Below are 56,433 nucleotides of genomic sequence, written 5' to 3' on the forward strand. Positions count from 1 at the left end.
CGGACGCCCTCGCCGCGGGCGGCATCGACGTCGTCAGCGTCTGCACGCCGAGCGGCGAGCACGCCGCGCTCGCGCTCGAAGCGCTGGAGGCCGGGGCGCACGTCGTCGTCGAGAAGCCGCTGGACGTCGCGATCGAGCCCGCCCGGCGGCTCCGGGACGCGGCCGCGGCCCGGCCCGGCCAGGTCGTCGCGGTCATCTCCCAGCACCGGCACGACGAGTCGGCTCTCGCGGTGCGCCGTGCCGTCGACGCCGGCCGGCTCGGCCGGCTGACGTCGGCGGTCGCCAACGTCGACTGGTACCGGACGCAGGAGTACTACGACTCGGGGGAGTGGCGTGGCACCTGGGCGCTCGACGGCGGCGGCGCCCTCATGAACCAGGGCGTCCACACCCTCGACCTCCTGCTGTGGTTCCTCGGCGAGCCGGTCGAGGTCGTCGCGTACACGGCGCGCCTCGGCCACGAGCGGATCGAGGTGGAGGACGTCGCGGTCGCGATCGTGCGGTTCGCGTCCGGCGCGCTCGCCACCCTCCACGCCTCCACGACGGTCTACCCCGACCTGGGCGTGCGTCTCCAGGTGCACGGGACCGACGGGTCCGCGGTCATCGAGGCCGACGAGCTCACCTTCTTCCACGCCCGCGACGCCGAGGACGGGGACTGGAAGGCCAACCAGGCGGCCGAGGAGGTCGGCGGCGGCGCGACGGGTTCCGTGCGCGGCGCGCTCGACCCGCAGGAGTCGCACGTGGCCCAGTACGGCAGCTCGCACGACGCCCAGTGGGCCGACGTCGTCGGGGCGGTCCGGGAGGGCCGCGCCCCCTGGGTCACGCTGGACGACGGGCTGCGCGCCCTGGCCACCGTCCGCGCGGTCTACCTGTCGGCGACGCTCGGCGAGCCGGTCCGCGTCGCCGACGTCGTCGACGGGCGCTACGACGGCGTCGCCACGCGCACCGGTGCTTCGGAGCGGGTCGGCACGTCCGCCTGACCGTTCCCGGCGGGTCGGCGCATCGACCGGTCACCGCCGACGAGCGCGGCGCAGGCGGGCAGGATCGCGTCCGCGAGGGCCCGGTGACCGGCGTCGTTGGGGTGGACGCCGTCATCGCAGAGCAGATGCGGATCGTCCGCGGTCGCGGTCCCGAACCCCGCGACGTGCGTGTGGCCCCACCGGGCCGCGGCGTCGGTGATCCAGGCCCGCATCTGGGCGGCCCGGTCAGAGAGCTCGCGGGTCGGGAAGTAGGTGGTGACGAGGACCGGTCGGCCGGGGAGGTCCTCCGCGAGCCGGCGGTGATCGCGGTCGATCGCCGCCCGGACCTCGTCGGCGCGGTCGGGGAGGAACCGGATGTCGTTGGCGCTCAGGCAGACGACCACGGCGTCGGGCTCCAGACGGACCAGGGCGTCGAGCAGCGTGGTGTCCGTGGCCGAAGGCTGCCGTTCACCGTCGGCGCCACGCGGCCCGCGACGTCGGAAGTAGCCCATGCCGTCGAGCGCGAGGTTGACCTCGCGCCAACCGAGGTCGTCGCTGACGAGACTGGACCAACGGGCACGAGGACTGCTCGTGCCGCGCCATCCCGTCACGATCGAGTCGCCGTAGAACGCGACGGTCGGGTGCCTCCGTGCCTGGGTCGGTGTCGCCACCGGCCGAGGTTATCGCCGGCCGGTACCCCCCGGGAGCGCGGGTACCGTGTGCGGGTGTCTCGGATCCGCGTGGTCGCACTCGCTGTGCTCGCCGATCCGGCCACTGGCGCACTGTTCGTCGACGAGTCGACCGACCCGTCAACGGGACGCTCGTTTCACCGGCCGCCGGGCGGCGAGGTCGAGTTCGGGGAATCGGCCGCTGAGGCGATCGCCCGCGAGCTCGACGAGGAGTACGGCCTGGCGGTGTCCGTCGGGCGGCGCCTCGGGGCCCTGGAGAACCGGTTCGTCCTCGACGGGAAGCCCGGTCACGAGATCGTGCTCGTGCACGAGGTCGAGCTCGACGGGACGGCTGCTCCGCGGGACGGCACCCCCTGCCGCGACCAGGACGGCGTCGTCGGCGTCTGGCGACCGCGCCAAGAGGCCGAGGTCCCGCTGTACCCCGCCGGCATCAGCGGGCTGCTGGAAGGGACCGTTGCCGAGTAGCTGCTCGCGCTGCGGCCCATCGGGACACACCCGCCCATCGCGTCGTCTCCAAGGGCGCTCCTCGTGACGTGACCCGACGAGACCGGCCGGCTCGCCGGACTGGGACGATGGGGCCGTGCCCATCACCGTCGTCCCGTACTCCGACGAGTGGCCCGCCGCGTTCGGGCGCGTGGCGGCAGCGCTGCGGTCGGCGCTCGCGGGCGTCGTTGACGCGGACGTCGAGCACGTGGGCTCCACGTCGGTGCCCGGACTCGCGGCGAAGCCCGTGCTGGACGTCGACGTGATCGTCGCTCCCGACGACGTCCGGGCGGCGGTCCGTGCGGTCGAGTCCGTCGGGTACGTCCACCGCGGCGACCTCGGGGTCACGGGCCGGGAGGCGTTCCACGCGCCCGACGACGACCCGGTGCGCCACGTGTACGTCTGCGTCCGGGGCACGCTCAACGTCCGCAACCACCTCGCGGTCCGGGACGTCCTGCGGCGGCGCCCCGATCTCCGCGACGAGTACGGCGCGGTCAAGCTCGCGCTCGCCGCCGACCCCGTGATGGACATCGTCACGTACGTGGCCCGCAAGTCCGGCGTGCTCCAGCGGGTCCTCGCCGAGGCCGGCCTGACGGACGCGGAGCGGTACGAGATCCTCCGGCTCAACACCGATCCGGAGCCCGCGACGAGCCCCACCGGCGCCGGGGACTAGGGAGCGGGTAGGGCCGGACCGCTAGGGAGCGGGGTAGGGCCGGACCGACCCTCGCGGGCGACCGGTGGGCGGGCCGAGGAGGAGCTCGGGCAGCTCGTCGAGCGTCACGGGCGGCTCGACCAGCCGCTCCCAGCGGCGCGTCGGCTGGGTGGCGGCCAGGAACTCGACCGCCTGCTGGAGGTGGCGCGGCTCGTAGTTGTGCACGCCGGTCACGGTCAGCCAGGAGCGCACCACACGCTCGGGGTCGAGGGCGAGCGGCGGCGCGGGCGCCACCGACCCCACGAGCACCAGCACCCCGCCGACGTCGAGGGCGTCGAGCGCGGCGCTGACCGCGGACGTGGCGCCCGAGAGCTCGAAGGCGACGTCGACGGCGGGCAGGACCTCGCCCGCCGGGCGCGTCGCCGTGGCGCCGAAGTCGCGCGCCGCGGCCAGGCGGCCGGGATCGACGTCGGTCACGACGACGTCGGCGGCGCCCTCGGCCGCGGCGAGCGCGGCGGCGCACAGCCCGAGCATGCCCGCGCCGACGACGAGCACGCGCTTCCCGGCCAGCGTGCCGACCGCGCGTCGGGCGGCCTCCGCCGCGGCGACCACGGTCGCGGTGGCGCACGCGGCCGGGGCGGCGGCGGCGTCGGGCAAGGCGCCGGGCACACGGGCGAGCGCCGTACCGGCCGGAAGCACGACGTGCGTCGCGTACGAGCCGGACAGCGGCCACGCCTCGTCCAGCCGCTCGTGGCCGACCTTCCGCACGCTGCGGCACTTCGCGGTCCGGCCGGCACGGCAGCGGTCGCACGCGCCGCACGCGACCGTGACGGACCAGACCACCCGGTCGCCGGGGCGCACCGGCTCGCCCGAGAGCAGGAGCGGACGCGCGCTGCCCACCGCCATGACAGTCCCGACCGCCTCGTGGCCGAGGACGGACGGCGTCGGGCCGGGCCGTCGCCCCGAGACGGTGTGCCGGTCGCTGCCGCACACGGTCGCCAGGTCGACCCGGACGACGATCTCGTCCGGCGCGGGGGCGGCGAGCCGGAAGCGCTCGACGGTCACGCGCGGCCCGCCGTGCCAGACGGCCGCCCGGGCGGCCGTCGACGTCGCGCCGGTCTCCGCGGACACGCTGCCGGGGGTCATGCGGCGAACCGGGCGCGCGCCCACGACGAGAACCGGTCGACCAGCCACACCAGGACGAGCACCATGAGGATGTACGTGAGCATCTGCCCGAACTCGAACATCTTGATCGCCTTGGTGATGAGGAACCCGATGCCGCCGGCGCCGACGAGGCCCAGCACGAGCGAGGCGCGGACGTTCACGTCGAAGCGGTAGAGCGTGAGCCCGACCATCTGCGGCGCCACGCCGGGCAGGACGGCGTGGGTGACGACCTGCGTCCGGCCCGCGCCGGCGGTCCGCAGCGCCTGCGAGGGCCCCTGGTCGGTCTCCTCCATGGCCTCGGCCCAGAGCTTTCCCATCACGCCGGTGTTGTGGACGATCAGTGCGAGCACTCCCGAGAACGGGCCCAGCCCCACCGCGGTCACGAACACGAGCGCGAACACGACGTCGGGCACGGCCCGGAGGAACGACAGGACGGCGCGCGCGGCCTGGTAGACGGCCGGGTGCGGGCTCGTCGTCCGCGCACCGAGCACCGCGAGCACCAGCGAGAACGGGACCGAGAGCGCGGTGCCGAGCAGGCCGATCCAGAGCGTCACGAGCGTCGCCTGCAGGCCCGGCTTCACGACGGTGTCCCAGGTGAGGTCGGGCGGGAACGCCTCGCTGACGAACCGCGCGATGCCCTCCCGACCGTCGACGAGCGCGGCGATCGAGAAGTCGGTGCCGCGCCAGGCGAGCACCAGGGCGGCGACCGTGACGACGGCGACGCTCGCGGCGGACACCAGCTCCCGGGGGCTGCGCCGGCGGCGCGGGACGGGTGCGGTGCGACCCGCGGCGTCGGGGACCGCCGGGGAGACGGGGGGCTCGGTGGCGGCCGTCACGACGTCGCGGCCGGTGGGACGGGCGGAGGTGGTCATGCGGCGCTCCGGGGTGCGGTCTCGCTCGGGTAGAGGGCGGCGACGTCGGGTGCCGTCACGTCGGCGGCGGGGCGGTCGAGGACGATCCGTCCCGCGGACATGCCGAGCACGCGGTCGACGTGCCGGAGCGCGAGCGGGGGGTCGTGGGCGACGAGGACCGTCGCGAGCCGCTGCGCGTGGGTGAGGTCGGTGAGCAGCCCGGCGACCTTCTCCGCGGCGGCGGGGTCGAGGGCGGAGGTGGGCTCGTCGGCGAGCAGGACGGACGGCCGCTGGCACAGCGCCCGCGCGACGGCCACCCGCTGCTGCTGGCCCCCGGACAGCCGTCCTGCGCGCTGGAGCGCCCGGTCGGCGAGCCCGACCTGCTCGAGGCACCACATCGCCTCGGCGCGCACGTCGTGGGGGAAGAGGCCGGGCGCGAGCGAGCGGACGAGCGGCAGCCGCCCGAGCGCCCCGGCGCACACGTTGTCGAGCACCGTGAGCCGCGGCACGAGGTTGACCTGCTGGAAGATCATGGCGACCTCGCGCCGGTGGGCGCGGTCGGACCCGGCGCCGGCGCCCGACGCGTCGCGCACGAGCTCGGAGCCGACGTGGACGATCCCGTGGGTCATCGGCGTCAGCCCGGCGACGGCGCGCAGGGTCGTGGACTTGCCGCAGCCGTTGGCGCCCAGGACGGCGACGATCTCGCCGGGCGCCACGTGCAGGTCGAGGCCGTCGACGGCGCGGCCGCGCCCGGGCGGCAGGCCGGGGAACTCCACGGCGAGGTCGCGCACGGTGAGCCCGACGAGGGGCGGTGCGGCGAGGGGTGGGATCATGCGGCACTCCGGGGAGAGGGCCCCCGCCGCGCCGGGATGGCGACGCGGCGGGGGAGTTCGGATGGCTCGGGGCAGACCGGTCAGACGTCCTTGTCGGTGAGCCCGAGGGTGTCGGCGAGGTCGAACAGCGGCTGGTAGGTCGACTTGTCGACCTTCACGAGCGGGCCGGCGGGGTCGACGTCGAGGTAGGCGCCGATCTGCTTGACGTCGGCGGTGTCCAGGTCGAGCAGGGCGGCCTGCACGGCCGCCTGGAACTCGGGGCCGAGCTTCCCGGCCACCGTGACCGGGTCGTTGGGGATGCCGTCCGACTTCCAGATCTGGCGGAACTTCTTCGGGTCGAACGTGCCCTCGCGGGTCGCCGTGGCCTGGGTCTGGCTGTTGATCTCGGCGGCGTCGACGGTGTCGTTGGTGAGGGCGAGCATCGCCTCGGGGTGGCCGCCCGCGTAGTTCTCGTCGACGTCGTCGTCCGACAGGCCGGCTTGCTTGAGGGCGTACCGGGGGAGCGCGTCGCCCGACGTCGAGCCGGTCGAGCCGAGCGCGAGGCTGTGGCCCTTGAGGTCCGCGACCGTCTGGATCGACGAGTCCTTCGGGACCCAGATGCCGGCCGTGTAGCTCGACAGGGTCCCGTCCGCGAGGCCGAACGAGGCGACCGCCTGTGCGTCGGCCCGCCGGTTGGCGAACACGAAGCCGAGCGGGCCGAGGACGGCCATGTCGAGCTTCCCGTTCTCCATCGCGAGGACCTCGGCGGAGTAGTCCTCGACGATCGACACGTCGACGGGGCAGTTCAGCTTCTTGCTGAGGCCGGCGGCCATGGTCCGGAAGGCGGGCTCGAGCTTGCCAGGGTCCTCGAAGGGCTCGACGCCCATCCGGATCTTCCCGTTCGGGCACGAGGCGTTCGCGGCGGACCCGGTGGTGCCCGCGTCGGCGGAGCCGCCGCCGGAACAGCCGGCGAGACCGCTGACGAGGAACGCACCGGCGGCGACGGCGGCTGCGGCGCGGAGACGTGCGGACATGGTGATCTCTCCTGAGTCTGGGGTGCTGCGGGGAGGGGAGGGGTCAGAGGACGTCGTTGAGCACGGCGGCCGCGAGGCCGGGTGCGGTCGTCATGCCGATCCCGGAGGTGACGGACACGACGTGGACGCCGGGCTGGGGCTCGGCGACGAGGAAGGGGTCGGGCGCGGACGCGTACACCCCGCGCCAGCGCTCGACGACGCGGAGCGGCCCGGCGCCGGGGAGCAGCCGCGCCGCGTGGCTCAGGAGCAGCTCGTCGAGCTCCTCCGCCTGGAAGGGCGCCGGGGTGAGCGACCTGTGATGGGTGTCCCCGAGGGTGAGGGTGCCGTCGGGGCGCTGGGTCAGCATGAGGTTGACGTCGGCGTCGAGCAGGGCCGCGTCGGTCGCCGCGAGGCGCTCGCGGACGGACTCGAGCGCGGGGCTGACGGCGAACGCGCCGTACCGCAGCAGCGACGTCCCGGTGAGGACGGCCGGCGCGATCGTCGTGGGCCGGGGCGTGCCGACCCGGAGCATGCGGAGCGCGCAGCGTCGCACGCCGCGCTCGGCCGCCAGCTCAGGGAAGTGTCGGTCCACGTCGTGGCCGACGGCGACGACCACGCGCCGGGCGACGACGGTCCCCCGCGACGTCCGGACCAGGACGCCGTCCGCGCCGGGCTCGAAGCCGTGGACGGTGGTGGACCAGCGGACGGCGGCGCGGGGGCGGTCGTCGAGGTGCCGGGCGAGCTCGGCGACGGCGCGGCGCTGGTCGAGGCGGACGTCGAGCGGCAGGTGAGCGCCCCCCACGACGTCGTCCCCGGCGTCGGGCAGGAGGCTCAGGACGGCGGCCCGGTCGAGCAGGCGGACGTCGCCGTCGCGCGCCGTTGCGAGGTCCTCGAGGACCGCGCGCTCGTCGTCGGCGCGGGCCACGACGAGCGTGCCGGTCTCCTGCAGCCCGAGGTCGACCTCCTTGGCGAGGGCGAGCCAGCGCTCGCGGGCGGCGAGGGCGTGGTCGAGCGCGACGCCGTCCTGCGCGGTGAAGCAGCCGTGCCCGAAGTTGCGCACCGACGCGCCGACGGCCCGCTCGTCGCGCTCGAGCACGACCACGCTCGCGCCGCGATCCGACGCCTCGAGGGCGTGCGAGAGCCCGACGACGCCGGCTCCGACGACGAGGAGGTCGACGGGGCGGTGCGCGGCGAGCGACGGTGAGGAGGTCGTGGTCACAGCCCGACCTTGGGTTCTCTCGCCGAGCCGGCGCAACCCACTTCCCGAACTTGTCCGAACAAGTTAACGCGCTGTTCACCTGGGCCGATCTATGGCTTCCCAACGATCCACGCGGGGAGGTGCCGTGGCCTTCCGATCGCCGCGATCCACTTGTATGGTCATGCCCATGTCGTCCGCACCGCTGCACCAGAGCGTCTTCGACGAGCTGCGTCGTCGGATCGTCGCCGGGTCCTACCCGATCGGCGCGGCCCTGCCGTCCGAGGCGCAGCTCTGCGACGAGTTCGGCGTGTCGCGCGGAACCGTCCGGCAGGCGCTCGGCACCCTCCGCGCCGAGGGGCTCATCGGCGGCGGCCAGGGGCGCCCGCCGGTCGTGCGCTCCCGTGCGGTGCCGCAGTCCTTCGACACGTTCCTGTCGTACAGCCGTTGGGTGCGCGGCATGGGGCGCGTGCCCGGCCAGCGCACCGTCGAGATCGCCCGCCGCGGGGTCCATGGGGACGCCGCCGACGCGCTCGGGCTCGAGGAGGGCACGCTCGTCGTGCAGCTGCTGCGGCTCCGGCTGCTCGACGGCGAGCCGGCGATGGTGGAGCGCAGCAACTTCCTCGACCCCGCGGGCCGGCTCCTGCTCGCCTTCGACACCGACTCCGGCTCGCTGTACAGCCACCTGATCGAGAACGGCATCACCATCGCGTCGGCGCGCCACGTCATCGACGCGGTGGCCGCCGACGAGGTCGACGCCGAGCTGCTCGAGGTGCCCGTCGGGACGGCCCTCCTGCGCGAGCGGCGCCACACGCGCGACGCGGCGGGCGTCCTGTTCGAGTACGCGGAGGACCGCTACCTGCCCGAGCTGGCCCAGTTCACGATCGAGAACGCGCGCGACGGCTCGCCCATGACCGTCCGCCGGCCTGAGCTCCAGCAGCCGCAGCCCGACGCGGCCGCGCTGCCCTCCGCCTGACCGTCGTCCGCCCTACCTTCAGGAGACCCGCGTGACCAGCAGCCCCCTGCCCGTGACCCTCGTCGTGCTCGACATCGCCGGCACGACCGTCGAGGAGCACGGCACCGTGTACGACGTCCTCGCCCAGGCCGCCCGCGAGGCCGGCAGCCACGCCGGACCCGCGGACGTCGCGGCCTGGACGGGCGCCGAGAAGCGCGGCGCGCTCGACGCCCTGCTGCGGATCGGCGCGGACGGCCCGCGCGGGACGACGGAGGACGAGGTCGACGCGGCGTTCGCGCGCTTCGACGAGCTCCTCGCGGCGCGCTACGCGGCGCAGCCGCCCACCGAGATCCCGGGCGCGGCGACGGCGTTCGCCGAGCTCAGGAAGGCGGGCGTCAAGGTGGCGCTCACGACGGGCTTCACGCGGGACGTGACCCGCGGGGTGCTCGACGCCGTCGGCTGGACCGTGGCGCGGATGCCCGAGGAGCAGCTCGACGACGCCGTGACGGTCGACGCGGTGACGTGCGGCGACGAGGTGGCTTCAGGTCGCCCCGCGCCCTACCTGGTCCACCGCTCCATGGAGCGCACGGGGACCACCGAGGTCTCGCGCGTCCTGGTCGCAGGCGACACCGTTCGCGACCTGCGGTCCGGGCGCAACGCGGGGGCGGGCTTCGTCGTCGGCGTGCGCAGCGGCGTGCTGGACGACGCGGGGCTCGGCCTCGAGCGCCACGACTTCGTGCTCGACTCCGTGGCGGACCTGCCGCGCCTCGTCCTGGGCTGAGCCGGAGCCCGGCCGGGCCGCCGACTTCCTGCGTGCTTTCTTCCTGTTCGCCTGCGCCGGGCGTCGTTTGGATGGAGAGGTCCGCACCGCTCGACCTGCCCTCCCAAGGAGCTCCCCATGCCTGATGCACCCACGCTCGTCCTCGTCCACGGCGCGTTCGCCGATGCCGGGAGCTGGGCTCACGTGGCCCGGAACCTGCTCGACCTCGGCTACCGCGTCGTCGTGCCGCCCGTCCTCAACCGGTCCCTCGCGGGAGACGCGGCGTACGTCCGTTCGGTCGTCGAGTCGATCGACGGGCCCGTGCTCCTCGCGGGCCACTCGTACGGCGGCGCGGTGATCACGGTCGCGGGAGCGGCGGAGAACGTCGTCGGCCTGGTGTTCGTCTCCGGCTACGCGCTGGCCGAGGGCGAGAGCCTGGGCGAGCTGCAGGGCCGCTTCCCCGACTCCGACCTCGCGTCGCACCTCGTCTACACGCCCTACCCCGTCGAGGGTGGCGAGCCCGGCACGGACGTATCCGTCGAGGTCGCGGCCTTCCCGGCGGTCTTCGCGGCCGGCGTGCCCGACGACGTCGCCCGCGTCCTCGCCGTGTCGCAGCGGCCGTTGTCCGCGGTCGCGTTCGGCGAGGCGGCGACCGTGGCGGCGTGGCGCACCAAGCCCTCCTGGGGGATCGTCTCGGCGGCGGACCACACCATCAACCCCGACGTCGAGCGCTTCGGCTACGAGCGCGCTGGCGTGCGCAAGAGCCTCGAGCTCGACGCCCCGCACCTCGTGATGCTCACGCACCCGACCGAGGTGGCGGGCCTGATCGCCGAGGCTGCGGCCGAGCTCGCGTGACACGTGCGGCGGCGACGGGCACGATCCGTCGCCGCCGCTACCGGGCGCGGTCGAGCCAGGCCAGCACACCCTGTGCGGCGACGACGCCCGTGCTGAACGACGCCTGCAGCAGGTAGCCGCCCGTCGGCGCCTGCCAGTCGAGCATCTCGCCCGCGACGAACGTGCCCGGGAGGCGGCGGAGCATGAGGGCCTCGTCGACCTCCGCCCACGAGACGCCACCCGCGGTGGAGATCGCTCGCTCGATGGGCATCGTCGCGTCGACGGCCACCGGCACCGACGCGATGAGCGCGGCCATCGGCTCGGGCTCGCTCGGCAGCGCGCCCGCCTCACGCAGCAGCGCGATCGCGGCGGGGTCCAGACCGACCGAGCGGCGCAGCCAGTTGGAGACGGAGTCCTTCGGGCGCCGCCGTCGCAGCCTGTCGGCGAGCTGGTCGACGCTCAGGTCGGGCCGCAGGTCGACCTCGACGACGCACCGGCCGCGCGCGAGGGCATCCTGGATCGCGGCACCGATCGCGTACACCGGGCCTCCCTCGATCCCGGCCCGCGTCAGCATCGCGTCACCGCGCGCCGTCGGACCGTCCGCCCCGAGGACGGTCAGGCCGACGTTCTTCAGCGGCGTGCCGGCGAACCGCTCCGCGAACGCCTCGCTCCACGCCACGCGGAGGCCGACGTTCGCGGGCAGCAAGGGCGCTACCACGACACCGCGTTCGGCGAACGGGGCGGTCCAGCTGCCGTCGGCGCCGAGCCGCGGCCACGAGGCACCCCCGAGCGCGAAGACGACCGCGTCGGAGGTGATCGTGCTCGCGGCACCGTCGTCGCCGGCGAAGCGCAGCCCGCCGTCCTCCGCCCAGCCCGTCCAACGACGTCGCCGCTCGATCCGCACCCCCAGCTCGCCCAGACGCGCCAACCAGGCCCGGACCAGCGGGGTCGCCCGGAACGACTGCGGGAACACGCGCCCGCTGGTCCCGACGAACGTCGGTTCGCCCAGTCCCTCGCACCACGCGCGCAGGTCTGCCGGACCGAACGCGTCGAGCATCGGTGCCAGCACCTCCGCCGAGGGCCCGTACCGGCGCAGGAACGGGGCCCGGTCCTCGGTGTGGGTGAGGTTCAGGCCGCCGTGACCCGCCAGGAGGAACTTGCGCGGGACCGACGGCATCCGGTCGTACACCGTCACCGTCGCTCCCGCCCGGGCGAGCACCTCGGCCGCGATCAGCCCCGCCGGGCCCCCGCCGACGACGGTCACCGTGCTCACAGGGCCCGGTCCGGGAGCGCGACGACCCGTCTCAGCATCGGACGAACGTAACAGGTGCGCGCCGCCGGGTCGCCGCCCTTCCGACCGGCGCCCGCGGGCGTGCCAGCAGTCGACGCGATCACATGGTCTGGCGCATCCCGCCGTCGATGACGACGTCCGCGCCCGTGAGGTTCGCGAACCGGGGGCTCCCGACGACCGCAGCGAGGTCGGCCACCTCGCCCGGCTGCGTGAAGCGGCCGGTGACCATCGCCTGCTCGGCGCCGCGGCGGACGTCGTCGGCGGTGGCGCCCGTGGCGGCGGACACGGTGTCCGCGACGCCGCCGTGCCCGAGCCACAGGTCGGTGGCGACGGGGCCGGGGCTGATCGAGTTGACCCGGATCCCGGCCGGCCCGAGCTCCTTGGACAGCGACTTGGTCCAGCTCAGCAGGGCCGCCTTGGCGGCGCTGTAGTCCATCACCAGCGGGTCGGCGAGCATCGCGTTCTCGCTGACGACGTTGACGATCGCGGAGCCCGACGGCATCCGCCCGACGAGCGCGCGCGTCACCCGCACCGCGGCGAGCAGGTTGAGGTCGAGCGTCGACTGCCAGGCGGCGTCGTCGATGCTGGCGAACCCGCCGGGCCGGGGCGGGGCCGAGCCGACGTTGTTGACGAGGACGTCGAGGCGCTCGCCGACGGCGTCGACCAGCGCCAGCGGGCCGTCCGCGGTGGACAGGTCGGCGGGGACGAAACGGACGTCGCCGGGGGGCGGGTCGTCGGGGGCGTGCCGCGCGACGGCGACGACCCGCATCCCCTCGGCGAGGAGGCGTCCGACGATCGCGAGCCCGATCCCACGGCTCGCCCCCGTCACCAGTGCGGTTCTGCCGTGCAGCTCGAGGTCCATGGGTCGACGCTAGGACCGGACGGACGGCGGCGCCTCACGTGGCCGCTCCGGCCGACGGGCCGGCCACCGTGGTCCTGCTCGCGCACGGTCCCTTCGTCGTCGTCGCACGGATGCAGCTGAGGAGCTCGCCATGACCACGTCCCCGACCCCTGTCGTCTTCATCCACGGCCTCTGGCTGTCCGCGTCCTCGTGGCAGCCCTGGCTCGACCTGTTCACCGAGCGCGGCTTCGCGCCGGTCGCGCCGACGTGGCCCGGCGAGCCGCCGTCGGTCGCCGAGGCCCGCGCGAACCCGGAGTCCGCCGCCGGTCACGGGATCGAGGACGTGACCCGGCACTACGCGGAGATCATCGACGGTCTCGACGCCGCGCCCATCCTCGTGGGGCACTCGTTCGGCGGCATGATCGCCGAGAAGCTGCTCGGCGAGGGCCGGGGGGCCGCGGCGGTGGCGATCGACGCCGCCCAGATCAAGGGCGTGCTGCCGCTGCCGCTGTCGTCCCTGCGGGCCACCCTGCCCGTGTTCCGGAACTTCGCCAACGAGAAGCGGGCGGTCTCGCTGACCGCCGACCAGTTCCGCTACTCGTTCGGCAACGCCCTCGAGCCCGACGAGTCCGACGCGCTGTTCGAGGCGTGGACCATCCCGTCGCCCGGGAAGCCGTTGTTCGAGGCGGCCAGCGCGAACTTCTCGCGCCACTCGCCCGCCAAGGTCGCGACCGGCAACACGGAGCGCGGTCCGCTGCTGCTGATCATGGGCGGCAAGGACCACACCGTCCCCGAGGCGATCACGAAGTCGACCCTCAAGCAGTACCGCGGCTCGACGGCGGTCACGGAGCTCGTCGAGTTCCCCGACCGCGGGCACTCGCTGACGATCGACGGCGGGTGGCGCGAGGTCGCCGACTCGGTGCTGAGCTGGATCGAGGCGAGGGTGAGCGAACCCGCGGCGGTCTGACGCGCGGCCCCCGGTACCCTGGTTCGTCGGCCGCGCCCCGGGCGTCGTGCCGGCTCCCTTCCTTCCACGCGCAGCGGCGTGCGCTCCGCCGGTCCCGGCCGGAGCGCGCGCCGCTGCGGCGCGCCCGCGCCCGCCCCCAGCCGAGAGGCCCGCATGTCCGCCCCCCTCACCGTCCCTGCCGCCGACGCCGCGTGGTCCGTCCGCACCGCGCTGCGGTCACCGCGCCGGCTCCGGATCGAGGTGCTGGCGGGCCTCGTCGTGGCGCTCGCGCTGATCCCCGAGGCGATCGCCTTCTCGATCGTGGCGGGCGTGGACCCGCGGGTCGGGCTGTTCGCGTCGTTCACGATGGCCGTGACCATCGCGTTCGTGGGCGGGCGTCCCGCCATGATCTCCGCGGCCACGGGGTCGGTCGCGCTCGTCACCGCGCCGCTCGTGCGCGACCACGGGCTCGACTACCTGATCGCGACCGTGATCCTCGCCGGCGTGATCCAGGTCGCGCTCGGCCTGCTGGGGGCCGCGAAGCTCATGCGGTTCATCCCGCGGTCCGTCATGGTGGGTTTCGTCAACGCGCTCGCGATCCTCATCTTCATGTCCCAGCTCACGCACCTCGTGCACGTGCCGTGGGCGGTGTACCCGATGGTCGCCGTCGGGATCGCGCTCATCGTCCTCGTCCCGCGGTGGACGAAGGTGGTGCCGGCGCCGCTCGTGGCGATCGTCCTGCTGACGGCGGTGACGCTCGCGGCGTCGATCGACGTGCCGACCGTGGGCGACGAGGGTGCGCTGCCCGACTCGCTGCCCTCGCTCGTGGTGCCGCACGTGCCGTTCACGTTCGAGACGTTCCGGATCATCGCCCCGTACGCGGTGGGGATGGCGCTCGTCGCGCTGCTCGAGTCGCTGCTGACCGCGAAGCTCGTCGACGACGTCACGGACACCCGATCTGACAAGACCCGCGAGTCGTGGGGCCAGGGCGTCGCGAACATCGTCACGGGGTTCTTCGGCGGCATGGGCGGCTGCGCGATGATCGGCCAGACGATGATCAACACGAAGGTGTCAGGCGCGCGGACCCGGATCTCGACCTTCCTGGCGGGCGTGTTCCTGCTCGTGCTCGTCGTGGGGCTGGGCGACGTCGTCGCCCGCATCCCGATGGCGGCGCTCGTCGCGGTCATGGTCATGGTGTCGGTCGGCACGTTCGACTGGCACTCGGTCAGGCCCGCGACGCTGCGCCGGATGCCGCGGTCGGAGACGCTGGTCATGGTCGCGACGGTGGCCGTCACCGTCGCGACGTCGAACCTCGCGTACGGGGTGATCGTCGGCGTCCTCGCCGCGATGGTCCTGTTCGCGCGCCGCGTCGCCCACCTCACGACCGTCACGCGCACCGACGACGGCGACGACCCGACGCGCCGGGCCTACGCGGTCACGGGCGAGCTCTTCTTCGCGTCCTCCAACGACCTCGTCCACCAGTTCGACTACGACGCGGGCGCCGCGCACGTCGTCGTCGACCTGTCCCGCGCGCACGTCTGGGACGCGTCCACCGTCGCCACGCTCGACGCCGTCCGCACCCGGTACGAGGCGAGGGGCGCGACGCTCGAGATCGTCGGGATGGACGACGACTCCGCGGCCCGGCACGGGCGCCTGACCGGCGCGCTGGCCGGCGGGAGCTGACCGCTCTCCGCGCCACGGTGGGCGCGACCGGCGTCCGGACCTTAGCGTGAACGGCGTGACCCAGGACGACGACGGCGCGCGCCCGGGCGTCCGCGCGGAGCGGCCGGGACGCCTGCGGCTCCAGGTGCCGCCCTGGCTGCGCACGGTCGGCACGGGCTCGTGGTTCGTGGTCGGGGCGCTGGTCGTCGTCGCCGTCGCGCTGTTCCTGTTCGCCAAGGTGACGCCCGTCCTGATCCCGCTCATCATCGCCGCGGTGCTCGCTGCGATCCTCGTGCCCGTCGTGGACCGGCTCGAGCGCTGGCACGTCCCGCGGTGGCTCGGCGCCGCCCTGCTGCTGCTCGTCGGGCTGTCGGCGGTCGTCGTCCTCGTCGTGGTCGTGGTGCGCGTGATCATCGGCCAGAGCGGCGCGATCTGGGCCGAGGTGCAGGCCGGGCTCCAGTCGATCGCCGACCGGCTCGACCTGCCGGACGGATGGGGCGCCCGGCTCGTCGCGTCGCTCCGCTCGGGCACCCCCGGCTTCCTCGTCGGGGGCCTCGGCTTCGCGATCTCGTCCGTCACGGCGCTCGTCGTGGGCGTGGTCCTCGGCGTCTTCATGCTCCTGTTCCTGCTCAAGGACTGGGTGCCCATCACGCGCTGGACGACCCACCACGTGGGCGTGCCGGCCCCGCTCGCCCAGGACGTCCTCGACGGCACGGTCCACGCGTTCCGCGGCTACGCGCTGGGGCTCACGATGCTCGGCGTCGCGAACGCCGTCGTCGTGGCGGTGGGCGCGCTGATCTTCGGGGTGCCGCTCGTCGGGGCGATCGCCGTGGTGACGTTCGTGGCGTCGTACGTGCCCTACTTCGGCGCCTGCGTGGCGGGGGCGTTCGCGGTCGTCGTGGCGTTCGGCGACGGCGGGCTGCCGGTCGCGCTCGCGATGCTCGCCGTCGTGCTGCTCGCCAACAACACGATCCAGAACCTGCTCGAGCCGTTCGCGTTCGGGCGCCCGCTGCGGCTGCACCCGCTCGTCGTCCTTCTCGTCACGACCGCCGGCACGCTGCTCTTCGGGCTGATGGGCGCGATCCTCGCCGCGCCGGTGACGTCGGCGTGCCTCAACGCCCTCCGCGTGCTGCGGGAGGCGGGGCTCTTCGAGGAGCACGTGGTCGCCGTCGAGCACGACGCCGGCCCGACGGGCTGAGGTCACCCCGCCGCCCGCTTGTCCCGGCACCTCGGCGGTGATCAAGATACCGATTTCAAGATCTCCTTGCTTCCGTTCGTGAAATCGGTATCATCGTTCGCAGGTACGGACCTACGACGGGGAAGGACGGCGATGAGCCGACTGCGATGGGGCAGCGCCACGGCGGTGCTGGAGCTCGACTGGAGCGACACGGAGCCGGTACGGCTCGCGGCTCTGGAGCTCGACGGGCGCCGCGTGGAGATGCCCGCCGGCGTGCCGCTGGTCGAGGTCCTGACCGTGTCGCACGGCCACACGCTCGCCAGCTCGCGGCTCGTCCACACCCGGATCGGCGCCGAGTCCCGGTACGTCTCGCACGCCGAGCGCCGTGTCGAACGCGGCACGGAGCTCGAGCTCGAGCTCGTCCACGCCGAGACCCGGCTCGCGTCGACGCTGCGGCTCCGGGTCCTCGACGGCGCTCCCGCCGCCTTCCGGTCCGAGGTCACCGTCCGCAACGACGGGGAGAGCCCGGCATCCGTCCGCTCCGTCGCCTCCTTCGCCGCGTACCTGGGCGACGCGTCCGGCCCCACCGGCTCCGTCCGGGAGTGGTCGCTCCTGCGGGGCCGCAGCGACTGGCTCGGCGAGGCGCGCTGGACGCGTGAGGCCCTCGCGCGGCGCTTCCCCGCCCTGCGCGAGGACCTCACGGGCCACGACCCGCGCGGGCAGCTCAAGGCCGTCTCGACCGGTACCTGGTCCACCGGCACGCAGTACCCGGCCGCCGTCGTCACGACGGGCGCGCTCGCGTGGGCGTTCCAGGTGGAGCACAACGGGGCGTGGCGCTGGGAGATCGGCGAGGACACGCGCGCCGGGTACCTCGCGCTGAGCGGCCCCACCGAGCTCGACCACCAGTGGACGCGCGTGCTCCGCCCGGGCGAGCAGCTCACGACCGTGCCGGCGTCGGTGGCGTTCGGCGCCGACGACGACGCCGCGCTCGCCGGGCTCACGGCCTACCGGCGCAGCGCGCGGCGGCCCCACCCCGACAACGACGCGCTCGCCGTCGTCTTCAACGACTACATGAACACGCTCGACGGCGACCCGACGACGGCGCGCCTCCTCCCGCTCGTCGACGCCGCCGCCGAGGTGGGCGCCGAGGTCTTCTGCATCGACGCGGGCTGGTACGACGACGACGGCGACTGGTGGGACAGCGTGGGGGAGTGGACGCCGTCGACGGTGCGCTTCCCGCACGGGCTGTCGGAGGTCGTCGACCGGATCCGTTCGCGCGGCATGGTCCCGGGGCTGTGGCTCGAGCCCGAGGTCGTGGGCGTGAACAGCCCGCTCGCCGACACGCTCCCCGCCGACGCGTTCTTCCAGCGCGCGGGGGAGCGCGTGGTCGAGCACCACCGCTACCACCTCGACCTGCGCCACCCGGCGGCCCGGGCGCACCTCGACGCCGTCGTCGACCGGCTGGTCGCGGAGTTCGGCATCGGCTACTTCAAGCTCGACTACAACATCGACCCGGGCGCCGGCACGGACGTCGACGCCGACAGCGTCGGAGACGCTCTCCTGGCGCACAACCGGGCGCACCTCGCGTGGCTCGACGGCGTGCTCGACCGCCACCCGGGGCTCGTCCTCGAGAACTGCGGCTCCGGCGCGATGCGCGCGGACTTCGCCCTGCTGTCCCGGCTCCAGCTCCAGTCGACCTCGGACCAGCAGGACCCCGCCGCCTACCCGCCGATCGCTGCGTCGTCGACGGTCTCCGTGCTCCCCGAGCAGGCGGCGAGCTGGGCGTACCCGCAGCCGGAGATGAGCGACGAGGAGATCGCGTTCACGCTGGTCACGGGCCTCTCGGCCCGGTTCTACCTGTCGGGCCACCTCGACCGCATGACCGACGGTCAGCGGGCCCTGGTGACCGAGGCGGTCCGTGCGGCGAAGGCCCTGCGCCACGACCTCGCCTCCACCTACCCCTCGTGGCCGCTCGGCCTCCCCGGCTGGGACGACCCCTGGGTCGCGAGCGCGCTCCGAACGCCGGCCCGCCGCGTCGTCGCGGTGTGGAGCCGGGACCCCGCCGAGGAGGAGACCGTCCTGGTCCTTCCCGACCTCACCGGTGCCGACGTGCAGGTCGGCACCGTCTTCCCCACGACGCTCCCCGAGTGGGGGACGAAGTGGGACCCCGCATCCGGCCGGCTCACCGTCCGCAACACGACGGGCGCGGTCGGAGCACGCCTGCTCAAGCTGCGTCCGGCCCCCGCCGCGACCGACGCGGGCGGCGCCACACCCTCTCTGTAGCGTCCACCACCACATCCAAGGAGTTGTTCGATGAAGATCACTCGCAGCGCGGTCGCGGCGGTCGCCGTCGTGGGCGCCCTCGCTCTCGCCGGGTGCAGCGACCCGGGTGCGTCCGACGCCGGCAGCGGCCAGCAGACGGCCGGCTGGCCCGCGCAGGACACCAAGCTCGACGGCACCACCCTCACGATCTGGGCCGCCCAGAACTCCAACAAGACCCCCGAGAGCGTCGTCCAGGGCTTCGAGAAGCTCACCGGCGCGACGGTCAAGGTCGTCACGATCCCCGACCCGTACGAGCAGGGGATCCAGACCAAGGTCGCCACGGGCGACAAGCCCGACCTCGCGTTCTGGCAGCCCACCGCCTCGGAGCTCACGGCGCTCAACGCGACCACCAACCTCCAGACCCTCGACGGCGCGCCCTGGCTCGAGAACTACACGGGCAACCTCAAGGACATCACCGGCCTCCTGGACGGCAAGCGGTACGCGGCCCTCGTCACGACCCCCGCGGTCATCGGCGTCTACTACAACAAGGAGGTCTTCGCGAAGAACGGGATCACCTCCACCCCGAAGAGCTGGGACGACCTCGTCGCGCTCGCGAAGCAGCTCAAGGCGAAGGGCGTCGACCCGTTCTACGAGATGGGCGCTGACAAGTGGGCCACCCAGTGGTGGGTCCAGGCGCAGCTCGCCGACGCCGCCAAGGACGGGCTCTGGGACAAGGTGAACAAGAACGAGGAGAAGTTCACCGACCCGACGATCCAGGGCTCGATCGACGCCTACAAGAAGCTGATCGACGACGGCCTGTTCAACGCCGACATCAAGACCGCGACGTTCGCCGACCAGGGCGACGCGCTCCTCGGCGGCAAGGCCGCGATGGTCATGCAGGTGAACTCGTTCTTCAACGAGCTCCAGGCGTCGGCGTCCACCGCGGAGCTCGACAAGAAGATCGGCTTCTTCCCGATCTCGCCGTCCGGCAACGTCGGCACGTTCATCCCGGACCAGTCGAACGCCCTCGTCGCGTTCAAGACGGGCGACGCCAAGCGTGAGGCGGCGGCCCGCCAGTTCCTCGCCTACTGGCTGGGCGACGGGTACCAGGACTTCGTGAAGGCGCAGTCCACGGTCTCCCTGATCAAGGGCGTCGACACCCCGTCGACCGTGCCGCAGGCGCTCAAGGACGTGGCCGCCTCGATCGACACGTCCGTCGGGTCCATGCAGGCGCTCGCGGTCGCGAACCCGGACCTCTACCTCAACCTGTCCGACATGATCCAGGGCACCAAGACGCCGGTCCAGGTCGCGAAGACGACGCAGGACCAGTTCGCCCAGCTCGCCAAGGCGCAGGGCGCCGCCGGCTTCTAGCGGACCTCGACGGGGGCGGCCGACCGACGGCCGGCCGCCCCCGCACGAGCGGAGGCAATCACTCATGACGACGACGCAACTCACCCGGGCGGACGCCGCCCCGCCGCGCAGCGCGCCGCGGGCGGGCCGGTCGACCCGCCACCGCCAGGATCACCCCGCCTGGTTCCTGGTCCCGGCACTCGCGGTCCTGCTGGTGTTCTTCTTCGTGCCGACGATCTACAACTTCGTCTACGCGTTCACGAACTGGTCCAGCTTCCACTCGGCGATCTCGTTCGTCGGGATCGACAACTTCAAGGACCTGTTCACGAACGGCAGCCTGCTCAAGGACCTGCGGATCACTCTGGTCTACGCGGTGCTGGTCGCGATCTTCCAGAACCTGTTCGGCCTCGTGCTGGCTCTCGTCCTCGAGCGCGACACGATGATCAACCGGTTCGCTCGGGTCGCCTTCTTCGTGCCCGTCGTCATGTCGGCGCTCGCGGTCGGCTACATCTTCCAGGCGCTCCTCAAGCCGCAGGGCGGCCTCAACGAGATCCTGGGCTTCTTCGTCCGCCACGACGTGAACGTCGCCTGGCTGGGCAGCACCACCTGGACGATCGTCGTCGTCGCCCTCATCCACGCGTGGAAGTGGATGGGCCTGTCGATGCTCATCTACCTGGCCGGCCTCAAGACCATCAGCGAGGACGTGCTCGAGGCCTCGCGCCTCGACGGCGCCGGCTGGTGGACGACGTTCCGCGAGATCCGCTTCCCGCTGCTCGCGCCCGCCATCACGTTCAACGTGGCGACGGCGCTGCTGGGCTCGATGAACGGCTTCGACATCGTCCAGGCGACCACGGGCGGTGGGCCGGGCGGCACGACGGAGCTGCTCAACATCTTCATCTTCCGCACGTTCGGGCAGGGCCTGTTCGCGCAGGCCACGACGATGAGCCTCGCGCTCTTCGCGATGGTCGCGATCCTCGCCTTCCCCGTGATCCGCATCCTCCGCAAGAGGGAGGCCGTCCTGTGACCGCCACCGCTACCGCCGCCCCGCTCGCCCCGCACCGCCGTCCTGCCCGACGCCGGCGCTCGCCCGTGCGCTACCTCCAGCCGCTCGTCGCGATCGCCCTCGTGGTCCTGCTGCTGGGCGTGCCGTTCTGGCTCGTCGTCGTGACGGCGGGCAAGTCGCAGTCGGAGGCCCTCAACCCGAACCTGTCCACGCCGTCGCACTGGCACCTGTGGGAGAACTTCAGCACCGTCTTCCACGAAGGCCACATGACGCCGGCCTTCTTCGGCAGCCTGCTCATCATGATCCCGGCGGTCGCGGGCGTGCTGGTGCTCGGCGCGATGGCGTCGTGGGTGCTCGCGCGGCGCAGGTCCCGGACCATCGCGTTCGTGTACGCGCTCGCCATCAGCGGCCTCGTGCTCCCGCCGGCCGTCGTGACGATCGTCCTGCTGCTGCGGCAGCTCGGCCTGGCCGGGACCGCGCTCGGCATGATCGGCGTGTACATGGGCATGTACATGTCCACCGTGATCTTCTTCGTCACGGGGTTCGTCCGGACGATCCCGCTCGAGCTGGAGGAGGCGGCGCGCGTCGACGGGGCGAGCCCCGCGCGGGTGTTCTTCCGGATCATCCTGCCGCTGCTGGGCCCGACGATCTCGACCGCGACGATCCTCATCTGCCTGTACATCTGGAACGACGTGTTCTACGCGCTCTTCGTCATCGGCGGCCGGATCGACACGCTGCCGCTCAACCTGTACCAGGTGGCGAGCGCGGGCCTGTACCTCAACAACTGGCATCTGATCTTCGCCTACATCATCCTCATGAGCCTGCCGCTGCTCGTCACGTTCGCGATCCTGCAGCGCAGGATCATCTCGGGCGTCACGAGCGGCGCGGTCAAGTGAGCATCCGTCGCTAGGATCCGACCAGGAAGCAGCATGCCGAGCCAAGCATCGAGGTCGACGGTGAACGTCCCGGACAGACGCCCGGTCATCCGGGACGTCGCGCGCGCCGCAGGCGTCTCCGTCCCGACCGTGTCGCGCGTCCTGACGGGCGCCGCCCGGGTCTCCGAGGACAAGGCGCGCCGCGTGCGCGCGGCGATCGAGGAGCTCGGCTACCGGCCGTCAGCGACGGCTCGCGCCCTGGTGGACCGCAAGCCCCGGCTGATCGCCGTGATCGCGGGCAACACGTCGCGCTACGGCTACGCCGAGGTGATCCGCGGCGTCGAGGAGGGCGCGCGCGCCGACGGGTACACCGTCAGCATCACGGTCGTGGAGTCCGCCGACCCCGCCGAGGTGGAGCGCGCGATCTCGCTCGTCGCGTCGCAGCCGATCGCCGGCGTCGTCGTGCTGAAGTTCGACCCGCCCGGCGTGGCGGCGCTCCAGGCGCTGCCCGACGGCGTCCCCGCGGTCGCGGTGTCGGGCGTGCGCGCGACCGGGGTCCCGCAGGCGGTGCTCGACGAGTCGCGCGCGGCGCACGAGCTGGTCGACCACATGCTCGACCTCGGCCACGCGACGGTGCACCACGTGAGCGTGCCGCCGTCGCGCACGGAGGACGGCCGCACCACGGGCTGGCGCAAGGCGCTCAAGGCCCGCGACGCGGTGGTGCCGCCGGTGCTCGCGGCGTCGTGGGAGCCTGAGTCCGGCCGCGAGATCGGCCGGGAGCTCGCCGCGCGCGACGACGTCACCGCGGTGTTCTGCGGCAACGACGAGATCGCGATGGGCGTCATCCGTGGGCTCCGCGAGGGCGGGCGTGCCGTCCCCGAGGACGTGAGCGTCGCCGGGTTCGACGACCACCCGCTGGCTCAGATGTTCTCCCCGTCCCTGACGACCGTCCACCAGGACTTCGCGGGGCTCGGGAGCCGCGCGTACCACCTGCTCGACGACGTCGTCGAGGGCCGCAAGGTCCGCAAGTTCTGGTCCGAGCGGCCCACGCTCGTGGTGCGCGAGAGCGTCGCGCCCCCGCCCCGTACGTCCTGAGACCTCCCGCACGCGACCGAAGGAGGCCGCAGTCTGACCATCCGTGATAGCGATTTCATAGGCACCACCGACTCGTACAAGGGAGTACCGATGAGACACCGCACAGCCCTCCGACCGCTCGGCGCAGCACTCACGCTGTCGCTGGTCGCCGGCGCCCTCGGCGCCGTGGCGATCACCACCCCGGCGCAGGCCGCCGCGTCCGCCGACGACGTCAGCGTCGACTTCTCCGCGTCCACCGGCGCGTTCCGGGGCGGCGCCTCGGGCAGCCTCTACGGCCTCGGCGACGCCGGAGCGCCCAGCCAGGCCGTCCTCGACGGCGCCCGCGTGACCAACGTGTCCCAGAAGCCGCCGGCGGGGGCGCAGCACCCGAACGGCGACGCGCTCGACGTCGAGAAGAACTTCTTCGCCGGAGCGGGCCAGGACCTCTACGTCTACGTGCAGGACATGTACCCGGACTGGACCTACCACGGCGGCGTGCGCCCCGGCGACGACGACGGCGACGGGGTCTGGGACTACCTGCCGATCCTCAAGGCCACCGTCGAGAAGATCGCGACGACCTCGGAGCACCCGGAGAAGTACGTCTTCATCCCGTTCAACGAGCCCGACGGCATCTGGTACCAGAACTGGTCGACCATGAAGGGCCAGTTCCTCGCCGACTGGACCGTCGCCTACGACCTGATCCAGAGCGTCTACGCCGAGCACGGGCTCGGCCACGCGAAGATTGCCGGCCCGGGCGAGAGCTCGTGGCACGCCGACCGCGAGACCGACTTCCTCACCTACGCGAAGGCCCACGACGAGCTGCCCGACGTCATCGTGTGGCACGAGCTCGGGACGCAGAACCTCGCGACCTTCCGCTCGCACATGGACGCCTACCGCGACGTCGTGAAGAGCGTCGGCATCCCCGAGCTCCCCGTCGACATCACCGAGTACGCGATGCCGCGCGACATGAACGTCCCGGGGCAGCTCGTCCAGTGGCTGGCGATGTTCGAGGACGAGAAGGTCGACGCCCAGACCGCCTACTGGAACTACGCGGGCAACCTCTCCGACAACGCGTCCCGGAACAACAGCGCCAACGCCGGCTGGTGGATGCTCAAGTGGTACGGCGACCTCGCCGGCTCGACGACGGTGCGCCTCACGCCGCCGGTCCTGAACACCGTCGACTCGCTGCAGGGGATCGCGGCGGTCGACCGGTCGAACCGGAAGGCGACCGTGCTCGTCGGCGGCGGGACCAAGGACGTGGCCCTGCACCTCACGGGGCTCGACGCCGCGACGTTCGGCGCCTCGGTCGACGTCGTCGTGCGCGAGAACCGGATCAACGGCGCCGAGGGCGACTCGCTCCAGCCGCCGGTCGTGCTCTCGACGACGGCCCGGACCTCGGGCGGCACGGTCGACGTGACGGTCCCGAACTCCGACCGCTACAGCGCGTACCAGGTGGTCGTCACCCCGCACCGGGCCCAGCGCCCCGCGGTCGCGACCGACCTCGTCGACAGCACGGAGGCCGAGGCCGCCACGCTGACCGACGCGTGCAAGACGTACCAGAACCCGTCGACGGAGTGGTCGCACCTCGCGTCGGGCAGCTACGACGTCGGCTGCCTCAACAAGCCGACGTCGTCGGTCACGTGGAAGGTCACCGTCCCGCGTGACGGCACCTACCGGCTCGACCTCCTCGCGGGCGCCAACCAGGCGCCGGGCAAGCAGGCGCTCTTCGTCGACGGCTCGCTCGACCAGGTGGTCTCCTACGCGGCCGACCTGAGCTGGACCTACCGCGGCACGACGCACGCGACGCTCCACCTCAAGGCAGGCACGCACACGCTGTCGGTGCGCCCGAGCAAGGACGGGTCGACGCTCCTCGGCGGCTCCGACATCACGCTCGACCGCCTCGACCTGTACGACGTGACGGACGGCGAGGCCGCCGACTACCCGGCCGTCGACGCGCGGCTGTCCGGCGACGCCCGGCTCACCTACGACGGCGCGCTCGCGGGCGCCGTCAGGCTCGCGGGCGACGGCGCGGCGACCACGTTCGTGACCGCCGCGGAGACGGGTTACTACGACCTCACGACGACGTACGCCACGAACCGCGCGTCGACGGTCACGCTCGACGTCAACGGCCGCGCGGTCGCGCTGCCGAAGACGAAGGGTCCGGGGACATGGACCTCGACCGCCCGGGTGTACCTGCCTGAGGGTGTCAGCGAGGTCACGGCCCGCGCACCCAAGGGCGCGACGGCGCTCGGGCTCTCGACGCTGCGCGGCTCGGACCAGCGACGCAGCGACGCCGACACGGGCCTCGTCAAGGTCTACGGACCGGGCGGCCTGGCGCTCGCGGGCACCGCGGCCGTGACGCCGCTCCCGGCCGGCTCGAACGGCGTCGGCGGCACGGACGTCGAGGGGCTCGGCAAGGGCGGCACGGCGACGCTCGCCCGGCCCGCCGGCTTCGGGCCCGGCGAGTACCAGCTGGTCGTCGCGGCGGCGAACGCCGACAAGTCCGACGCGATCAACTACAACCCGCAGGTCATCAGCCGGTTCCTCGACGTCGCTGAGGCCGGCGGGCACACCGTCCGCGGGACGTTCCGCCACAACTACGCGTGGCAGAGCTTCTGGAACTACACGATCCCGCTCGACCTCACCACGAGGTCCGGCGCGGTCACGCTCGGCAACGCCACGGCCGGGGGTCCGAACGTCAACCGGGTCACGCTCGCCCGGTTCGTCGCGGCGACCTCGACGACGGCCGCTCGGTAGCCCGAGAGGTCCGACGACGGGCCGGGGGTGCCGCCACCGCGGCGTCCCCGGCCCGTCGCCGTCCCCCCGTCCGCTCCGGCGGGATGCCCTCGGCGTACGTGCCGGGCGGGCCTAGCCTGAGGGGCATGACGAGCGAGCCCTGGGACAGCGCGGCCGCGACCTTCGACGAGGCGCCGGACAACGGCCTCGCGGATCCCGCCGTCCGGGCGGCCTGGCGCGAGCTCCTCCTCGACGTCCTGCCTCCCGCTCCGGCGCAGGTCGCCGACCTCGGCTGCGGGACGGGGACGCTCACGCGCCTGCTCAGCGACGGGGGATACCGGGTCGACGGTCTCGACCTCTCTCCGGAGATGCTGCGGCACGCCCGGCGGAAGGCTCCGGGCGCGAGGTTCGTGCTCGGCGACGCGGCCGACCCCGCGCTCGAGCGTGCTGCGTACGACGTCGTGCTGTGCCGGCACGTGCTCTGGGTGTTGCCGAGCCCGGAGGACGCGCTCGCCCGGTGGGTCGCGCTCCTCAAGCCGGGTGGCGTCGTCGTGCTCGTCGAGGGGCGCTGGAGCACCGGTGCCGGGCTGACCGCGCAGGAGGCGGAGCAGGTCGTCCGCACGGCGCGTACCGAGGTCGTCGTGCGCCGGCTGGGTGACGCGGTCTACTGGGGCGGCCCCGTCCAGGACGAGCGCTACCTCCTGGTGAGCCGGGCGTAGACGGTTCCCGCGTTCGCCCGTGCCTGCGAATCCCCACCGCACGTCGACGTCGGGCCAGGAGGTTCGCCGTCGGCGGATCGCCGGCGGCGCGCTCTTGACCTCAACCAGGGTTGAGGAATGAGGGTGGGGTGGTGCCGTCCTGACCGGGGCGACGCACCCCACGACAGAACGGCGGACGACCATGGACGAGAGCCCCGCGATCCTGGTGACCGGTGCGACCGGGAACGTCGGCGGGCAGGTGGTCGCCCAGCTGCGCGAGCGAGGTGGCGTCCACGTCCGGGCGCTGACCCGCCACCCGGCAGGGGCGGACCTCCCCGACGACGTCGAGGTGGTGGCCGGCGACCTGTCGGAACCGGAGAGCCTCGACGACGCGCTGAACGGCGTCGACGCCGTCTTCCTCGTCTTCCCCACGCTGCAGGCTGACGCGCGGGCGCCCGAGCTGGTCGCACGGCTGGCGAAGCACGCACGCAGGATCGTCTACCTGTCCGCCGACGGCGTCCCCGACGACCGCGACGTGCCGGTCGAGGGCATCACCGGCTCGCACGCAGCGATCGAGCACCTCGTCGAGGACTCGGGTGCGGAGTGGACGTTCCTGCGCTCCGGGGGGATGGCGACCAACACGCTCGGTTGGGCGGCGGAGATCCGCGCCACCGGGGTGGTGCACGGGCCGTACGCCGGCCTGAGCCGGTCGCTCGTGCACGAGGCCGACCTCGCGGCGGTCGCCGTGATCGCTCTGACGGAATCCACGCTCGTCGGCGCCAAACCCGTCCTGACCGGGCCGGAGATCCTCACCCAGGTCGAGCAGGCCGCCGCCATCGGCGAGGCAGTCGGTCACCCCGTCCGCTACGAAGAGATCCCCCGGGACGCGATGCGCGTCCGGATCATCGACGAGTGGGGATGGCCGCCCGCGACGGCGGACGCCGCCCTGGATGCCTGGGAGGCGATGGTCGGCAACCGGGACGGCGTCACCTCCACGGTGGAGGGCCTCACCGGGCGGCCGGCCAGGTCGTTCCGCGCCTGGGCCGTCGATCACGCCGCTGACTTCCGCTGACGTCCCGGGCGGACCGGACGCGCGGTGGACTTCGACGGGGCTGCCTGACGACCCAAGACTGACCGATTCTGAGGTGCACCGGTATCGGGTTCTTGACGTTCAGAACTGTCGGACCGTCGCGCGTGTGGGTGCCGGGCACGCGATGGCTCGGCGGCAGGCGCCCGGTGGTTCAGGGCGTGACGATGTCGAAGTTCGGGTCGAAGTGGTCCATAACGTCGGCGAGCTCGGCGAGGGCGTTCGGGTCGCCGTCGAGTCGGATCGACCCGGCGTCCGCGAGGGCGACGGCGGAGGCGGGGTCGAGGATCGCACCCACGAGCGCGACCTTGGGCCCGACGACGGTAAGTCGGGCGTCAGAGGATGCTCCCGGCCGTGCGTTGAGGACGCCGCGCCGGGCCCAGACCGTCCAGGTCGTGTCGAGGTCGGTGAAGGTGTAATCGATCCGCAGGTCGGTGTCGACGGCCTTGTCGCCGATCAGGTGAACGCCGGCGAAGTCGAAAAGGATGTCCAGGGGCATCGCGAGGATCGTGTCCGGTGATGCGGTGCTGAACGGCGCCTCGAGGACGCCCGCGCGGAGCTCACGTGCCGCGGTAAGGAAGATCGCCCGCCACTGCGGCGCTTCGGTCTGGTAGCCCATCTGCTCGTAGGCGTCGGCCTGCAGGTTCTTGGCGTCGGCGTTGTCGGGCTGGGCGAAGACGAGCTTGTGGAGGATCTCCGCGGCCCAGCGGTAGTCGCCCTCGTCGAACGCGCGGCGCCCCTCGGCAAGGATCGCCTCCGGGCCGATCAGCTCGACGTAACGGCGGGCGGACTCGACCGGGACGTGCGGGTGGAGCGACACGGGGTCGCCGTCCCACATCCCGAGCTCCTTGGTGAACACGCCCCGTACGTCGTGGTGGACCGTGCCGTGGTACTGGCGGTTGTACCACTTGCGTGCGAGCTCGTCGGGCAGCTCGATGGCCTCCGCCGCCTCCAGTGGTGTGTAGCCCTTGTTCGCGAGACGCAGCGCCTGGTCGTGGATGTACTTGTAGACGTCGCGCTGGGACTCGAGGAACTCGACGACCTCGGCGTTGCCCCACACCGGCCACGAGTGTGGGCCGTAATGGACCTCGACCTCGTCGCCCCAGCGGACGATCGTCTCGTCGAGGTACCGGGCGAAGTTCCGCGCGTCCCGCGTGCGGGCCCCTCGGAGCGTCTGGATGTTGTGGAGCGTGTGATTGGCGTTCTCCGCGCACGTGAGCGCCTTGAGCTCGGGGATCCAGATGTGCATCTCCTCGGGCGCCTCGGTGTCCGGGGTGTACAAGAACTCGAACGTGAGCCCAGCGATCTTCCGCGTGGCCCCGGACTCGGTGATGCCGTCCGTGGGAGAGAGGTAGGAGATCGTCTGGTGCTTCCCGCCGCCGAGCGCGGCGCCCGCGGTCACGTACTGCGTCGGATCGTGGTCGAGAAGGTAGCCAAACGCGTACATCGCGCGCCGCGACATCGCGTTCCCCGCCACCACGTTCTCGCCGATCGCGTACTTGTCGAAGCTCGCGATCGTCCCGGGCGCGATGATCGGGACCTTCCCGGACGCCACGTCCTCCTCGGACACGACGCCCTTCACCCCGCCGTAGTGGTCCACGTGCGTGTGCGTGTAGATGACCGCGACCACCGGCTTGTCCGCGACGTGCTCGCGGAACAGCGCCATCGCCTGGGCGGCCGGCTCGACGGCGGTCGTGCAGTCGATGACGACGAGCCCGTCGTCACCCTCGACGATCGTCAGGTTGCCCGTGTCGTTGTTGCGCACCTGGTACAGCCGGTCGACCACCTTGAACAGGCCGCCCTCGTTGATCACCTGCGAGGCCCGCCACAAGCTCGGGTTGACCGTGTCCGGCCTCGGCGCGTCCTCGGTTATGTAGGCGTAGTCGGCCAGGTCGAAGACCACCTCGCCGGCCCCGTTGAGCACCCGGCCGTCGGGGATCGGGGCAATCAGCCCCCGTCGTGCGTCGCCGAAGTCGCCGCGGTCCTCCATCGCGTACAGGCCGACCGCTTCCACGTTCGCGTCGGCGGTGAACGGGGTGGCTTCCTTCGCGCGATACGTCATCACGTGGCTCCCAGGCGGTCGGACTCGCTGAACCGGGCGCCGAACCCGGCATCCGACGCGCCGCATCCCGACCCGGACCGATGGTACGGCGCACTCCGAGCGTCAGCGCGGCGACGAGCCGCGCGCGGCCGCGGGGTGCTGCGGGACCCGAGATCGAGTAGCGGCAGCCGCACAGAAAGGCGGTGCGCTGCTCGAGAGTGTCCGACTCCCAGTGCGCCGCCGGGAGGAGTCCGGAGTATGTCTCGACCCACGAGGTGTGGTGGACGAACGCGCAACCGGCTGCGTCGTCGGGCGTCGCGGGACGAACAGTGGCGGGTATTGGGGAGAGCGGTGGCATGGCGGCCATACTTTCGATCCCTCAGCCCGCCGTCTAGCCGTTGGTGGTTCGCGACAACCACGCCAGTCGATCCGAAGCTGACCCATTCTGAGACACCCCGGAATCGGGTTCTGGAGGCGTCGAGACCTCGACGGCAGAGAGGTTCCAGCCCGCTGGTGAACGAGAGCTGGGTCTGAGGGCCTCGTGCGCGAGTGGCTCAGGTGCCGAGTAACCCGGTTTGAGGCGACATCGGCGGTTCGGCTGTCCCAATGCGGCCGATGGCGACGTCGCGCAGGCAGTGCGGCGCTCCTTAGTTTTCGGCCCAGAGCCACCGCAGCGCGTCCGGGAGGAGGACGCCTCCGTGGTTCGGGCTGTGTCCTCCATCGCCGGTCACCAGTCTGAAGTCATAGCCACCTCGGGCTAGAGCCGCAGCGGTCTCAAGGTTCTCGGCGAACCAGTTGTACTCGGCGGCGTTCCAGTTCAGGTCCCGGTGCGCCCCATGGAGGAGCACACGCAGAGGTCTGCGCGACTCGCTCGCGATCAGCGCGGGGTACGGGTTGCCGTCGGGCATCTGAGCGAAGCTGGCGTTCAGAGCGATCACCCGACCGATGCTGTCGGGCCGCGTCCACGCCGCCGTCATCGCCGCGTTGCCTCCGCTGCTGCCACCACAGATCCCTCGCATCTTTGGATCGGTCGAGACGGCGAAGCGCGCTTCGACCCGAGGAAGAACCTCATCGAGGAGGAAGGTCGCGTAGCGGTCGTCGAACGCGTCGTACTCGGCGTTGCGATGCTTGGTGGGGACGCCGTCCACGTCGAGGACCCCTGGATCGACGAACACGCCGATCATCTGCGGCAGCTCACGTGTGGCGGCGAGGTTGTCCAGGACCGTCCCTCCCCGCACGTCCCCGTCGGGGTCCAGGTACCACCAGCCGTCGTTGAAGAACATCACGGCGCTCTCCTGGGCGGGGGAGTGACCGGCTGGCCTGTGCACCCAGACCTTGCGTGACGTCCCCGGAAACTGGTCGCTCGTGTCGATCGAGAACTGTTCGACGATGCCCGGCTCGACCCCGTCGCGGAGCTCAGAGTCGGGGCCGTACTCGTAGACGACGTCAGTCTGGGAGACCGGCAGAGAGTTGAACGGGATCGTCACGGCCATCGGCCAACTCTACCGAGCACCTCCGGACTCATCCGTGGTCGACAGAACTTCTGGAAGCGCACACAACAGAGGTTCCGCCCCGAACCGACCGATTCTGGGCCGCGTCAGAATCCCGTTTTCCGAGTCTCGAAACGTCCGGCTGCGAGGCCCAGCTCACGCATCGTTGTTGGTACCGACGTACAGGAGGTGGCCCGCCATCCCGAGCACCGAGGGGTCGTCGGCGGTCTCGTAGGCGATGTCCAGCAGTCGTCGGTGTGCATCCGGGTCACGTTCGGCGAGGGCAGCAACGTCGCCTTGGACCCAACCAAGGACCCCCTGGGAAGCCATCAGCCGCCTCGTCGTGAACCCGTGCGACGCGAAGAACTCGACAACATCTTCGGGCCGCACAAGGCGAGCTCCGGTGAAGCGGCCCGGCCGCTCGTCGTCGTAGGCGCCGCACTCGACGATTCGCGAGACTAGGCCGGAGTCGAAGGCCTCGGAACCTCGCTCGAGCACGGTGGACACGAGCCGCATGTACCGCGGCATCAGCGCGACGGCCAGCACGCCACCCGGCCGCAGGACCCGTCGCAGCTCGTTCGCGGCTTGGTCCCGGCCCCCGGCGTCCAGGTGGTAGAACGGGCCGAGGCACAGCACTGCGTCGAAGGAGTCGTCTGGGTAGCGGCTCAGGCCACGCGCGTCGACCTCGTCGACGGCCTCGACTCGTGCCGCCACGTCCGGGTCCGCCTCCCCGATGCGTTCCCGCGCGATCGTCAGGAGGGCCGGGGACAGGTCACCGAGGGTCACCTGGTATCCACGTTCGGCGAGCCAGAGGCTCCAGGTGCCGGGCCCGCCGCCAAGGTCGAGAACCCGCGTTGGCGACGGTGGGAGGTGCTCTTCGAACGCTCGTGCGTGCAGCGCGAGCTCGATGGTTCCGTCGTCCGGCGTGGAGAGTCGATGCGCCTCGCGCCGTGCGGCCGTGTCGTAGTAGCCGCGCACTTCGTCGTCACCCACCAGGTCGCTCGTCATGCCCGCATGATTCACGGGCGTCATCGGGTTTGTCGACTCTCCACAAGCGAACGGGCCGGGTCAGAATAGACTCTTCTGGGGCCCGCCAGAACCGGGTTCTGGAGATTTTGAAACCTCACGCGCAGCGACCGTGCTCATCGGGGAGGACACCAAGGTCACGCAGCATCTCGCGTGCGTCACGGAGGCCCGCGGTGTTCTCGGCCTGCGTTGCGATGCCGGTGAGGTCGGACCGCGCGAGCCTGATCGAGAAGTACACCGCCTGCACGAGGGCGCGAAAGCGGCGGAAGGTGTCGAGGAACTCAGCTACCTCGGTCGCCGGCAGTCCGCTGGCGTCGAGATATGCCTTGAGCAGGCGAGCCGCCTTGGCTGGTCCGCCGGCGTACATCACGGCGGACGCGACGTGGTAAAGCGCCGGTCCGGGTACCGAACCGGTCCAGTCGATCACTCCGACCTCGCCGGAGGTGTCATCCCGCAGAAAGGCCTCCGGCGCCGGATCGGTGTGGAGCTGAACCCACGAGACGCCGCCCGCCGATCGGACTTCCTTGAGGACCCGAGTGGCAGCCAGGCGAACCCAGGCCTCCCGCGCCGGGTTCATGCCTTCTTCTTCGACCCAGCCGAAGAAGGTGCCGTGTTCCCTGCGGGGGGCAATCCGGTGTGCACGCCCGATCGCTGCACCCCACGCCTCCTGGTCGCTCTCGCCTGCCGTGAGCGGGCTCCCGGGCACCTCCTCCAACAGTGCGACCTCACCGTCGACGAGTGGGGCGGTGACCTCTCCGTCCTGCAGTTCCAGCGGTGCACCTGCTCGCAGGCCGACTGCCGTCATCTCCCGCGCGGCATAGGCGCCGCTCCTGAGCCCGTCCCGCTCGGAGGTCGGCACCCACTTCGCGACGAACCGGCCGATGCTCAGCGTGACGGCGACTGTCACCGAGTTCATCCCGCTGGCGGTCGACCGCACCCCCAGCACCCGGACACCCGGGCGGTGGGCGATCAACGCAGGGACGGCCTGGGCCAAATCGTCGGGGGTCACGGCTTCGATCTCAGCACAGGACGGACGAAGTCTGTAGGAGGTTCACAACGGCACCCGATGCTTCACCCGGCTACCCGCTCGTGATCCGCCGGACCGCCTCGGCGGCGTCGGCGGCCTGCGCGGGGTCGGTGTCGAGCGCGCGGTGGATCGCCAGGCCCTCGACGAGCGCGTCGAGCATCCGCGTCGTCTCGGGGTCGAAGTGGCGCTCGAGCGCCCGGCGGCTCCGCGCCATCCACGCGTTCGTCAGGTCGCGGAACGCCGGTTCCCGCGCGGCGAGCGTGTAGAGCTCGTGCGTGAGGACCAGGTCGCGGCGGCCGGCCGTGCCGGTGACGAGGGCGACGACGGCGTCCCGCGCCTCGTCCCGGTCGGACGCGGCGGCCATAGCGTCCTCGAGCCCCTCGCTCTGCGCGGCGGCGAAGCGCGTGAACGCCTCCCGGAGCAGCTCGTCCATGCCGGTGAAGTGGTACGTCATCGAGCCGAGCGGGACGTCGGCGGCCGCCGCGACCGTGCGGTGCGAGGTCCCGGCCACCCCCGACGCCGCGATCACGTCGAGGCACGCGTCGACGATCCGGTCGCGCCGCCCCGGATCGACGCGCCGGGGACGGGGCGGGGTCACGGCTCGATCTGGCGGACGACGCGCGCCGGGTTGCCGACCGCGACCACGTTCGCCGGGATGTCGCGCGTGACGACGGCACCAGCTCCGATCACCGAGTTCTCGCCGATGGTCACCCCCGGGCAGACGACGACGCCGCCCCCGAGCCACACGTTGTCGCCGATCGTGATGGGCCGCGCCGCCTCGAGCTTGTCCCGGCGGGGCCCGGGCTCGACGGGATGGGTGGGCGTGAGGAGCTGGACGCCCGGCCCGATCTGGCAGTCCTCGCCGATGGTGATCGTGGCGACGTCGAGCGCGGTGAGGTTGTAGTTGACGAACGTGCGCGCGCCGACGTGGAGGTTCTCGCCGTAGTCGACGAACAGCGGGGGCTTGATGAAGGCGCCCTCGCCGAGCGTGCCGAGCAGCTCCTCGAGCAGGGGCCGCGCGGCGTCGGGGTCGCTCACGAACGTGCGGTGGTACGTGTCCGCGAGCTCGACGCCGCGGCGGGCGAGCCGCTCGTTCTCGGGGTCGTCGGCGATGTAGAGGTCGCCGGCGAGCATGCGCTCGCGGTTGGTCCGGGGGTCGTCGGCGAAGTAGTCCTGCTCCATGCGTACGAGCGTACACATCGGTGCGCCACCCGTCACGGGTGCAGACGTGCCCCCTTGAGCACCTTGTCGACCGCGTTCTTCGGCCCGTGGACGCCAAGCCCCACGAGGTCGAGCGCGGCGGCCGGCACCGCCTCGACGACGGCGCGGTTCGCGGCGTCGTGACCGGTCGCGAACATGTCGGTCGTGTAGACGGCCACCGCCAGGCCGCGCCCGGCCGCGCGTTCGCGCGCCGCCGCGAGGACCGCCGACGGGGCCTCGAACACCAGGACCGGCAGGCCGAGCAGACTCAGGTAGCGGCCGGCGTCGGCGTCGGCGTAGGGCGCGCCGACCAGCTCCGGGTTCGCCGCGGTGATGCCGCTCGCGAGGAAGGCCGTGACGTTGAGCCGCTGCCACGTCGCGAGGTCGTCGCGGACGACGAGCGCCACCTTGGTCGCGAACGGCGGCGTGAGCAGATCTTCTCGGGGCGGGGTGTCGAGCTCGAGTTCCATGGGAGCGATCCTCCGGCGCGGAGGGGCGCGGCGTCTTGTACGGCGTTGATCCGCGGGCTCGACGCGTCAGCGGACGCCGCGACGACCGGCCTGGAACCGGCCGGGCGTCGTCGCGAGGAACCGGCGGAAGTGCCGGGTGAGGTGCGCCTGGTCGTAGAAGCCCGCGGCCGTCGCGACCCGGGCGGCCGCCTCGCCGTCGAGGAGCAGGCGCCGGGCGAGCTCCAGGCGCCGCCCGAGCACGTACTGGTGGGGCGGGAGCCCGTAGCTGCGCGTGAACGACCGCACCAGGTGCGCCGTCGTGACCCCGAGAGACTCCGCCACCGAGGCCACGCCCCGCGCCCCTGCGGGGTCGGCGTCGAGGAGCTCGCGTGCGCGCCGGGCGACGGCCGCCGGCTCGGGGAGCGTCGGCAGGTCCGGGCGGCCACCGAGGTGCCACGTCAGCCGTTCGACGACGAGCGCGAGGCGCGACTCCGCCTCCAGGTCGTCGTCGTGGACGAGCGCCTGGTCGAGCCGGGAGACCTCCGCCCGCAGGCCGGCGTCCTCGACGAGCGGGGCGTCGACCGCTGCGCCGACGAGCGCGCCCGCGAGCGCGTTCTGCTCGAGGTAGACGACCCGCTTGCGGAAACCCGCGGACGTCGCCGGCCTGCCGTCGTGGACGACGCCCGGCGGCAGGATCGTCACCCCGGAGCGCGGCGCCGCGTGCCCGTGGCGGTCGAGCTCATAGCCGATCAGCCCGTCGTCGACGACGAGGAGCGTCCACGTGTCGTGCGTGTGCGACGGGTAGGCGTGGTCCCGCCACGCGGCGTGGAGCACCTCGGCGATCCCCGGCACCCGGGGTCGCCACGCCCGCACCACGTCGCCCGACACCACCGGCCCAGTCTGTCAGGGCGAGACGACGGTGGCCGCCGGGCGTCGTCGTCGGGCCGCGCGGGGCCGGGACCGCTCGCCCGTCGACGCGCGGACCACGAGCCGCGTCGGCAGCGTCACCGCGGAGTGCACGTTCGCGGGCGTGCCGCGGAGCGTGGCGATCAGGTTCCGGACGGCGACGGACCCCATGGTCCGCAGCGGCGCCGCGACCGTGGTCAGGCCCGGGGTGACGAGGTTCGCGCCGAACACGTTGTCGAACCCGACGACGCTCACGTCCTGCGGCACCCGGAGGCCCTGGGCGATGACGCCGCGGAGGAACCCGATCGCCATGAGGTCGTTGTAGGCGATCACGGCGCGCGTCGGGCTGTGGCGGAACTCCGTGGCTGCCGCGACGCCGCCGGCGACCGTCGGCGCCTGGGGTTTCAGGTGCTGTACGTGGAGGCCCCGCTCGGCCGCGAGCGACAGCAGGGTGCGCCACCGCATGCCGTCGGCCCACGCCGCCTGCGGCCCGCTGAGGTAGGTGATCTGGTCGTGCCCCAGCCCCTGGAGGTGGTCGACCGCGAACCGCATCGCCTGCGGGTGGTCGGCGACGACGCGCGGGACGTCGCTGACGTCGCGGTTCAGGACGATGGTCGGGCGCTGCTTGGCGATCTGCCGGATCGCCGAGTTCGACATCCGCGAGCCGGCGAGCACGATGCCCTCGACGACCGGGAGGGCGCGATCGAGCTCGGCGCGCTCGAGCCGGTCGGACTCCTGGGCGTCGACGATCAGGCAGGTGTAGCCGCTCTCCGCCGCGGTGTTCTGCACGGCCCGGATGATCTCGGAGTAGTACGGGTTGGTGATGTCCGAGCTGGCGACGGCGAGCATCGACGTCCGCCCGGTCGGCAGGGCGCTCGCGAGCGGGTTGGTGCGGTAGCCGAGCTCGGCCGCGACGGACCGGATGTGCTCCGCCGTCGCCGCGTTGACCCGGCCCGGCCGGGAGAACGCGCGCGAGACCGTGGACGGCGCCACGCCCGCGGCGCGCGCGACGTCGTAGATGGTGGGCGCACGCTCCATCCCGGTCCCCTCCGACCCCTTCGCCGGACGTCGTCGTCGGCAACCGCACCGTAGAGCGCGAAGGCAACACATGGCAACCGCTTGCCACGGGAACAGGCCGGCCGCTGAGATGACCGTGCTGGTCAGCGCCGACACAGTGACGACTCGATGACGACTCGACCGATGACTCGATCTGACGACGCGATCTGCGGAAGCTGCCCAGCGACGTGCCCGGCCTACAGATCGGAAGACACGCACATGACCCGGACCAGGAAGGCCCGCGCGGCGCTGCTCGCCGCGAGCGGTCTCACCGCCCTCTCCCTCGCCCTCACGGCTTGCGGGGCGCCCAGCAGCAGCACCAAGGACCCGAGCGCGAGCTCCGTGCCGACGAAGCCGTCGTCACCGGTCACGCTCAACATCCTCGACGTCGCGGGCAACCTGCAGCTCACCAAGGGCATGATCGAGAACTTCGTGAAGGCCAACCCCGACATCGTCAAGAAGGTGACGTACACGAGCGCCCCCGCGCCGGACATGGTGGGCAAGCTCAAGGCGCAGCAGCAGGGCGGCGGCAGCACCATCAGCCTCGTGCTCAGCGGGACGGACGGGCTGTCGGCCGGCATCAAGTCCGACGTCCTCCAGCAGCTCCTGCCCGCCTACGACTCCCGCTTCCCCAACCTCGAGTCCAACTACCAGGAGCCCGCGGCCGCGATGCAGCAGCTGTCGAAGGGCTACGGCGTCGAGGTCGTCTACTACCCGTCGGGCCCGCTGCTCGAGTACAACCCGGCCAAGGTCACCGACCCGCCGAAGACGCCGGCCGACCTGCTCGCGTGGGCCAAGGCGCACCCGGGGAAGCTCCAGTACGCCAACCCGGCCAACTCCGGCCCGGGCCGCACGTGGCTCATGGGCCTGCCGTACCTGCTGGGCGACACCGACCCCAAGGACCCGGACAAGGGCTGGGACAAGACCTGGTCGTTCCTCCAGGACCTCAACAAGTACACGGCGAACTACCCGTCGGGCACCACCGAGACGATGAAGAACCTCGGTGACGGCACGGTCGACATGGTGATGTCGACGACCGGCTGGGACATCAACCCCCGCGTGCTCGGCACCGTGCCGAACACCATGAAGGTCGGGGCGTTCGACGGGATGCACTGGGTGAGCGACGCCCAGTACGCGCTCGTGCCCAAGGGCCTCGACAAGGACGTCGTCGCCGCCGACCTCGCGCTCGTCCAGTGGATGCTCAAGCCGGACCAGCAGGCGATCGCCTACGACGACGGCTACTTCTACCCCGGCCCCGCGGTCAAGGGCGTGACGCTCTCGATGGCGCCGGAGAAGAGCCAGCAGACCATCGCGAAGTACGGGCGCCCGGAGTACGACGACTGGATCTCGAAGTACCCGACCGAGACGTCCCTGCCCTCCGACCAGCAGGTTGCCGCTTTCGACAAGTGGAACCGGCTCGTCGGTAGCACCCATTGAGCCCGGCCGACCAGAGAAGGCAGGACCACACATGAGCGACCAGCACTTCGCGGAGCTGCGCCTGGACCGCGTCGGTCACTCCTACGGCAAGCACCAGGCCCTGTCGGACCTGTCGCTGACGATCCGCGGCAACGAGTTCATCGCGCTGCTCGGGCCGTCCGGGTGCGGCAAGTCCACCGCGCTCAACTGCCTCGCGGGCCTGCTGCCGCTGACGTCGGGGACGATCCACCTCGACGACCGCCGCATCGACTCCCTCCAGCCGGAGGAGCGGGGCTTCGGGATGGTGTTCCAGAACTACGCGCTGTTCCCGCACATGACCGTGCGCAAGAACATCGGGTTCGGCCTGAAGATGCGCAAGGTGCCGAAGACGGAGCTCGAGAAGCGGGTGGACGAGGCGGTCGCGACCGTGCAGCTCGCCGAGCACCAGCACAAGATGCCCGGCCAGCTCTCGGGCGGCCAGCAGCAGCGCGTCGCGATCGCCCGCGCGATCGCGCTGCGGCCGCCCCTCGTCCTCATGGACGAGCCGCTGTCCAACCTCGACGCCAAGCTCCGGCTCGAGATGCGCACCGAGATCCGCCGGCTCCACCAGGACCTCGGGCTCACCACGGTCTACGTGACCCACGACCAGGAGGAGGCGCTCTCCCTGGCGGACCGCCTCGTCGTCATGCGCGACGGCGTCATGCAGCAGTGCGGGACGCCGCCCGCGGTCTACGAGGAGCCCGCGAACGCGTACGTCGCCGGGTTCATGGGCTACCGGAACCTCCTCGACCTGGCCGCGGTGAGCGCCGACGCCGACGGCGTCCGCGTGGACGGGCCCGACCTGAGCCTCGTCGGGGCCAACCGGGACGGCGTCAGGGGCGGGGCGGTCGTGGCGGCGATCCGCCCCGAGGACTTCCGGGTCGGGGACGAGGGCGACAACGCGTTCGACGTCACGGTCGAGGTGGCCGAGTACCACGGGCGCGAGCTCGCGGTGGAGGGGGCGACGTCGTCGGGCCGGAAGATCTACTTCCGCACGCCCGAGCGGGTGGTGCCGGGCGACAAGGTGCGGCTCGGGGTCCGCCAGGACCGCGTGCTGGTGTTCGGTGCGGCGCCCGAGCCCGTGCCGGCGCCCGAGCTCGACGAGGTGGGCGTGTGACCGCCGTCGAGGCGGCCCCGCGCGCCGCGCCTGCCCGGCCGGAGCGGTCGCTGCGGCACCGGCTCGCCGAGCGCGGGATCGACCGGACGCTGTGGCTCCTCGTCCCGGCGACGCTGTTCATCCTGGCGCTGTTCGTCTACCCGTTCCTGTACGGGCTCCAGCTCTCCTTCACGCCGCAGGAGGGCGGCGGGGCGCTCGCGAACTACCGCGAGTTCTTCACCGACCCGTACCTCCGCGGCACGATCTGGAAGACGCTGCGCCTGGGGCTGCCGGCGGCGGTGCTCAACGTCGTCGTGTCCGTGCCGATCGCGTACGCCATGCGCGGGCGATTCCGGGGCAAGCGGACCGTCACGACGCTGCTCGTCGTGCCGATCGCGCTGGGCACGGTGCTCACCGCCCAGGGCCTGCTCATGTACGCGGGCCCGACGGGCTGGCTCAACCAGGTGCTCATGGACCTGCACCTGGTCGACCAGCCGGTCGCGCTCATCCACAACTACGTGGGCGTGTTCCTCTCGCTGGTGATCACGGGCTTCCCGTTCGCGTTCCTGCTCACGCTGTCCTACATCTCGGGCATCGACCCGTCGCTCGAGCGGGCCGCGGCCACGCTCGGCGCCGGCGGGTGGCAGCGGTTCTCGAAGGTGACGCTGCCGCTCCTCATGCCGGGCCTGACGATGACGTTCATCCTGTCGTTCGTCCTGGCGTTCTCGGTGTTCCCGTCCGCGCAGCTGGTCGGTGACCCGACCGGGTCGACGCGCGTGATCTCCATCGCCGCGTACGAGGCGGCGTTCCAGCAGTTCGACTACTCGATGGGTTCCACGATCGCGATGATCATGGCCGTCGTCATGCTCGTGGTCATCGGCCTCGTGCTGGCGTGGCGGAGCATGTTCTACCGCGGCGCGACAGGAGGGAAGGGCTGATGAGCGCCGTAGCTGCACCCACGCGGGCCGGGCGCACAGGGGCCCCGGAGCGCCGTCGTCGGCCCTGGTGGACCGCGGTCCTGTGGATCGTCGTGGGGTTCTTCTTCCTCAACCTCGTCGCGCTCGTCGCGTCGGTGGTCGTGGACTCGTTCGGCACCAAATGGTTCGGCACGTGGCTGCCGGAGGGCTGGACGCTGCACTGGTACACCGACGCGTGGAGCCAGTTCGGGCTGTCGTCGGTGCTGCTCGTGACCATCGAGGTCGCCGTCGCGGTCATCGTGCTGTCGGTGCTCATCGGCGTCCCGGCGTCGTACGCGCTGGCGCGCCGGAGCTTCCCGGGCAAGCGGCTGCTCATGGTGCTCTTCGTCCTGCCGATCCTCGTGCCGCCGATCACCTACGGCATCCCGCTGGCCACGCTGCTCTACAAGCTGCACCTGGCGGGCACGCTGTCGGGCGTGATCGTCGCGAACCTCGTGCCGTCGGTGCCGTTCGTGATCCTCACCATGACGCCGTTCATCGAGCAGATCGACCCGAAGGTCGAGGCCGCGGCCCGGATGTGCGGGGCCCGGACGACGGCGGTGTTCCTGCGCATCCTGACGCCGCTGCTGGTCCCCGGGATCCTCGCCGCCAGCATCCTCGTGCTCGTGCGGACGGTCGGCATGTTCGAGCTGACGTTCCTGACCGCGGGTCCGACCAGCACGACGCTCGTCGTGACGCTGTACAACGCGGTGTTCGCGGCCGGGATCCGTGCCAACCAGTCCGTCGACGCGATGGCGACCATCTACACCGGCGCCATGCTCGTGCTGCTCGTCGTCGCGCTGCGGTTCGTCAACCCGACGCAGCTCGTGACGAGGGTGGGCGACGCGGGCGACTGACACTGACGACGCTGCGCTGCTCGTCCCGTCCTGGTGGTTCAGGGGCCGAGCAGCGCGGCGGGCACGACGGCGATGCCGTCACGTCGACGGTAGGCGTACGGCCCGGTCGTCACGACGATCGCGTCGGCGAGGTCGTCACCCAGCTGATCGCGGAGCCACAGGAGGTGCCGGACGTCCTTGTCCTCGACCGTCGAGGCGAGCTTGACCTCGAGCGCGATGACGCGCCGTCCCCGCTCGACGATCAGATCGATCTCGTGCCGCCCGTCCTGCTGTCGTAGGTGCCCGACGCGTGCGTCGGCGGCCTCGGCGTAGACGAGCACCGACTGAGCGACGAGATGCTCGAAGAGCGGGCCGAGCATCGAGCCGCTCCGTGGGTCGAGCCGTCCGGCGTCCTTGCCCGCCCGCACATCGTCGCGTCGGAGCCCGAGCAGACGCACGGCGAGCGCAGGGTCGGCCAGGAAGTGCTTGGGCCCTTGCGTGAGCCGCTTGAGCGGGTTGTAGACCGGGATCCAAGGCTCAACGGGGTCGAGCACGAACGTCCGGGTGAGGACGTCGCGGTAGACGAGCGTGGTGTCACGCGCGGGCTTGGCCGAGACTCCGGCAGTGGCCGCATCGAGGATGCGCGAGTAGGTGGCGGTGCTCGCGGTCGCCGCCGCGTATGCGGTGAGCCATGCACGGAGGGAGTCCGGTCGACGCACGCTCGTGCCCTGCTCGGCGAACTCCTTCTCAACGGTGTGCGACAGGTAGCCGTCGAGCCAGGTGCCACGGGCACGGTCCGTCATTCCGCGCAGTCCCGGAAAGCCGGAGGCGAAGATCTCGTCGACGTAGCCGTCGAGGTCCACCTCGGACTCAGCTCGGAGCGGGGTGGTCGGAGTGGATTCGAAGAGGTCCGAGATGCTGACGGTTGGCTCCGCGACGCCACGCTCGACCAGGGACAGCGGGCGCATCCGCAGCGTGACGATCCGTCCCGCGCCGGAGTGGATGCGAGCGCCGGGCGGCGCAGTCGATCCCGCCAGGATGAAAGAACCGGCGGGCGCGCCGTCGTCGACGGCGCGCCGGACCTGGTCCCAGCACCCAGGGAAGAGCTGCCACTCGTCCAGGAGCATGGTGCCGTCCGGTTCGAGATCGAACGGGCCTGCCGCGAACGCCTCGCGCTCTTGCGGAACGTCGAACCGGACCGAACGGTTCGCGCGTCGGTGCGCTGTTGCGGTCTTTCCGACGCCCTTGGCCCCCTGGACGGCTACTGCAGCGAGTTCCGCCAGCAGGGAGTCGAGGGCGTCATCCGCGAGACGGTGGACGTATGCGTTGGCCACCGGCCAAGTCTACGTCTCACACGCCAACTAGTCGACACTTCACACACAATCCGCTGGGTGGTTCACACGCTATACGGTCGACGTCTGACGCATGCCCACCGCTGCTGGCGCTAGCGTCCTAGCGCGCGTCGCATTCACGTCCGGGTGGGCCAGCGGGCGTCGGTCGGATCTTCTCAGCGACCGACCATGCTCATGCCCGCGTCGTTGTAGCGGTTCCCCCGTACCCCCACCCGGACGGCGAGCGCGTCGAGCTCGGCGCGTTCGTCGGCCGAGAGGGCGACCGCCGTGGCGGCCGCGTTCTCCTCGACGCGCTCGAGGCGGCGCGTCCCGGGGATGGGCACGATCCACGGCTGCTGGGCGAGGAGCCAGGCGAGCGCGACCTGCCCGGGCGTCGCGGCCTTGGCGTCCGCGAGCCGGCGGACGTGGTCGACGAGCCGCTCGTTGGCGGCGCGGTTCTCCTCGCTGAAGCGGGGGATGGTCCGCCGGATGTCGCCGTCAGTGAACGCCGTCGACGGCGACACCGTCCCCGTGAGGAAGCCCTTGCCGAGCGGGCTGAACGGGACGAACCCGATCCCGAGCTCGGCGAGCGTGGGCAGCACCTCGGGCTCGGGGTCGCGGGTCCACAGCGAGTACTCGCTCTGCACCGCGGTGACGGGGAACGCGGCGTGCGCGCGCCGGATCGTGGCGGCGCCCGCCTCCGACAGCCCCAGGTGCCGGACCTTCCCGGCCCGCACGAGCTCGCCGACGGCGCCGGCGACCTCCTCGATCGGCACGTCCGGGTCGACGCGGTGCTGGTAGAACAGGTCGATCCGGTCCGTGCGCAGGCGGCGCAGTGACGCGTCGGCGACACGGCGGATCTGCTCGGGCCGGCTGTCCAGCCCGACCGACCTCCCGTCCCGGATGTCCCAGCCGAACTTGGTGGCGATCACGACGTCGTCTCGCACGGGCTCGAGGGCCTCGCCGACGAGCTCCTCGTTGACGTACGGGCCGTACACCTCGGCGGTGTCGACGAACGTCACGCCGCGCTCGACGGCGCCGCGCAGGACGGCGACCATGTCGTCCCGGTCGCCCGGGTTGGGGCCGTAGGACTGGGACATGCCCATGGCGCCGAGGCCGACGGCGGAGACCTCGAGGCCCTGGCCGAGAGTGCGGGTGTGCATGGTTCCTCCGAGGGGTGGGGTCAGCGGGGGTCGACGCGCAGCGTCGTCGCGGTCGCCGTGGCGTTCGTGATCGAGCGCACCGCCGACCCGTCCCCGTACTTGGCGTGGTAGGCGAGGTCGATCGCGGCGTCGTGGGCGTCGTCGGGCGTGAACGTGACGTCGGCGCGGACCCCGCCCGCATCGATCTCGCCCGTGCCGGTGCGCCGGACGCCCCGGTACCAGGCGCCGTCGGCGCCGCGGACGGAGCGGACGAACAGGCGGCCGTCGACGACGACGTGCCACACGATGCGCGGGGTGCGGAGCGTCCCGTCGGGGCGGCTCGCGGCCACGCGGAGCTCGCCGTCGCTGTCGATCGCGGCGAGGGTGTCGGGGTTCCAGTCGGGCATGGTGCTGGTCCTTTGCTGGCAGGGGTGGCGGGTGGTGGGGCGCTCAGGCCTCGGGGATCTCGAGCTCGTAGAACCGGGCCCGGTCGACCTCCGGGTCGGGGCCCCCGCGGACGCCCGTGTCGAGGGCGTCGATCGAGGCGAGCTCGTCGGCGGTCAGCTCGAAGCCGGCGACGTCGAAGTTCTCGGCGATGCGGCTCGGGGTGACGGACTTGGGGATCGCGGAGCGGCCCTGCTGCAGGTGCCAACGCAGCATCACCTGGGCCGGGGTCCGGGCGTGGGTCGCGGCGATCGACGCGATCGTCGGGTCCTCGAGGGTGCTCCGACGGGTGTCGTCGCCCCAGCCCGGGTAGAACGTGATGCCGCCGATCGGGGACCACGCCTGGGTCAGGACGCCCCGCTCGGCGTCGGCGGCCTGCACGGCGGGCTGCTGGAAGTAGGGGTGCAGCTCGACCTGGTTCACCGCGGGGACCACGCTCGTGGCGTCGAGCAGCCGGGCCAGGTGACCGGGCATGAAGTTGGACACGCCGATCGCGCGGACCTTGCCGTCGGCGAGCAGCGTCTCGAGCGCCCGGTAGGCGTCGATGGTCGTGTCGAACCGGGCGGGGGCGGGCTGGTGGAGGATCAGCAGGTCGAGCCGGTCCAGCCCGAGCTTGCCGGCGGCCTTGTCGAACGCGTGCAACGTCTGGTCGTATCCGAAGTCGGAGACCCAGACCTTCGTCTCCACGAAGACCTCGTCGCGGTCGAGCCCGGACTCGCGGATCGCGCGTCCGACCTCACGCTCGTTGCCGTACGCGGCGGCGGTGTCGACGTGCCGGTAGCCGACCTCGAGCGCGGTGCGGACTGCGGCGACGGTCTCCTCCGGCGGCGTCTGGAAGACGCCGTAGCCGAGGGCGGGCATCGTGACCTCGTTGTTCAGGGTCAGGGTGGGGATCTGATCGGTGGGCATGTCCTCCACGGTAGAAGCGGGCCGGGAGATGTGGGAGGTCCTGGCGTTGCCCCCCGGGTGCCCGGTACTGGCAGCACCTCCCTCGCCCGCGCGGGCCGCCGTACCGTCGAGGCATGGACCTGAGAGCCGAGACCCGGGAGTTCCTCACCTCGCGCCGCGGCCGGATCACCCCCGAGCGCGCCGGCCTCGCCGCGTACGGGGGCAACCGGCGCGTGCCGGGGCTCCGCCGTGAAGAGGTCGCCATGCTCGCCGGCGTGAGCGTCGACTACTACACGCGGCTGGAGCGCGGGAACCTGTCCGGCGCGTCCGAGGAGGTCCTCGAGGCGCTCGCGGAGGCGCTCCAGCTCGACGAGGCCGAGCGGGGCCACCTGGCGGACCTGGCGCGCGCGGCCAACGCGTCCGGGGCCGCACGGTCGCGAGCCCGGCGGGCTCCTGCGCCCACGCTGCGGCCGGTGGTCCAGCGGATCCTCGACTCGCTCGAGCACGCGCCCGCGTTCGTCCGGAACGGGCGGCTCGACGTCCTCGGCGCGAACCTCCTGGGCCGCGCGCTCTACGCGCCGCTGTACGACTCGCCGGAGCGCATCGCGAAGCGGCCGGTCAACACGGCCCGGTTCCAGTTCCTCGACCCGGTGGCCGCCCGCGCGTTCTGGGGCGAGCAGACCGACCGGCTCGCGCACGACGCCGTCGCCATCCTCCGCGCGGAGGCCGGCCACGACCCGTACGACCGGAACCTCACCGACCTCGTCGGCGAGCTGTCGACCCGCAGCGAGGACTTCCGCAGGCTGTGGGCGTCGCACGACGTGCGCTACCACCGCAGCGGGACCAAGGTGTTCCACCATCCCGTCGTCGGGCAGCTCGAGCTCGACTACGAGGCCCTCGTGCTCCCCGCCGATCCGGGCCTCCAGCTCAACGTGTACACCGCCGCGCGGGGCTCGGCGTCGGAGGACGGGCTCAAGCTGCTGGCCTCCTGGGCGGCGACGACGCTGCTCGAGTCCGGCGACACGGCGACCGGCGACTCAGCGCCCGGCGGCGGCGAGGTCGGCGCCGGTCGCGGCCTCAGGCGGGAGCGCGGCAGGCGCTGACGGCCAGCGTCGTGAACGGGACCGTGAAGCTTCCGCCGCCGGCGTCGACGGCGTCGCCGACGGCGCCCAGCACCTCCGCGAGCCGGTCCGGTTCCAGCCGGGTGAGGCCGCCCGTCGTGGGCAGGAGCTCGAGCCACGCGTCGCGGGTCCAGGTCCGCTCGACGTCGAACCGCCACTGCTCGGGGGCCTCGAAGCGTCCCGTCGAGCGGATCGTCTCGGCGACGGCGGCGTACCCGGCCTGGTACGCCTCGACCGGCCGCCGTCCCGACCCGCCCGCGAACGGCGACTCGGGCACGACGCGCCGGAACGCCTCGGCGAAGGCGTGGGCGACGTCGTCGGGCGGCTCGAAGACGTGGCCGAAGACCGCGAGCCGGCCGCCCGGGCGCAGGACGTCGGCCGCCTTGGCCGCGCCGACGGCCGGGTCGACCCAGTGCCACGACTGGGCGGCGGCGACGGCGTCGAACGTCCGCCCGGCGGGCTCCCACCCCTCGAAGGTCGCGACCTCGACGGGCAGGCCGCGCTCCCGCGCGAAGGCCGCCATGCGCGCGTCGGGCTCCACGCCCAGCACGGCGCATCCCGCAGCCTGGAGCTGGCGGGCGGCGATCCCGGTCCCGCAGCCGACGTCGAGGACGTCGCGGGCCGGGCCGGTCGGCGGGGCTCCCACGACCGCCGCGACCAGGGCCGGCGGGTAGGGCGGGCGGGCGCGGTCGTAGCGCTCGGCGTCGGTGCCGAACGACTCGGCCATCGCGCGGGCGCCGTGGATCGGTGCGGACGGGCTGCCGGGCTGTCGCGGGGGCGTCGCGGTCACGAGCCCACGCTAGCGGTCAGGCCCTCCGGGCCGGGAGGTCGACCGTTCCGAGGACCCGCGCGTCCAGGACCGACACGAGCTCCACGATCCGGCCGTCGACCACGGTGCAGGACATCACCCCGAGCGGCTTGCCCGTGGGGCCCCAGGCCATGATGCCCGGCGCGCCGTCGACGAGCACCCGCCGCCCCGTGACCCGCGCCGGGCCGCCCCGCAGCGCCTCGCGGGCGAGCGCCGTCGCGCCGATCCGCACGGTCGTGCCGTGCGCCGTGTGCGTCGTCCAGCGCACGTCCGGGTCGAGGACCCGCAGCAGCGCCTCGAAGTCGCCGGCCCGCGACGCCGCGAGGAACGCGTCGACGACGGCGCGCTGCCGGCTCCGGTCGGACGGCTGCGGCGTGCCCTGGACCTTGCGTCGTGCGCGGCTGGCCAGCATCTTCGCGGCGTCGGCGGACTTGTCGAGGACCCGCGCGATCTCGTCGAACGGCACGGCGAACATGTCGTGCAGGACGAACGCCAGCCGCTCGTCGGGGCGCAGCGTGTCGAGCACGACGAGCAGCGCGAGCCCCACCGAGTCGGCGAGCGCCGCGTCCTCCGCGGGGTCGTCCTCCGTCACCACCAGCTCCGGGAGCTCGTCGACCGCCGACTCCGGGTGGGTACGCCGAGACCGCAGCGCGTCGATGCAGATCCGCCCGACGACCGTCGTGAGCCAGCCCGCGAGGTTGTCGATCGCGGCCGGGTCCTGCCGGCTCAGGCGCAGCCACGCCTCCTGGACGGCGTCCTCGGCGTCGGCGTGCGAGCCGAGCATGCGGTAGGCGAGCGCCACCAGCCGGCCCCGCTGCGCCTCGAACGCGTCGGCCACCGCGCCGACGCCGGTCTCGTTCGTCTCCACGCCAGTTACCTTCCCTCGCCGGGTGCCGTCGTGGGGGATGACGGGCCCGGGAGGGCCGAGGTAACCGACGGAAGGACGCGTCATGGACGTCGTGCTGTGGGTCGTCACGGGGCTGCTGGCCGCCGTGTTCCTGTTCGCGGGCACCAACAAGCTGGTGATCCCGCGGGAGAAGCTGCTGGCCGCGCCGGGCGGAGGGTGGGTGGACGACTTCGACGAGGGCTTCGTCAAGGCGCTCGGAGCAGCGGAGGTGCTGGGCGCCGTCGGGCTCGTGGTGCCGGGGGCCGTCGGGGCGGCGACGTTCCTGGTCCCGCTCGCCGCGACGGGCGTGGGGCTCGTGATGGTCGGCGCCGCGGTCGTGGAGGTGCGCCGGGGCGAACCGGCGCACGCCCTCCTCAACCTGTTCTACCTGGCCCTGGCGGTGTTCCTGGTGTGGGGCCGGCTCGGCCCCGCACCGCTGGGCTGACCACGCCGCCGCCGAGCTACGCGGCCTGGAGCGGCCGGGAGAACGACTTGCGCAGCGACGACGGCGCCACGACCGGCAGCAGCGCGGCCAGCAGCTTGCGCTTGGCTCCGCGAGGTTCGCGGGTGAGCTCCACGTCGACCCGGGTGCCGTCGTCCTCCGCGGTGAGCTGGAAGATCCAGCCGCCGCCGGGCCCGAACACCTTGGAGTCGTGCGTGGTGACGACGACGCGGCCGCGGTCGAGGTCCCAGTGGTAGCGGGCGCGTTCCCAGGAGGACGCGGTCCCCTCGGTGACCTCCGCCCAGTCGTCGCCCACGGCGTGGACCTCGAAGTGGTCGGCGTCGATCGTCGGCCAGGCGTCGGGGCGGGCCGGGCTGAAGTCGGTGAGGATCGCCATCAGCTCGGGGACGCTGAGGGGCGAGGTGAGGTGGAAGCGGACGGTGGTCATGGCGGGCTCCTTCGGGTGGGCCGGGTCTCCCGGCGGTTGATCCCACCCTCCCGGGCCCGCACCCCGGCTCGCGCCCGTGCCGGACCCTGGTGGACCCCCGGGCGCCCGGCGGAGTCCTCAGGGGACGAGCTGCTGGGACAGCTGCCACCGGTCGGCGCCGGCGTCGTGCGTCACGGTCGCGAGGGCGCCGTTGACGAGCGCGAGGTGCGGGGGGACGTGCCCGCAGTCGACGTCGCCCACCACGGGGACGCCCAGGTCGCCGAGCGCGTGCCGGACGGCGTCGTGCTGGGTCCAGCCCGGCAGGTCGGCGCCGCCGGTCCGTCCCACGAGGACCGCGCGGGCGTCGTCGAACCAGCCGGCGTACCGGAGCTGGAAGAGCCGGCGGGTCGTGTCGGCGGCGTTCGACTCGGCGCACTCGAGGTAGACGATCGTGCCCTCGGGCGCGTGCTCCCGGGCGAACCGGGGCACGTCGCCGAACGGCGTGCCGACGAGGTGCGTGATCGCCTCGAGGCAGCCGCCGATCAGGCGCCCGGAGACCGCAAGCTCCCCGCCGGCGTGCGCGTCGAGGCGGGTCCACGTCCCCGCGCTGTCGTACGTCGGCTCGACGACCGCCGGGTCGGCCTCCCAGTCGTCGTAGCCGTGAGCGCGGTGCCGCTCGGACGCTCCCTGGACGACGGTCGAGCCGGTCGGCGCGGCCACGACGTCCAGCCAGGACGCGAGGGGCGTCGGCACCCGGTAGGGCGTGTCCATGAGGTTCTGGCCGTGCAGCGTCGCGACGCCGGTCAGGACCGTGAGGGGCAGGAGCAGCGTCGAGACGTCCGAGAAGCCCACGAGCCACGTCGGGTCGGCGGCGAGGGCGTCCCAGTCGAGCCGGTCGAGGAGGTCGATCGCGATCTCCCCGCCCCACGGCGGGACCACCGCGCGCACCTGCGGGTCGAGGAGCATCGCCGTGAGCTCCGCTGCGCGCTCGTCGGCCGGGGCCGAGACGATGCCCGAGCCGTCCAGGCAGCGTCCGAGGCGAGGCTCCAGGCCCCGCGAGCGGAGCGTGTCCAGGGCGACCTCGAGCCGGGGCACGAGGCTCGCCGCGACGCCGGACGACGGCGCCGTCACGCCGACGACGTCACCGGGTGCGAGCGGGGCCGGGTAGCGGATCATCGCCTCAGCATGCCCGATCGAGCCGACGCGCAGACCAGCCCGCCGACGAGCGCGAGGCGGGAGGGCACGAGCCGACCCTCACCGGCCGCTACGGTGGCCCCATGCCACGCACCGTCGCGCCCGAGCAGGACGTCGAGGACTTCGCGCTGCGGGTCGCGAGGACCCTCGGGCTCGGCGACGGGACGGCGGGCGAGCTTGCGGGCGGCAACATGAACCACGCGGTGCGGGTCCGGACCGACCGCGCGGACGTCGTCGTGCGGTTCACCCGGGACGCCGCGCGCCGGGGCGACGACCCGTTCGACGTCGAGGCCTGGTGCGCGGGCGCCGCGGCGCGAGCGGGGATCCGGACGGCGCCGGTCGTCGCGCGGACGCACGTCGAGGGCGAGTCGGTGCTCGTCGTCGAGCACGTGGCGGGCGTGCCGACCGCGCCCGACGACCTGGCGGGCTGGCGGGCCGTCGGCACGATCGCCGCGCGGCTCGCGGAGGTCCCGACGGACGACGCGCCCGACGGGCTGTTCTCGCGGTTCGGGCGCGACCTCGCGGGCGCGTGGGACGCGCACGTCGCCTACAACCTCGAGGCGCTCGGCCCCGACGACGCGCTGCCGGGGCTCGGCGTGTACGACCGGCGGGACCGGGGCCGGCTGCGCGAGGTCGTGGCGTCGCTGCGGGGCCGCGACCTGCGGCAGGGGCTGTCCCACGGCGACCTGTGCCACCGCAACCTCCTGACCGCCGCGGACGGCGGCTACGTCGTCCTCGACTGGGGGTCGGCGCAGGCGGGGCCGACACCGTGGACGGACCTCGAGCAGATCCGCCGCTGGCACGTGACGGGCGACGTGGAGACGCCGGTGTCCGCGGCGGCGTGGGCCGAGACGCTGGCCGGGGCGCTCGACGGGACCGGCACCCCACCGGACGACGCGGCCCGGATCCTGGGTTCGCTCGCGGTGCTTCACGCGCTCGACGTCGTCCGGTGGGCGCTCGACCGGCGCCCCGACCGCCTGGCCGAGCTCGCTGCGGGGTCGGCCGCGACCGTACGACGCGAGCTGCCGCGCCTCGGCTGAGGATCGGGCGCGCTACGCGCCGAGCACGCAGAACTCGTTGCCCTCGACGTCGGCCATGACGACGAACGTCCTGCCGTCGCCCTGGCCGACGTCGACGCGCCGCGCGCCGAGGCCCTCGAGCCGGGCCACGTCGGCGGCCTGGTCGGTGGAGCCGAAGTCGAGGTGCAGCCGGTTCTTCACGGCCTTGCCCTCGGGGACCGGCTGGAAGACGAGGCTCGGCGGGCCGTAGACGGTCTCGCCCTCCTGCGGGAAGATCACCGCCTCGCCGCGCTCGCCGTCCTCGCGGCCGGACCAGCCGAGCGCCTCGCCCCAGAAGTCCGCGACCGTCGCGGGGACCGCGCTGTCGAACACCGCACCGCTGAACGTGAGTGCCATGCCCTCCACGGTGCCAGGCGTGTCAAGGGTCGTGGGCCGCGGTCAGCCGGCGTCCTCCCCGTGTCCCGCTGCGACGTCGCGGTAGCCGAGCGCGCGGGACAGCGACGCGAGCGCGTCGCGCGCCTGGACGAGCTGGGAGAGGTCGGCGGCGCTGAGCGTCGAGAGCGCGTACCGGACGCGGCGGGCGCTCTGGTCGCGCGCCCGTGCGCGCACCTCGTCGGCGACGGCGGTCGCGGTGTACCTGACCTCGCCGGAGCCGCCGCCCGTGGACCGCACGAGGTGGCTGCGCTCGAGCTGGTGGACCACCTGGCGGACGGCCGTGGTCGGGTGGTCGGTCACGCCCACGAGCTCCTTGAGCGTGGCGGGCGGACGGCGCATGAGGTGCATCAGGACGACGACGCCCAGCTGGGGAACGGGCTCGATCCCGCCGCGGCGCTCGGCCTCACGGCGGACGTGGTGGTTGACCTGGTCGAGCACCTCGGCGAGGTCGACGACGGACCGCACCAGGTCCCGCGCGTCGTCCAGGTAGGGGTCGTCGGTCACGGTGCGACCCGGCTCATCGCAGGGCCCCGCTGGCGGCGAGCTGGAGGGCGCCGACGAGCTCGGCGCCGGTGGACAGCGCTGCCGGCACGACCTCGAGGACGGCGGCGGTGGCCGGCTGCGCGTGCCGCGCGATGGAGGCCTGGACGCCGTCGATGAGGGCGGGCCCGGCGTCGCCCAGCTCGCCGCCCACGACGACCGCCTGGGGGTTGAGCAGGTTGCACAGGTCGGCGAGCACGCCGCCCAGCGTCCGGCCCGCCTCGTTGAGGATCCGGTCGGTGATGCTGTCGCGGACGGTGGTGAGCCGCAGCGTGCTCGGGTCGAGCGTCGGGTGGGTGTGCGCGATCTGCTCGCGGACCGAGTCCACGGAGACCACGGCCTCGAGGCACCCCCGGTTGCCGCACCGGCACATCTCGGTCTGCCCCGGGAGGTGGGTGTGCCCGATCTCGCCGGCGAGGCCGGTCGCGCCGCGGTAGGGCGCGCCCCCGATCACGAGGCTCGCGCCGACGCCGTGCGACGCCTTGACGTAGAGGAAGTTCTGGAAGTGCCGCCCGACGCCGCGCGTGAGCTCGCCGTACGCGCCGAGGACGGCGTCGTTCTCGATGTGGACGGCGGTCCCGAGCCGCTCGCCCAGCTCGTCCGCGGGGGAGCGGCCCACCCAGCTCGAGAGGATCGTCGGCGACTGCACGAGCCCGGTAGCGGTGTCGAGCGGCCCGGGGATCCCGGCGACGACGGCGCCCAGAGCCTCGATCTTGTGCGTGCGGCGCAGCCGCCCCAGCAGGTCCGTGGCGACGTCCATGGCGTCGGAGGCCTGGAGGTCGACGTCGAGCTCGACGCGTTCCTCGCCGACGGTCCGTCCGAGCCCGTCGGCGACGGCGACGTAGATGTGGTTGTGGCCGAAGTCGATCCCGGCCACGTGGGCCCCTGCGGCGACCGCGGTGAGCCTCGTGGCGGGACGACCGCTCCCGGAGCCCGGGCCCTTCACTGCGGGCTCGCTCTCCGTGATCAGACCGTCGGACAGCAGCCGGGTGATCGCGTGGTTGACCGTGCTACGGGACAGGCCGGTGGCCTCGACGAGGTCGGAGCGGGTGATTTCTTCACTGGTGCGAATGAGCCGGTAGAGGTCCTCACGCGTGCGGTCACGCGGTGAATACTGCTGCGGCGACTTCTGCGGCGTCGTTGCCATGGCTCGACCCTAGTGCATGCCGGTCGGTTTTTGTTCCGGCATGCGTCCGAAAATACGGCCGACGAGCACCCGAAAACCTCGTTAAAACGGGACTGTTTGTGCCGTTGACAGCGATAAAAGATTCGCCTTAGCGTGCGATCAGTCCGCGAGTCTCGTGGGCGACGCACCCGGGAAGGGCGCCCAGCGTCGGGCGCCCTGCCGGTCCCTCCGATCCCAGTCGGACGCACCCAGTTGTCAGAGAGGACGACGAAGAGATGCACCTTCCTCCACGCGTACGCGGCGCCTGCCGCGTCGCGATCCCGTTGACGCTCGCCGGCGCGCTTGTCGCCACGGGCGCACTCGCCGCCGGAGCGGCCACCACGAACCCCAGCCCCAACGCCCTCGAGCTCGCCAACGCGCAGCTCTCGAAGAAGGCGGCCACCGAGGGGATGGTGCTGCTGGAGAACAACGACAACGCCCTGCCGGTCGCGAAGTCGACCAACGTCGCGCTCTTCGGGGTCGGCGCCTACGCGACGGTGAAGGGCGGCACCGGTTCGGGGAACGTCAACAACCGCTACTCGATCAACGTGCGGACCGGCCTCGAGAACGCCGGATTCACGATCACGACGAGCGACGCCTACTGGGGCGCGATGACGACCGCGTTCGACACGAAGTACCCGCCGAGCTCGACGGGCGGGGTGTTCGGGCCGACCATCGACTACGCGTCCGTCGAGCAGGCGCTCACGGGCACGTCGGTCCAGCCGAAGGCGCCCACGGACACGGCGATCTACGTCGTCGCGCGGAACTCGGGCGAGGGCGCGGACCGCAAGTCGGGGGCGGGCGACTACCAGCTCACCGACACCGAGCACGACGACATCCAGCGCATCGGCCAGACGTACCAGCACGTCATCGTGGTGCTGAACGTCGGTGGCGTCGTCGACACCTCGTTCTTCAAGCAGATCAACAAGGCCGCCAACGACCCCGAGGGCGGCAAGCCGATCGACTCGCTGCTCCTCATGAGCCAGGCCGGCCAGGAGGGCGGCAACGCGGTCGCCGAGGTGCTCGACGGCGACGTCACACCGTCCGGCAAGCTCACCGACACGTGGGCGTCGAAGTACTCGTACTACCCGGCCTCGGCGACGTTCGGTGCCAACGACGGGAACACGACGACCGAGCAGTACACCGAAGGGATCTACGTCGGGTACCGCTACTTCGACTCGTTCTACGCGTCGCTGAACGCGTCCGACCCCGACGGCGTCGTCGACTACCCCTTCGGGTACGGACTGTCGTACACGAACTTCCACATCGACGCGCAGAGCGTCACCGCGGACATGAACAAGGTGACCGTCAAGGCGAAGGTCACGAACGTCGGCAAGACCTACTCCGGCAAGGAGGTCGTGGAGGCGTACTTCTCCGCGCCGCAGAACGGCCTCGACAAGCCGTACCAGGAGCTCGCCGGCTACGCGAAGACCGACGACCTGGCCCCCGGCGCCTCGCAGGTGCTCACGATCTCCTACGACACGACGGAGATGTCGTCGTACGACGAGTCGAAGGCCGCGTACGTCATGGACGCGGGCGACTACCTCGTCCGCGTCGGAGACTCGTCCCGCAACACGCACGTGGCCGCGAAGCTCCACCTGGGCTCCGACCTCGTGACCGAGCAGGACCACAACGAGCTCACCGACCAGAAGCCCGACTCGGTCCTCTCGAGCGACCCGGCGAACTTCTACACGTACGACGGAGAGAGCGACGAGATCGCGGCCGCGCCGCAGGTCGCCCTCGACACGACCGGCTTCACCGCCACGCAGGCCGCGTCCGCGTACCAGCAGGACGTCACCGTCGACAACACCTCCCCGTACTACGCGCTCGACGGCGACACCATCTCGTCGACGACGGCGTACACCGACCCGAACCAGACGAGCTGGGAGGGCACCGGCGCGCCGTACGCGGCCAAGACGGGCGAGACCGTCGAGCACGTGACGACCAGCCCGACGAACACGCTCTACGACGTCGCCAAGGGCAAGATCACGATCCAGCAGCTCGTCGCCGGCCTCTCGGTGACGCAGCTCGCGAACATCGTCGAGGGTGCGAGCGCCGCCGGGTCGACGCTGTCGGCCACGGGCGCGGCCGGCTACACGACAGCCAAGTACGAGAACCTGGGCATCCCCGCCCTGACCCTCTCCGACGGCCCCGCGGGCCTCCGCATCACGCAGAAGATCGCGACCACGCCGGCGACGTACCAGTTCGGCACGGCCTGGCCGGTCGGGACCCTGCTCGCCCAGACCTGGGACCGTGACCTCGTCGCGCAGGTCGGCCAGGCGGTCGGCAAGGAGATGCAGGAGTACGGCGTCTCCCTGTGGCTCGCGCCGGGCATGAACGTCCACCGCGACCCGCTCAACGGCCGCAACTTCGAGTACTACTCGGAGGACCCGCTCAGCTCGGGCCTGACGGCGGCGGCCATGACCGCGGGCGTGCAGTCGGTCCCCGGCGAGGGCGTGACCATCAAGCACTTCGACGGGAACGAGCAGGAGGCCAACCGCAACGCGGTCAACGACGTCGTCGACGAGCGCGGGTTCCGCGAGATCGAGCTCAAGGGCTTCGAGGTCGCCGTCAAGGCGGCGCAGCCGATGGCGGTCATGAGCTCCTACAACAAGATCAGCGGCACCTACGCGTCGCAGAACTACGACCTGCTCACGGACATCCTCCGCGGCGAGTGGGGCTACCAGGGCCTCGTCATGACCGACTGGGGTGGCAGCCACGACACCGTCGGCACCATGTACGCGGGCAACGACCTCATCGAGCCGGGCAACGCTCCGCAGAACGTCATCAACACGACGATCAAGGTGCCGCCGGCCATCGACGTCTCGGGCCTGCCCGTCTACAACAAGACCGTGACGAGCACCCGCACGTCCTACGCGTGGTCGTTCAACGGCCTCACGCCCTCGGCAACCGGCTCCGTCGCCATCCCCACCACGGTGGACGCGAACACGGACCTGTCGAAGGTGCCGGCGTCGGGCACCACGACGGTGGACGCCATCAACAACCAGGTCTTCACGCCGAACCCGAAGTTCACCTCGGTGAACGACGCGTACACGCAGACCGCGGCGCTGCTCGCCGGCTCCGCTCTCACGGCGGCGCAGAAGGCAGGCGTCACCCTCACCGACGTCGTCCACGCGACGCCCGGCGACGACACGACGCCCGTCGTGTCGTACAAGGTGACCGTCACGGGCAACTACCCGGCCGCGGGCTACACCATGCGCCTCGGTGACCTGCAGCGCTCGGCGATCCGCGTGCTCACGACGGTCGAGCAGTCGGCGCAGTTCGAGCAGCTCGCGTCGCTCCAGGGCGTCTCGGGCATCAAGGCCAAGCCGTACGAGGACCAGTTCACGGACCTCAAGTCGTACGTGGCGGCCAGCAAGGGCAAGGTGACCACGGAGACCGGCCCGGCGCCGGCGTTCACGGTCACGACCAGCCCCGCGGCTCCGGCGAGCGGCTGGTTCACCGGCCCGGTGAACGTCTCCGTCTCGGCCGCCGCCGACGACATCGTCACCGTCGCGGTCGACGGCGGCGAGTCGCAGGCGTACACGGGCACCCCGGTGACCGTGTCGGGCGACGGCGAGCACCAGGTGCTCGTCGCGGTCACGGCCGACAGCTCCAAGCCCGGCCTCAAGGCGCTGACCCTCAAGATCGACGGCACCGCGCCGACGGTCTCGGTCACCTCCGCGG

53 protein-coding genes (2 of these 53 only partly in view) are annotated in these 56,433 nt (G+C 72.5%); 25 read left to right on the forward strand and 28 right to left on the reverse strand.

What is annotated here, in order from left to right; genetic code table 11:
• Positions 1-977: the 3' portion of a Gfo/Idh/MocA family protein gene (locus tag ACLQ14_RS01170; RefSeq protein ID WP_425809008.1), read on the forward strand. Its footprint begins 208 nt before the window's first position; the window shows 977 of its 1,185 coding nt (coding positions 209-1,185); its start codon lies off the left edge, out of view; the stop codon is at positions 975-977.
• Here ACLQ14_RS01170 and ACLQ14_RS01175 read toward each other — a convergent pair.
• Positions 920-1,627 carry an SGNH/GDSL hydrolase family protein gene (locus ACLQ14_RS01175; RefSeq protein ID WP_425809010.1) on the reverse strand — a complete coding sequence of 236 codons (708 nt, stop codon included), beginning with the start codon at positions 1,625-1,627 and terminating at the stop codon, positions 920-922. The two genes, ACLQ14_RS01170 and ACLQ14_RS01175, sit on opposite strands and share 58 nt — an antisense overlap.
• A 54-nt stretch (positions 1,628-1,681) precedes the next feature.
• On the opposite strand from ACLQ14_RS01175, the gene ACLQ14_RS01180 reads away from it, so the two are divergent.
• Positions 1,682-2,110 (forward strand): NUDIX domain-containing protein, encoded by a 429-nt coding sequence (locus tag ACLQ14_RS01180; protein ID WP_425809012.1) that lies wholly within the window; start codon positions 1,682-1,684, stop codon positions 2,108-2,110.
• Positions 2,111-2,225: 115 nt separating this feature from the next.
• A complete protein-coding gene (locus tag ACLQ14_RS01185) occupies positions 2,226-2,801 on the forward strand; it encodes a GrpB family protein (RefSeq protein ID WP_425809014.1) in 576 nt (191 codons plus the stop codon).
• 21 nt (positions 2,802-2,822) lie between these two features.
• On the opposite strand, the gene ACLQ14_RS01190 is transcribed toward ACLQ14_RS01185, so the two are convergent.
• The 5 genes from ACLQ14_RS01190 to ACLQ14_RS01210 form a co-directional block, all read right to left on the reverse strand.
• A complete protein-coding gene (locus tag ACLQ14_RS01190; RefSeq protein WP_425809016.1) occupies positions 2,823-3,926 on the reverse strand; it encodes an alcohol dehydrogenase catalytic domain-containing protein in 1,104 nt (367 codons plus the stop codon).
• The gene (gene phnE / locus ACLQ14_RS01195) at positions 3,923-4,816 is read right to left on the reverse strand and encodes a phosphonate ABC transporter, permease protein PhnE (protein WP_425809018.1); all 894 of its coding nucleotides are present in this window, start codon (positions 4,814-4,816) and stop codon (positions 3,923-3,925) included. The genes ACLQ14_RS01190 and phnE overlap by 4 nt, the downstream gene beginning before the upstream one ends.
• A complete protein-coding gene (locus ACLQ14_RS01200; RefSeq protein ID WP_425809020.1) occupies positions 4,813-5,628 on the reverse strand; it encodes a phosphonate ABC transporter ATP-binding protein in 816 nt (271 codons plus the stop codon). Before ACLQ14_RS01200 ends, phnE begins: the two co-directional genes overlap by 4 nt.
• Positions 5,629-5,708: 80 nt before the next feature.
• Complete coding sequence (locus tag ACLQ14_RS01205) at positions 5,709-6,641, reverse strand: phosphate/phosphite/phosphonate ABC transporter substrate-binding protein (protein WP_425809022.1); 933 nt, start codon at positions 6,639-6,641, stop codon at positions 5,709-5,711.
• A gap of 43 nt (positions 6,642-6,684) precedes the next feature.
• A complete protein-coding gene (locus ACLQ14_RS01210) occupies positions 6,685-7,839 on the reverse strand; it encodes a TIGR03364 family FAD-dependent oxidoreductase (RefSeq protein ID WP_425809024.1) in 1,155 nt (384 codons plus the stop codon).
• A gap of 166 nt (positions 7,840-8,005) precedes the next feature.
• Here ACLQ14_RS01210 and ACLQ14_RS01215 point away from each other — a divergent pair, with 166 nt between their 5' ends.
• The 3 genes from ACLQ14_RS01215 to ACLQ14_RS01225 all read left to right on the forward strand — a co-directional run bounded on the left by ACLQ14_RS01215 (position 8,006) and on the right by ACLQ14_RS01225 (position 10,385).
• The gene (locus ACLQ14_RS01215; RefSeq protein WP_425809026.1) at positions 8,006-8,791 is read left to right on the forward strand and encodes a GntR family transcriptional regulator; all 786 of its coding nucleotides are present in this window, start codon (positions 8,006-8,008) and stop codon (positions 8,789-8,791) included.
• Between the two features lie 31 nt (positions 8,792-8,822).
• Positions 8,823-9,551 carry a phosphonatase-like hydrolase gene (locus ACLQ14_RS01220; protein ID WP_425809028.1) on the forward strand — a complete coding sequence of 243 codons (729 nt, stop codon included), beginning with the start codon at positions 8,823-8,825 and terminating at the stop codon, positions 9,549-9,551.
• A gap of 117 nt (positions 9,552-9,668) precedes the next feature.
• A complete protein-coding gene (locus tag ACLQ14_RS01225) occupies positions 9,669-10,385 on the forward strand; it encodes an alpha/beta hydrolase (protein ID WP_425809030.1) in 717 nt (238 codons plus the stop codon).
• A gap of 37 nt (positions 10,386-10,422) precedes the next feature.
• Here ACLQ14_RS01225 and ACLQ14_RS01230 read toward each other — a convergent pair whose 3' ends face one another.
• Positions 10,423-11,637: an NAD(P)/FAD-dependent oxidoreductase gene (locus tag ACLQ14_RS01230; RefSeq protein ID WP_425809032.1), complete on the reverse strand. Its 1,215-nt coding sequence runs from the start codon at positions 11,635-11,637 to the stop codon at positions 10,423-10,425.
• A gap of 118 nt (positions 11,638-11,755) precedes the next feature.
• Positions 11,756-12,517 (reverse strand): SDR family oxidoreductase, encoded by a 762-nt coding sequence (locus ACLQ14_RS01235; RefSeq protein ID WP_425809033.1) that lies wholly within the window; start codon positions 12,515-12,517, stop codon positions 11,756-11,758.
• A gap of 130 nt (positions 12,518-12,647) precedes the next feature.
• Here ACLQ14_RS01235 and ACLQ14_RS01240 point away from each other — a divergent pair, with 130 nt between their 5' ends.
• From ACLQ14_RS01240 to ACLQ14_RS01290, 11 genes are all read left to right on the forward strand, one after another.
• Positions 12,648-13,463, forward strand: a complete 816-nt coding sequence (locus tag ACLQ14_RS01240) for an alpha/beta hydrolase (protein WP_425809035.1) — start codon at positions 12,648-12,650, stop codon at positions 13,461-13,463.
• Between the two features lie 153 nt (positions 13,464-13,616).
• Entirely contained in the window at positions 13,617-15,125 is a 1,509-nt protein-coding gene (locus ACLQ14_RS01245; RefSeq protein ID WP_425809037.1) for a SulP family inorganic anion transporter, read from the forward strand.
• 55 nt (positions 15,126-15,180) lie between these two features.
• Positions 15,181-16,302 (forward strand): AI-2E family transporter, encoded by a 1,122-nt coding sequence (locus ACLQ14_RS01250; RefSeq protein WP_425809039.1) that lies wholly within the window; start codon positions 15,181-15,183, stop codon positions 16,300-16,302.
• A 132-nt stretch (positions 16,303-16,434) separates the two neighbouring features.
• The gene (locus tag ACLQ14_RS01255) at positions 16,435-18,564 is read left to right on the forward strand and encodes a glycoside hydrolase family 36 protein (RefSeq protein WP_425809041.1); all 2,130 of its coding nucleotides are present in this window, start codon (positions 16,435-16,437) and stop codon (positions 18,562-18,564) included.
• A 30-nt stretch (positions 18,565-18,594) separates the two neighbouring features.
• Complete coding sequence (locus ACLQ14_RS01260) at positions 18,595-19,914, forward strand: ABC transporter substrate-binding protein (protein WP_425809043.1); 1,320 nt, start codon at positions 18,595-18,597, stop codon at positions 19,912-19,914.
• 64 nt (positions 19,915-19,978) lie between these two features.
• Entirely contained in the window at positions 19,979-20,917 is a 939-nt protein-coding gene (locus ACLQ14_RS01265) for a carbohydrate ABC transporter permease (RefSeq protein ID WP_425809045.1), read from the forward strand.
• The gene (locus ACLQ14_RS01270; protein ID WP_425809047.1) at positions 20,914-21,792 is read left to right on the forward strand and encodes a carbohydrate ABC transporter permease; all 879 of its coding nucleotides are present in this window, start codon (positions 20,914-20,916) and stop codon (positions 21,790-21,792) included. The genes ACLQ14_RS01265 and ACLQ14_RS01270 overlap by 4 nt, the downstream gene beginning before the upstream one ends.
• Before the next feature lie 33 nt (positions 21,793-21,825).
• Positions 21,826-22,866, forward strand: coding sequence for a LacI family DNA-binding transcriptional regulator (locus ACLQ14_RS01275; protein WP_425809049.1), 1,041 nt, complete (start codon positions 21,826-21,828; stop codon positions 22,864-22,866).
• 90 nt (positions 22,867-22,956) lie between these two features.
• Positions 22,957-25,602 (forward strand): CBM35 domain-containing protein, encoded by a 2,646-nt coding sequence (locus ACLQ14_RS01280; RefSeq protein WP_425809051.1) that lies wholly within the window; start codon positions 22,957-22,959, stop codon positions 25,600-25,602.
• Between the two features lie 125 nt (positions 25,603-25,727).
• Positions 25,728-26,300: a class I SAM-dependent methyltransferase gene (locus ACLQ14_RS01285; RefSeq protein ID WP_425809053.1), complete on the forward strand. Its 573-nt coding sequence runs from the start codon at positions 25,728-25,730 to the stop codon at positions 26,298-26,300.
• A 181-nt stretch (positions 26,301-26,481) separates the two neighbouring features.
• The gene (locus ACLQ14_RS01290) at positions 26,482-27,351 is read left to right on the forward strand and encodes an NAD(P)H-binding protein (protein ID WP_425809055.1); all 870 of its coding nucleotides are present in this window, start codon (positions 26,482-26,484) and stop codon (positions 27,349-27,351) included.
• Between the two features lie 169 nt (positions 27,352-27,520).
• On the opposite strand, the gene ACLQ14_RS01295 is transcribed toward ACLQ14_RS01290, so the two are convergent.
• The 9 genes from ACLQ14_RS01295 to ACLQ14_RS01335 all read right to left on the reverse strand — a co-directional run bounded on the left by ACLQ14_RS01295 (position 27,521) and on the right by ACLQ14_RS01335 (position 36,543).
• On the reverse strand, positions 27,521-29,428 hold the full coding sequence (locus ACLQ14_RS01295; protein ID WP_425809057.1) for an alkyl/aryl-sulfatase: 1,908 nt from the start codon (positions 29,426-29,428) through the stop codon (positions 27,521-27,523).
• Positions 29,429-30,054: 626 nt separating this feature from the next.
• Positions 30,055-30,900, reverse strand: coding sequence for an alpha/beta hydrolase (locus ACLQ14_RS01300; protein ID WP_425809059.1), 846 nt, complete (start codon positions 30,898-30,900; stop codon positions 30,055-30,057).
• A 153-nt stretch (positions 30,901-31,053) separates the two neighbouring features.
• Positions 31,054-31,905, reverse strand: coding sequence for a class I SAM-dependent methyltransferase (locus ACLQ14_RS01305; RefSeq protein ID WP_425809060.1), 852 nt, complete (start codon positions 31,903-31,905; stop codon positions 31,054-31,056).
• 115 nt (positions 31,906-32,020) lie between these two features.
• Positions 32,021-32,932: a phosphotransferase gene (locus ACLQ14_RS01310; RefSeq protein ID WP_425809062.1), complete on the reverse strand. Its 912-nt coding sequence runs from the start codon at positions 32,930-32,932 to the stop codon at positions 32,021-32,023.
• Between the two features lie 70 nt (positions 32,933-33,002).
• On the reverse strand, positions 33,003-33,548 hold the full coding sequence (locus tag ACLQ14_RS01315) for a TetR/AcrR family transcriptional regulator (protein WP_425809064.1): 546 nt from the start codon (positions 33,546-33,548) through the stop codon (positions 33,003-33,005).
• Positions 33,545-34,132, reverse strand: coding sequence for a sugar O-acetyltransferase (locus tag ACLQ14_RS01320; RefSeq protein WP_425809066.1), 588 nt, complete (start codon positions 34,130-34,132; stop codon positions 33,545-33,547). Before ACLQ14_RS01320 ends, ACLQ14_RS01315 begins: the two co-directional genes overlap by 4 nt.
• Positions 34,133-34,164: 32 nt before the next feature.
• Positions 34,165-34,620 (reverse strand): DUF2000 family protein, encoded by a 456-nt coding sequence (locus ACLQ14_RS01325; protein ID WP_425809068.1) that lies wholly within the window; start codon positions 34,618-34,620, stop codon positions 34,165-34,167.
• Positions 34,621-34,686: 66 nt separating this feature from the next.
• A complete protein-coding gene (locus tag ACLQ14_RS01330; RefSeq protein WP_425809070.1) occupies positions 34,687-35,490 on the reverse strand; it encodes an AraC family transcriptional regulator in 804 nt (267 codons plus the stop codon).
• A 12-nt stretch (positions 35,491-35,502) separates the two neighbouring features.
• Complete coding sequence (locus ACLQ14_RS01335) at positions 35,503-36,543, reverse strand: LacI family DNA-binding transcriptional regulator (protein WP_425809072.1); 1,041 nt, start codon at positions 36,541-36,543, stop codon at positions 35,503-35,505.
• Between the two features lie 237 nt (positions 36,544-36,780).
• Here ACLQ14_RS01335 and ACLQ14_RS01340 point away from each other — a divergent pair, with 237 nt between their 5' ends.
• The 4 genes from ACLQ14_RS01340 to ACLQ14_RS01355 are packed head-to-tail and all read left to right on the forward strand — an operon-like array spanning position 36,781 to position 40,925.
• Positions 36,781-37,998 (forward strand): ABC transporter substrate-binding protein, encoded by a 1,218-nt coding sequence (locus ACLQ14_RS01340; RefSeq protein ID WP_425809073.1) that lies wholly within the window; start codon positions 36,781-36,783, stop codon positions 37,996-37,998.
• 31 nt (positions 37,999-38,029) lie between these two features.
• Positions 38,030-39,133, forward strand: a complete 1,104-nt coding sequence (locus ACLQ14_RS01345; protein WP_425809075.1) for an ABC transporter ATP-binding protein — start codon at positions 38,030-38,032, stop codon at positions 39,131-39,133.
• On the forward strand, positions 39,130-40,050 hold the full coding sequence (locus tag ACLQ14_RS01350) for an ABC transporter permease (protein WP_425809077.1): 921 nt from the start codon (positions 39,130-39,132) through the stop codon (positions 40,048-40,050). The genes ACLQ14_RS01345 and ACLQ14_RS01350 overlap by 4 nt, the downstream gene beginning before the upstream one ends.
• Positions 40,050-40,925, forward strand: a complete 876-nt coding sequence (locus tag ACLQ14_RS01355; RefSeq protein WP_425809079.1) for an ABC transporter permease — start codon at positions 40,050-40,052, stop codon at positions 40,923-40,925. The genes ACLQ14_RS01350 and ACLQ14_RS01355 overlap by 1 nt, the downstream gene beginning before the upstream one ends.
• 38 nt (positions 40,926-40,963) lie before the next feature.
• On the opposite strand, the gene ACLQ14_RS01360 is transcribed toward ACLQ14_RS01355, so the two are convergent.
• The 4 genes from ACLQ14_RS01360 to ACLQ14_RS01375 all read right to left on the reverse strand — a co-directional run bounded on the left by ACLQ14_RS01360 (position 40,964) and on the right by ACLQ14_RS01375 (position 44,730).
• Positions 40,964-42,238 carry an ATP-binding protein gene (locus ACLQ14_RS01360; RefSeq protein ID WP_425809081.1) on the reverse strand — a complete coding sequence of 425 codons (1,275 nt, stop codon included), beginning with the start codon at positions 42,236-42,238 and terminating at the stop codon, positions 40,964-40,966.
• A gap of 173 nt (positions 42,239-42,411) precedes the next feature.
• Positions 42,412-43,398 carry an aldo/keto reductase gene (locus ACLQ14_RS01365; RefSeq protein ID WP_425809083.1) on the reverse strand — a complete coding sequence of 329 codons (987 nt, stop codon included), beginning with the start codon at positions 43,396-43,398 and terminating at the stop codon, positions 42,412-42,414.
• A 20-nt stretch (positions 43,399-43,418) separates the two neighbouring features.
• The gene (locus tag ACLQ14_RS01370; RefSeq protein WP_425809085.1) at positions 43,419-43,784 is read right to left on the reverse strand and encodes a DUF2255 family protein; all 366 of its coding nucleotides are present in this window, start codon (positions 43,782-43,784) and stop codon (positions 43,419-43,421) included.
• A 43-nt stretch (positions 43,785-43,827) separates the two neighbouring features.
• Entirely contained in the window at positions 43,828-44,730 is a 903-nt protein-coding gene (locus tag ACLQ14_RS01375; protein ID WP_425809087.1) for an aldo/keto reductase, read from the reverse strand.
• A 113-nt stretch (positions 44,731-44,843) separates the two neighbouring features.
• Between ACLQ14_RS01375 and ACLQ14_RS01380 the strand changes: the two genes are divergently transcribed.
• Positions 44,844-45,812, forward strand: a complete 969-nt coding sequence (locus ACLQ14_RS01380; RefSeq protein ID WP_425809089.1) for a helix-turn-helix transcriptional regulator — start codon at positions 44,844-44,846, stop codon at positions 45,810-45,812.
• Here the strand turns inward: ACLQ14_RS01380 and ACLQ14_RS01385 are convergent.
• Both ACLQ14_RS01385 and ACLQ14_RS01390 read right to left on the reverse strand, forming a co-directional pair.
• Positions 45,787-46,620 (reverse strand): class I SAM-dependent methyltransferase, encoded by an 834-nt coding sequence (locus ACLQ14_RS01385; protein WP_425809091.1) that lies wholly within the window; start codon positions 46,618-46,620, stop codon positions 45,787-45,789. The genes ACLQ14_RS01380 and ACLQ14_RS01385 overlap by 26 nt on opposite strands.
• Positions 46,621-46,636: 16 nt before the next feature.
• A complete protein-coding gene (locus ACLQ14_RS01390; RefSeq protein WP_425809093.1) occupies positions 46,637-47,506 on the reverse strand; it encodes a sigma-70 family RNA polymerase sigma factor in 870 nt (289 codons plus the stop codon).
• Between the two features lie 82 nt (positions 47,507-47,588).
• On the opposite strand from ACLQ14_RS01390, the gene ACLQ14_RS01395 reads away from it, so the two are divergent.
• On the forward strand, positions 47,589-47,969 hold the full coding sequence (locus ACLQ14_RS01395) for a DoxX family protein (RefSeq protein WP_425809095.1): 381 nt from the start codon (positions 47,589-47,591) through the stop codon (positions 47,967-47,969).
• Positions 47,970-47,985: 16 nt separating this feature from the next.
• On the opposite strand, the gene ACLQ14_RS01400 is transcribed toward ACLQ14_RS01395, so the two are convergent.
• Both ACLQ14_RS01400 and ACLQ14_RS01405 read right to left on the reverse strand, forming a co-directional pair.
• A complete protein-coding gene (locus ACLQ14_RS01400; RefSeq protein WP_425809097.1) occupies positions 47,986-48,414 on the reverse strand; it encodes a hypothetical protein in 429 nt (142 codons plus the stop codon).
• Between the two features lie 117 nt (positions 48,415-48,531).
• Positions 48,532-49,569 (reverse strand): S66 family peptidase, encoded by a 1,038-nt coding sequence (locus ACLQ14_RS01405; RefSeq protein ID WP_425809099.1) that lies wholly within the window; start codon positions 49,567-49,569, stop codon positions 48,532-48,534.
• Positions 49,570-49,670: 101 nt separating this feature from the next.
• On the opposite strand from ACLQ14_RS01405, the gene ACLQ14_RS01410 reads away from it, so the two are divergent.
• Positions 49,671-50,627, forward strand: coding sequence for a phosphotransferase (locus tag ACLQ14_RS01410; protein ID WP_425809101.1), 957 nt, complete (start codon positions 49,671-49,673; stop codon positions 50,625-50,627).
• A gap of 12 nt (positions 50,628-50,639) precedes the next feature.
• Here the strand turns inward: ACLQ14_RS01410 and ACLQ14_RS01415 are convergent, their stop codons facing one another.
• From ACLQ14_RS01415 to ACLQ14_RS01425, 3 genes are read right to left on the reverse strand one after another with little or no spacing between them, the layout of a single operon-like run.
• Entirely contained in the window at positions 50,640-51,002 is a 363-nt protein-coding gene (locus ACLQ14_RS01415) for a VOC family protein (RefSeq protein WP_425809103.1), read from the reverse strand.
• A gap of 42 nt (positions 51,003-51,044) precedes the next feature.
• Positions 51,045-51,545, reverse strand: a complete 501-nt coding sequence (locus ACLQ14_RS01420) for a hypothetical protein (protein ID WP_425809105.1) — start codon at positions 51,543-51,545, stop codon at positions 51,045-51,047.
• Positions 51,546-51,558: 13 nt separating this feature from the next.
• A complete protein-coding gene (locus ACLQ14_RS01425) occupies positions 51,559-52,728 on the reverse strand; it encodes an ROK family protein (protein WP_425809107.1) in 1,170 nt (389 codons plus the stop codon).
• Between the two features lie 254 nt (positions 52,729-52,982).
• Between ACLQ14_RS01425 and ACLQ14_RS01430 the strand changes: the two genes are divergently transcribed.
• Positions 52,983-56,433 carry the 5' portion of a glycoside hydrolase family 3 C-terminal domain-containing protein gene (locus ACLQ14_RS01430; protein WP_425809109.1) on the forward strand. 722 nt of this gene lie beyond the right edge of the window, so only the first 3,451 of its 4,173 coding nucleotides appear in the window; its start codon is at positions 52,983-52,985; the stop codon falls past the right edge of the window.

The organism is Luteimicrobium sp. DT211, from assembly GCF_049844995.1.
Taxonomy (GTDB): domain Bacteria; phylum Actinomycetota; class Actinomycetes; order Actinomycetales; family Cellulomonadaceae; genus Luteimicrobium.

Coding starts and splice junctions, on each gene's coding strand:
- ACLQ14_RS01190 (WP_425809016.1), bottom strand. CDS start 3,926: ATGACCCCCGGCAGCGTGTCCGCGGAGACCGGCGCGACGTCGACGGCC.
- phnE (WP_425809018.1), bottom strand. CDS start 4,816: ATGACCACCTCCGCCCGTCCCACCGGCCGCGACGTCGTGACGGCCGCC.
- ACLQ14_RS01200 (WP_425809020.1), bottom strand. CDS start 5,628: ATGATCCCACCCCTCGCCGCACCGCCCCTCGTCGGGCTCACCGTGCGC.
- ACLQ14_RS01205 (WP_425809022.1), bottom strand. CDS start 6,641: ATGTCCGCACGTCTCCGCGCCGCAGCCGCCGTCGCCGCCGGTGCGTTC.
- ACLQ14_RS01215 (WP_425809026.1), top strand. CDS start 8,006: ATGTCGTCCGCACCGCTGCACCAGAGCGTCTTCGACGAGCTGCGTCGT.
- ACLQ14_RS01225 (WP_425809030.1), top strand. CDS start 9,669: ATGCCTGATGCACCCACGCTCGTCCTCGTCCACGGCGCGTTCGCCGAT.
- ACLQ14_RS01235 (WP_425809033.1), bottom strand. CDS start 12,517: ATGGACCTCGAGCTGCACGGCAGAACCGCACTGGTGACGGGGGCGAGC.
- ACLQ14_RS01240 (WP_425809035.1), top strand. CDS start 12,648: ATGACCACGTCCCCGACCCCTGTCGTCTTCATCCACGGCCTCTGGCTG.
- ACLQ14_RS01245 (WP_425809037.1), top strand. CDS start 13,617: ATGTCCGCCCCCCTCACCGTCCCTGCCGCCGACGCCGCGTGGTCCGTC.
- ACLQ14_RS01255 (WP_425809041.1), top strand. CDS start 16,435: ATGAGCCGACTGCGATGGGGCAGCGCCACGGCGGTGCTGGAGCTCGAC.
- ACLQ14_RS01260 (WP_425809043.1), top strand. CDS start 18,595: ATGAAGATCACTCGCAGCGCGGTCGCGGCGGTCGCCGTCGTGGGCGCC.
- ACLQ14_RS01265 (WP_425809045.1), top strand. CDS start 19,979: ATGACGACGACGCAACTCACCCGGGCGGACGCCGCCCCGCCGCGCAGC.
- ACLQ14_RS01275 (WP_425809049.1), top strand. CDS start 21,826: ATGCCGAGCCAAGCATCGAGGTCGACGGTGAACGTCCCGGACAGACGC.
- ACLQ14_RS01280 (WP_425809051.1), top strand. CDS start 22,957: ATGAGACACCGCACAGCCCTCCGACCGCTCGGCGCAGCACTCACGCTG.
- ACLQ14_RS01285 (WP_425809053.1), top strand. CDS start 25,728: ATGACGAGCGAGCCCTGGGACAGCGCGGCCGCGACCTTCGACGAGGCG.
- ACLQ14_RS01290 (WP_425809055.1), top strand. CDS start 26,482: ATGGACGAGAGCCCCGCGATCCTGGTGACCGGTGCGACCGGGAACGTC.
- ACLQ14_RS01295 (WP_425809057.1), bottom strand. CDS start 29,428: ATGACGTATCGCGCGAAGGAAGCCACCCCGTTCACCGCCGACGCGAAC.
- ACLQ14_RS01300 (WP_425809059.1), bottom strand. CDS start 30,900: ATGGCCGTGACGATCCCGTTCAACTCTCTGCCGGTCTCCCAGACTGAC.
- ACLQ14_RS01305 (WP_425809060.1), bottom strand. CDS start 31,905: ATGACGAGCGACCTGGTGGGTGACGACGAAGTGCGCGGCTACTACGAC.
- ACLQ14_RS01320 (WP_425809066.1), bottom strand. CDS start 34,132: ATGGAGCAGGACTACTTCGCCGACGACCCCCGGACCAACCGCGAGCGC.
- ACLQ14_RS01325 (WP_425809068.1), bottom strand. CDS start 34,620: ATGGAACTCGAGCTCGACACCCCGCCCCGAGAAGATCTGCTCACGCCG.
- ACLQ14_RS01335 (WP_425809072.1), bottom strand. CDS start 36,543: ATGGAGCGTGCGCCCACCATCTACGACGTCGCGCGCGCCGCGGGCGTG.
- ACLQ14_RS01340 (WP_425809073.1), top strand. CDS start 36,781: ATGACCCGGACCAGGAAGGCCCGCGCGGCGCTGCTCGCCGCGAGCGGT.
- ACLQ14_RS01345 (WP_425809075.1), top strand. CDS start 38,030: ATGAGCGACCAGCACTTCGCGGAGCTGCGCCTGGACCGCGTCGGTCAC.
- ACLQ14_RS01355 (WP_425809079.1), top strand. CDS start 40,050: ATGAGCGCCGTAGCTGCACCCACGCGGGCCGGGCGCACAGGGGCCCCG.
- ACLQ14_RS01365 (WP_425809083.1), bottom strand. CDS start 43,398: ATGCACACCCGCACTCTCGGCCAGGGCCTCGAGGTCTCCGCCGTCGGC.
- ACLQ14_RS01370 (WP_425809085.1), bottom strand. CDS start 43,784: ATGCCCGACTGGAACCCCGACACCCTCGCCGCGATCGACAGCGACGGC.
- ACLQ14_RS01375 (WP_425809087.1), bottom strand. CDS start 44,730: ATGCCCACCGATCAGATCCCCACCCTGACCCTGAACAACGAGGTCACG.
- ACLQ14_RS01380 (WP_425809089.1), top strand. CDS start 44,844: ATGGACCTGAGAGCCGAGACCCGGGAGTTCCTCACCTCGCGCCGCGGC.
- ACLQ14_RS01395 (WP_425809095.1), top strand. CDS start 47,589: ATGGACGTCGTGCTGTGGGTCGTCACGGGGCTGCTGGCCGCCGTGTTC.
- ACLQ14_RS01400 (WP_425809097.1), bottom strand. CDS start 48,414: ATGACCACCGTCCGCTTCCACCTCACCTCGCCCCTCAGCGTCCCCGAG.
- ACLQ14_RS01405 (WP_425809099.1), bottom strand. CDS start 49,569: ATGATCCGCTACCCGGCCCCGCTCGCACCCGGTGACGTCGTCGGCGTG.
- ACLQ14_RS01410 (WP_425809101.1), top strand. CDS start 49,671: ATGCCACGCACCGTCGCGCCCGAGCAGGACGTCGAGGACTTCGCGCTG.
- ACLQ14_RS01415 (WP_425809103.1), bottom strand. CDS start 51,002: ATGGCACTCACGTTCAGCGGTGCGGTGTTCGACAGCGCGGTCCCCGCG.
- ACLQ14_RS01425 (WP_425809107.1), bottom strand. CDS start 52,728: ATGGCAACGACGCCGCAGAAGTCGCCGCAGCAGTATTCACCGCGTGAC.